We start from the raw sequence: 57671 nt of genomic DNA on the forward strand, positions 1-57671 counted from the left end.
TCCGACGCCGACTCCGACGCCTGCGGAAACTCCAACTCCGACGCCAATTCCGACGCCGACGCCTGCAGAAACTCCAATTCCGACACCGACGCCAATTCCGACGCCGACGCCTGCGGAAACTCCTGCGGAAACTCCGACGCCAATTCCTGCGGAAACTCCAATTCCCACACCGACGCCAATTCCGACGCCAATTCCTGCGGAAACTCCAATTCCCACACCGACGCCAATTCCGACGCCAATTCCTGCGGAAACTCCAATTCCCACACCGACTCCCACACCTGCGGAAACTCCAATTCCCACACCGACTCCGACGCCTGCGGAAACTCCAATTCCCACACCGACTCCGACGCCTGCGGAAACTCCGACACCAATTCCGACGCCAATTCCTGCGGAAACTCCAATTCCAACGGATAAACCGGGGGAAACGCCGATCGCCAATCAGAATTCGATCGCCCCAACCACATCTCCAACAACCGAAACCCCCACACCTGCGCTAATTCCTGCTGCTTCGGAAGACTGTATGTGCGATCGAATCACTTTACCAGATCGCACTTCCATTCCCGGCCCGAATATCCCTGAAAATACCCTCAACGGTACTGACGGCAAAGATACTATAACCGGCAGCGATATTAATGACATCATCAACGGTTTCAATGGCAGCGACTGGCTAAATGGCTTATTCGGCAACGACAATATTTACGGTGGCCTTGCTAGCCCTGTTACTGTTGGCGCGGATGCAGACAGCGACACTATATTTGGCAACGAAAATAACGACTATCTCGTCGGCCACGCTGGGAATGACATTATTTATGCGGGTAAAGATCGTGATGTGGCGATCGCAGGCAAAGATAATGACGTAGTTTGGGGCGACAAAGGCAACGATACCCTACTTGGCGATGAAAATAATGACAGTTTATTTGGCGGAACTTCTGATGCGTCTGATGGTGACTTGACAGGAAAAGATTTGCTTTTTGGCAATAACGGCAACGACGCTTTGTACGGACAAGAAAGCGAAGATACTCTAAGCGGCGGCAACGATAATGATACCTTACACGGCGGCAAAGATAACGATATAATTTGCGGCGATTCGGGCAATGATTTGCTGTTTGGAGATTTGGGAAATGACACCATCTGCGGTGGCGACGGCAAGGATACGATTTTCGGAGATATTGACAATATCGCGATGGATGCTAGCAGTCAACAAGATTATTTGTGCGGCGGCAGCGGCAATGATTTAATTTTTGGTAATCAAGATGCCGATCAATTGTGCGGGGGTGACGGTAGCGATACTCTCTACGGCGGTAAGGGTGATGATACTTTGATGGGGGGAATTGGCGACGACTGGTTGATGGGAGACTTCGGAAACGATACGCTGCAAGGGGGAAGCGGGCGCGATTACTTTTTCTTGACTGCGGGAGAAGGGCACGATGTAATCGCTGATTTTACGCAAGGTGAAGATTTATTAATTTTGACGGGAGGGTTAACGGTCGATCGACTCAGCATAGTTGAAGAAAACAGTACAACTTTTATCAAAATTGCCAACACAGATCAAATATTAGCTAGCCTCAAAGGCGTACCAGCTAATCTCATCACTCAACAGGATTTTACAGTAATTGGGCTACCTGATTTGTAGATAATATCGAATCCGGTTGTATTACAATGATAGCTAATATCATGTCCGATAGATTAACCATAATATCCCGGTCGGGGCGGGTTTTTGAGATTGTCAACTATGGGCAGGTATTGTTGGTGAGGGAAGCCCCTACAAAAATCGCGATCGCTCGACCTGACATGATATGAGACACTACTTAAATCTTTCGTATAGCGTCAGCAAATAGTCATATCGCATTGATTTATCCTCTCTAAAATTAATCCCTCCTGCCTTCAGAAAGCCGGCTAGGGCGATCGCGAGAAGTATGGAGTCAAACAAAATATTGGTACTAGACTTGGGGTTAAGTTGAAACTGTAGGGTGCGTACTTCGCACCCTACAGTTTCTCGTTTCCACTTTGTATTTAAACCGGAACCCGAGTCGGTTCCAAAGTTGCCACTAATTTGAGATTGTACTCATATTCAAAACACGGCTTTTTATAATCCAAACTCCACAGTTCTAGAGCGCAATCGTCTTCGGGATTAAGCGGTTGTAGGCGCAAGTGAAACTCTCTAACTTCCGGGCGATGTTGGCATTGGAAATCAGAAATTGCGCCTATTTGTCGCCTATCTAAAGCCACAGCTAACCGCAGAAAAGGATGCAATTTACTGACGAGTTCCCGGTATTTTTTCGGAAGAACAATAAAGTTTTCGTGCTTTTTTTTAGGAGGATTTTTCCGGTGATAGCGGGCCAAATTGGCAATGACTTCAATCTCTGTTTCAGTGTAGCCCAATAACTCACCATTGCGAATTAAATAGTAAGAATGCTTGTGGTGCGCTGAATGACTGACGTACAAACCGCAGTTGTGCAGAATTGCGGCCGCCCATAGCAACTCGCGTTCTTCGCTTCCCCAGTTGTGTAGAATTCCTTGAGTTTGGTCGAAAAAATTGAGGGTAAATGCTGCGGTTCTTTCGCTTTGTTCTAAATTGACTTGATATTTGTTAGCCATGTGGAGAATGCTGCGCTGGCGGATTGAACCTTGATAGCGTAAGCGGTTTTCAATCAAACCGTGGCTAAGCATCCAGTCAACAATTACGCCTTCTCTCAGAGAGCGATCGCAAACAGTCAGCGATTCAATTCCTAATAGTATCATAGCTTCCTGCAAAATCAAAGCGCCTGCCAGAATAATTTCGGCCCGCTTGTCCGACATTCCCGGAATTGCCAACCTTTCGGCATAAGAAAGTTTGCGAAAGCGATTGACTAAATCGCGCAAATCTTTTAAACTTAACTGATATCCGGCTAGGGGACTCGGCACTGTTCCCAACTTTTCGCGAGCGTTAATTGTGGCCAGAGTTTCGATGGTTCCAGCAGTGCCAATCAAGCGCAAAGGTTCGCCAGCATGGAATTGAGCTCGCAATTCGTCGATCGGTCTTTCCAGCGAAATCCGAATATAAGCTTGCAAATAAGCAAACTCCTCCCTGCTAATCGGGTCAGTTTTGACAAATTCTCCTGTTAAGCGAACAGCACCAATTTTTGTACTGGTGAGACAGCGAGGTTCTGAACTGTCTCCTAAAATCAACTCCGTAGAACCGCCTCCAATATCAATAATCACCTGCGACTGATTGTTAAACTCCATACCCGAAAGAACGCCGAGATAAATTCTCCGCGCTTCTTCTTGACCGGAAATTAAACTCACATTCAGGTCTAATTCGTCAGCAACTTGTTGGAGAAAATCTCGCCCGTTAGGAGCTTCCCGAACCGCACTCGTAGCCACAGCGATAATTTGTTCAGCATTAAAAGTTTTAGCAATATCTTGAAAGCGGCGCAGAGTGGCAAGAGCCCTTTGCATAACCTCGGACTTCAAGCACCCTGTCTTAACCTCGCAATCGCCCAACCGAACCGTATCTTTTTCTCTAGCAATAATCGTAAACGCGGGCAATTTCGGATCGATGCGCGCCACCACCATGTGAAATGAGTTAGTACCCATATCAATAGCAGCAATAATGCGATTTGACTCCGCAGAAGGAAGTGAATTAACCATTGGAGTATCGGGGTTGACAGATATTTATGATTATTTCACGAATCCAGTTAGGCATTCTATTAAATTAGCAAAAATTTGGAATTGCTGACTGGTCAAGACTTTTACCTGTTTTAAATTTCGGCAGAAGTGCTATCGGCAGCAGAGATAGTAAGTGATTGTGCCTAAAATTTGATAAAATCTAGAGTTAAAAATATCAAATCTAGAATTGAAATGCTTACACAGCCCGATCGCCAACCCGAATCCACATTGCTAACCGTCGTGAGGCTTTTGAGATGGGACAAACCAGCAGGAAGGCTGATTTTAATGATTCCAGCCCTCTGGGCCGTCTTTTTAGCAGCCGACGGTAGGCCGCCCGCAGCATTGGTGGGCGTGATTGTGTTGGGAACCTTAGCCACGAGTGCGGCTGGATGCGTCATCAACGACTTGTGGGATCGCGATATCGATCCCGAAGTAGAAAGAACGCGATCGCGCCCGCTAGCATCCCGCACCCTCACCGTGCAAACTGGAATAGGAGTTGCATTAATTTCCTTTGCTTGCGCGGCGATTCTCGCTTTTTATCTCAATCCTTTAAGCTTCTGGCTGTGCGTCGCCGCCGTACCAGTAATTATCTGCTATCCGCTGGCAAAAAGATTCTTTCCAGTGCCGCAATTAGTGTTATCAATTGCCTGGGGTTTTGCAGTTTTAATTAGTTGGAGCGCCGCCGTTAATGAATTAGAATTAGCGACTTGGCTGCTGTGGGGTGCAGTCGTGCTATGGACGTTAGGATTTGATACAGTTTATGCAATGAGCGATCGGGAAGATGATTTGCGTTTGGGCGTGAATTCCAGCGCGATATTTTTCGGGGATAATGCGGCTAATGCTGTGGGTTTTTTCTTTGTGGGTACAGTCGGTTTATTGACGGCAATGGGAGTTAATCTGCACTTGCACATTGGTTTTTGGATGGCAATTTGTGCGGCGGCGATTTTGTGGTTTTTGCAATATAGTCAACTCCGAAAAGCGGAGATTCCTAAGCTTGTTTACGGTCAAATCTTTCGCCAAAATGTTTGGGTGGGGTTTGTGATATTGGCGGGGATGATTGTTGGGGAGATTTTTTAGACTCCGCCTAGGTGAGTGGAGGATGATTTCTTCGCACCCGAAAATTTTGTCCTCTACTAATTTGATGGCTTTTTCTAGTTTGGCTAAAGGCGATTAGTATTGGATATTTCTGGTAAGTTGGTGGGAATTAATGGCAAATCGAAATATCCTTTGGGGGGAATAGATGTGTTTAAGTTGGCGGATGGGAGTGTGCCTTCTCAGGCTGTTTTTCTGCCGATGGAAGCTTTGAGTTGGGCGATTCTTATTGATACTTTTCAGCAGTTGGTGAGTCATCTGAAGGGATGATTATTCTTAGTTTGTCGTTACTGTTCGGATAGTTTTTTTACTTGGTTGACAGCATATTGCTCATCACTTGTCTTTCCTTGTTGCTTATACAAATCAGCAGCTTTTTGGTAATCTTCGATTGCACTCTGTTTGTCATCAAGAGTAGATTTGAGATTACCCCGATTCTTGTAGGCATCAGCATAGTTGGGATTAAGTTGAATAGCCCGATCGTAATCTGCGAGCGCCTCTTGGTTTCTCCCTAGGGCAGATTTGGCTGAACCCCGATTGATGTAGGCATTAGCATTGTTGGGATTAAGTTTAATAGCCCGATCGTAATCTGCGAGCGATTTTGTAGTCATTACCTTATATTGCAGTTATTGAATTTTAATGAAGCTGCTTCCCCGACGGTTCACAGAAGTACGGCGAATCCGATCCGAGTGTGTGATAATTATCAAAAATCTTATCACAACAATAATGATTATTATTAGCAAAACTATTGGCGGACATTACTACATAATCAGCTCATTGGGTAAAGGTGGATTTGGCGAAACCTACTTAGCACAGGACGAATATCTACCCGACAAGCCCCCGCACGTGGTTAAGAGATTCAAGCCCCAGTCCAATGATCCCTTCTTGCTGCAAGAAGCCAAACGCCTGTTTTAAAGCGAGCCTCAACACCTGAACAAGTTAGGTAGCCACGATCGCATTCCGCAGCTATTCGCCCACTTCGATGAAAATCAAGAATTCTATCTCGTCCACAAGAGATTTTGGAGCGCTATCTGGAATTATAGCGATCGTCCTTTCTAATAATTCAGAAAGGATCTCGCCCATAATTCGTCAAAAGAGCGAGATCCTTTCTTACATCTGCGTTAATCAGCGTCCATCTGCGGTTAAAAAAGATCGATCGCCCTTTCTAATAATTCAGAAGGGCGATCGCCCTTTCTCTGCCAGATTCAGAAGGGCGATCGCCGGTTTTATGCTCAATCATGGCGATCGCTCAAAATCTTTCCCATTCACAACCAATGAATCCAGCCGCACAACAACTTCCCGATTTAACAGGGCAAATCTTATCAGAAGCGATCGCCATACTGGAGAGTTACGGCTTCCAATTTCAAACCAGCACAAAAGGTGGCTATCAAACCTTTGAACATCCAGACGGCAGTATCATTCATATTAGACCAAATGGTGAAATAGTCCGTACAGGGCCAAAGATACGCGGGACGGATGGCAAAACTTACCGTCGTCGATACAATCGAGATGGAAATCAAATAAAATTTGAACCAGGGGCTAAGACACATAATACCGGAGAAAAAGTGATTCTATGACAACCGCGATCGCACTCAACCTCAAAACCTTTTTAGAAGACTTAAAAAGTGCCGATTTAGTAGGAGTTTCACTCCGCCCTCAAAATCTTGGCTTGCGTTTAGACTTCACCTTTGGGCCCGAAGTGGGAGATGTAGCGATCGAGTTCGATCGCATTCTTCACCTAGTGATTTCTCGCCCCATCAATTCCGATGATAAAAATTACTGTTTTTGGGTAGGAGAAGTCGAACTCAGAAAGCTTGAAGAAAATGCTGAAACTTTCTTATCTTCCCTGTCCTATCCTTTCAATTTCCCGGCTAATTTAGATTTATCTGCTTTGAGTCATTTTCGGTTGGAAGGGGATATTTTTATTGAAATAATTTGTGAATATTATAAAATTTTTCAGGAAGTTAAAAATTAATGTCTATTTTTTAAGCTTTATGAATCAAAAGAGCGAGCTCCCTTATCTTGAAGCCTTCCCAATTTTTTGAGAATCTGTTTTTTCTCAATTGTCGTAATAACTGGCTTAATCATAGAAGCTTTTAAAAGCCCAGCCGATCGCTAATCTGTGATGATAATATCACCGACTTTCGGACTACTGCTAACTTGACTCGTTATACCCATAATAATGCGATCGGGATATTCTGCATTATAAACGTCAGAACTAATAACAACTGCTGGACGTTTTTTATTGGTAGTTTGATCTGTAAAAGGAAACGGAACTAAAACCACATCACCAAAATTATAACTCGTCATACTCCGCGTCCTCTGGGTTATCCCAAATTTTAGCAAAAGCTGCTTCTGAGAGTTTAGTAGCAGTATAAACGAGAAGACGATCTTCAGTTCGCGTTAAAAGGAAATCGATAAAATCTTCTAATACCGTAATTTTATCCGGCGGTAAACTACGAATTTTTTCCATCAGCTTTGTTTCCGGGTTTGGGGCGACACTCATGTTATCTCTCACTTCTTAATGTTAAATCAGCATATATTGTAAAAATACTAGGAAACTCCCTGAAGTTATTTGGCTCACAAACTGTTTAGAGTAATCCACTATTTTTATGATAACATACATTCGTAGATAGCGTGCAAAAAAACTAGCAAGTATTAATAACACCATATTCACCCCAAAACTATGAAAAAAATCATCATCGGCATCATGGGCCCAGGCGAAAGTGCCACATCAACCGACTTAGAAAACGCCTATCAACTCGGACAACTCATCGCCGAAGCAGGATGGATATTGCTAACTGGTGGCAGAAATGTCGGCGTCATGGATGCCGCCAACAAAGGAGCAAAATCAGCTAACGGTTTAACAGTCGGCATCCTTCCGGGAAATGACACTCGCGGCATTTCTGAAGCTGTAGATATTGCCATTGTCACCGATATGGGAAACGCCAGAAATAACATTAACATTCTTTCTTCAGATGTAATAATTGCTTGCGGTACGGGCACGGGCACGGCTTCGGAAATTGCCCTCGCTCTGAAAGCTAACAAACAAGTTATATTGTTAAATCACAGCGCCGAAAGTCAACTTTTTTTTAAAGGTTTAGCACAAATTAACATCTTTGTGGTAAACAATGCTGTAGAGGCTATGAATCAAGCTCGCGAAATCCTAGTAAATCCAAGATGAAATCCAAGATGAGACTAAGTAAATTCAACAGTTGTGCGATCGGCATTTTTATGATTTTGGGGATTTTCGTCAGTACCAAAGCAGACGGAGGAATTGCACAGTTCAGTTTCAGCAACAAATCCACTCCAAAATTAGCACAAACCCTCCCACCTCCTCCCCCTTTCGCACAGCCTGTTACCGAACAAGAAGCGCCACCTATTCGCAGCGAATCCGTGCCGGCTCAAATCGCTTTAGCAACCCATTTGCAGGCAATCAAAGCTAGAATGTACGGTGCTTACTGGTGTCCTCACTGTCATACGCAACAAGAACTTTTCGGCAAAGAAGCATTTACCGCCCTTACTTACATAGAGTGCGATCCCAGAGGCAAAGATGCTCAACCGGATTTGTGCAAAGCTGCTAATATTAAAGCTTATCCCACTTGGGAAATTCGGGGGAAATATTACACGGGCCGGCAATCTTTGGAAAAACTTGCTATTTTATCCGGTTATAAAGGCAGCAGCAATTTTCAGCCACAATTTCCCTCTCCTTAAAAAGATATAACTGGCAAGGCAAACATTCTCAGTTACAGCACCGAAATTCACCTAACCTAATGGGACTTAGACATTTTAAGAGCCCTCTAGAAGCTTAAAACCTCTGGTTCGCACTCGCAAAGGAAAGAGGTCGATGACTTAACAATGCCTGAAACTCCTGTAAATACTAGATTTATGCCTATTGGATCTGAAAGTCTCGATCCAATCCATCTAGGTTTGAAGCCATTTTCGCCTCAATTTTTGTCTAAGTCCCTCTAAATCAAATGATTTCTGATTTTCGTCGTTTTAGATCGATCCCAAATTGCTCTATCAAGCTCAACAACAAACACTGATCTGTAACTTGCAATTAAGATAAAGTAGTCAGGATAAAAGCTTCCCGATTGATCGGTAACAGTAACTGCTAATCAGTCAGGCTGCATTATCTGCGATCGCAAATCATAAGTAGGGTGCGATCGCTAATCCTATCAAACAGCATGACAAAAGGTTGCGATGACTCATTGCAAATTTTAATTATTTAGCATAAGATTTAGTAGGGTGAAATCAACCGTGAAATATCAACTCCTTTTTTTTATCCCAACCTAAAAAAATGAGCGAGTTAGGTTCACTATAAAATCATCAAAAACTTGAGTTTCTAGTACCCCGATCATTTTTTTTAATAGCATAGGAATTGTTAAATGAAACCGAATTTAGTTACGGTAGCTTTAAGTGCGATCGTCCTCCTAGGGCTGCCCAGTTGCAGTACGACGACCAGCAGTGCCACCACGACAACAGCGCCCACGACTGCGGCAACACAAACCCAAACCTCGATTAAAGTTGGGGCGTCAAGCAGCACGTTGGGTCTGATGAAGGTGCTGCAAACCAACTACGAAGCTAGCGCAAAAAACGTCAAAATTACCCAGCTAGAACCAGGGCAGTCCGAAAATATAATTGATGGGATTAAACAGACATTAGTCGATCTAGGTGCAATATCAAGAACATTAAAGCCAGAAGAAAATGATGGCACTTTAGAGTCTCGTGATGTTGCCCACGATGCCCTTTTAGTGGCTACTCATTCCAGCGTCACAGGGGTGAAAAACCTCACTACTGAAGACCTCAAAGGCATTTATAGTGGCAGCATAACCAACTGGAAGGAACTCGGAGGAACCGATGCTAAAATTGTGCTGCTCGATCGCCCAGAAGATGAATCTGCCAAGCGGCTCTTGCGGAAATATTACCTAGGAGCAGATTTAAAAAATTCATTAGAAGCAGTAGTATTTCGGAAAGAAGGGGAATTGATCGAGGCAATTCAAAGCACTCCTTACAGTATCGGTACCTTTTCCCTTGCTCAAGCCATTTCCAATAAACTATCGGTCAACCGCCTCAGCCTCAACGGGGTTGAACCAACACGAGAAAATGTCAAAGCCGGCAAGTATCCGATGGTTCGGACAATTTCCCTGGTCTGGCACAAAAAACCTTCAGAGGCTACCCAAGCGCTACTTCAATATATCTCTAGTCCGCCAGGAATCAACGCGATGGAGCAGTCTGGCTTTATTTCCGTGACCCAATCCGCCAAGAATTAAGAGCTGTGACCATCCAATCCAGATACTCGCGGTTACCCGTTTCCGTCAAGTTGTTATCACCTCTGTTGTTGGCATTTCTGAGTCTATGGACTGTCGGAACCTTGAGTTTTGGTTATTTTGCTAGAAACAACTTAGAACAAATGGGGCGAAAGGAGATCGTGGATCTGGCTAGTATGCTACAGGAAACTCTAAAGCAAAGGCAAGAATCACTCCGTGTGAAAGCCCGTTCGGTGAGTGAAAATAATGATGTCATCACAGCAGTAATAAAGGGCGATCGCCCTTTATTACTGCGGACAGTATTACCAATCCAAGCGGGTTTTAAACTGGATTTGATCAGAATAGTTGACACTGATGGTCAAGTCTTAGTGTCTTCACAGTTGGGAACAATAAGACAGGCGAGATTGCAGGATGCCTCTGTGAACCGTGCCGCCCGAACCGGACTAGAGTTACCGGGAGTTATCCTGGCAGAAAACTGGGCTCCGGCTTCCATGATTGGGTTAATATCAATCAAATCATCTCAAAAGATCCTAGCTGGTTTGGTTGCGGGATTAGCCATGGACGACAAAGCGCTCCTGTCGCTTCGCGGCGACACATCCATACATTTGGTGGCTTTTGACGGCGAGAAGGTAACGGCTGCTACTTTGCCACTTAACCGCGATCGGTCTTGGCAATTTCCCCAGCCAGACGGGTTGCCCACTAAGATCGGGATTGCTGGTGAAGCATACCTGATCAAAACAATTAAGCTACAAGGTTTTGATGGGGCAACTCTCAAAATTGCTGTACTGCATTCTGCCAAGGAAATGGAGCAAGCACAACAGCGGTTGTGGTTTTTGGTGGCTAGCTTTGGGCTATTGGGAAGTGTCCTGATCGCAGTTGTGACGATCGGAGGTTTCCGTCTGACCCAAACTCTGAGCCATCGCATTCAAAGACTGACTAAGGCAACCCAGGAATTGGCCAGAGGCAATTTAGCGTGTGGTATTCGGGTTGACAGTCAGGATGAAGTGGGGCTTTTAGCTCAGGGATTTAATAGTATGGCAGAGCAACTTAGGGCTCGCGATCGGCAACTGAACCAACATGTGCAACAACTAGAGAGTACCCTTGAAGAATTGCACCGCACCCAGAGCCAGATGGTGCATAACGAAAAAATGTCTGCCCTGGGGCAAATGGTGGCAGGGATAGCCCACGAAATTAACAACCCGGTCAGCTTTATCTACGGCAACCTGTCTCACCTCAACCAGCATATCCATGACTTACTGCGATTACTAGATGCCTATCAAAAGCATTATCCCAATTCGTCCCCATCACTTCAAGATGAGCTAGACGATGTGGATCTAAACTTCCTACAAGAGGATCTCACTAAGATTCTTAAGTCGATGAAAATAGGCACCGGTCGCATTCGGGACATTGTGGTTTCGTTGCGTAGCTTTTCTCGTCTGGATCACTCGGAATTCAAGGCTGTCGATATCCATGAAGGCATTGATAACACCTTGATGATTTTAGAACATCGCCTTCAAGCCCAGCCAGAACGCCCAACCATTGAAGTAGTCAGACAATATGGCGAGTTACCGTTGGTAGAATGCTATGCAGGTCAACTTAATCAGGTGTTTATGAACTTGCTATCAAATGCGATCGATGCTTTGGAAGAGAGCAATGAAGGACGTAGTTTTACGGATATTGCTGACAAACCGAATCGGATTTGGATTAAGACTACCAAAACAAAACAAGAGTGGGTGCAGATTACGATCGCCGATAACGGTACGGGCATTCCCTATAAAGCGCGATCGCGCCTATTCGATCCCTTCTTCACTACTAAACCCGTAGGCAAGGGGACAGGATTAGGCTTATCCATTAGCTATCAGGTGGTGAATGAAAAGCATGGAGGAAAACTGTGGTGTGATTCCACCCTGGGCGAAGGCACGAAGTTTGTGATTGAGATTCCCATAGATCGGACTCAGCCAACAAATACTTGAGAATGGGTTTTCAGTTGTTCGACTCACTCTCAACCGTCAACCGTCAATTGTCAATTTTCTTCTCACTAAAATACTCTTCAACAATTTTCAAAATCCGCGACGCTGCCAAACCGTCCCCAAAGGGATTAATTGCCATTGCCATTGCGTTGTATGCTTCGGAATTGCTGAGCAATTCTGCCGCGGCTGCTGTAATTATATCAGAATTAGTACCAACCAGTTTAGCAGTACCGGCAGAAATTGCTTCTGGTCTTTCTGTGGTTTCTCGTAATACTAAAACTGGCTTGCCCAAACTAGGTGCTTCCTCTTGCAAGCCACCGGAATCTGTTAAAATTAAATGACATCTCTGAATCGCTCCTACTAATTCGGCGTAATCTAAAGGTTCAGTTAAAAATACTCGTGGGTGGTCGCCCAAAAGAGCTTGCAAAGGTTCTCTAACAGTGGGATTTCGGTGCAGGGGTAGCAGTAAAGCTGTGTCGGGAAATTTATCTAAGATTTGGAGAAATGCGTGAGCAATTCCTTGTAAGGGTTCGCCCCAATTTTCGCGACGGTGAACAGTTGCTAAGATAGTGCGATATTTGCTCCAATCTAAATTGGGAATGTTGCATTCTGGTTCGCGTTTGGCGACAGAAAGCAAGGCATCGATTACTGTGTTGCCTGTACGGTGAATTTCTCCCAAAACGCCCGATCGCCCTAAATTCTCCGCAGCCAGCGCTGTCGGGGCAAAATGCAGCCGTGTGAGCTGAGATATCAACCGTCGGTTAGCCTCTTCGGGGTAAGGATTGAACACGTCGTCTGTTCGCAATCCGGCTTCTACGTGACCTACGGGTATTTTCTGGTAAAATGCAGCCAAAGCAGCGGCAAACGCTGTCGTTGTATCGCCCTGAACTAAGACGATGTGGGGCTGTAATTCTTTAAACAATGCTTCCAAACCCTGCAAACTCCGGGAAGTAATATCTGTCAAGGTTTGCTGGTGCTGCATAATTGCTAAATCCCGATCGGCTTTTAGATCGAACATTCGCATTACTTGCTCGACCATTTCTCGGTGCTGACCGGTTAAAATTACTTGGGTGTCAAAGGTTGGAGAACTTTTGAACTGTTGAATTACTGGGGCTAGTTTAATTGCTTCCGGGCGAGTTCCTAAGACGATGCAAACGCGGTGTGTGGCTACGGGCATGGTAAAATTGGGTAGTTGAGATTTGCGAGGCTCTTAAAGGCTGAAAATTTTAGAGCAGGTTTGAATCGTTGGTTAACAAAATTTATTTTTTTATGAACCGCAGAGGGCGCAGAGGGCGCAGAGGAGGGAGAAAAGAGATAGAAAGTGGTTTGACGTTGGGTGGGGGCGGGTTTTTGAGATTGTGAGTTTTAGGCAATTATTGTTGGTGAAACCCGCCCCTACAAATTTATTGACATTAGTACATTTTTATTTTTTAATTTGTCATGCCCTATCGTTACATTCTATTTTACAAACCTTATGATGTTTTAACTCAATTCACTGACAACTCCAGCGAAACTAAACGCAGCACTCTCAAAGACTATATTCCTATTCCTAACATTTATGCAGTAGGAAGGCTCGATCGCGATAGTGAAGGTTTGTTGCTGCTAACCGATGACGGACAAATGCAGCACCGCCTCAGTGACCCGAAATTCGCTCATCCCCGTACTTACTGGGTACAAGTGGAACGAATTCCTGATGCAAGTGCGATCGCCGCTTTGCAGACAGGTGTCACAATTCAAGATTATCGGACTCGATCGGCAAAAGTGCAATTATTGTTAGAAGAACCACCTTTGCCGCCCCGCGAACCGCCGATTAGATTTCGTAAAAACGTGCCCACAGCTTGGCTGGAAATGACTCTCACCGAAGGCCGCAACCGCCAAGTCCGCAGGATGACCGCAGCAGTAGGGTTTCCGACGCTGCGGCTAGTCAGATGTGCGATCGGGCATTTGCGTCTCGAAGGCCTCAAACCCGGTGAATGGCGCGAACTAACTCAAGCCGATTTTAGATTTTAGATTTTAGATTTTAGATTGGGGAATTACCGTCAACAGTCAACAGTCAACCGTCAACAGTCAACTACTTTCGAGGCGGCAAAATAAAACTCTCCTTTCCATCCTGATCTTTTTGCACCTGAGCTCCCAACTTGACAAGAGCTTGTTTCGCCCTTTGACGCACCAACTTATCAGTTGTTTGAGCATAAACTGTGCTCCAAGCAGTAAACCGCACCGGCACGCTATCGGGATCTCGGCGCAAATACTCTGCAGTTGCTCGAAACAACGGCGCCAATTTCGACCATTCCGGGCTTCCTTCCACCCAATCAGCGGCCATTTCGTGAGAGCGAATTGAGTCGGGAATATCCCCCAACAGCAGCAACTCATCAAGACCTTTAGTGCGCCACACTATCCATGATTGGGAATGAAGTTGCGGCGAAAGGGCAAGGGCCCTAGTACCACGCTCTATAAAGTTAACAGCAGTTTCAGGCTTTCCTTGGTAAAAAGAAATAGCTGTGGAAAGAAACAGGTAGATGTCAGCCCACCGTGGGTCGCGCTGCGTAACTATGTCAAAATAATCTTGGCTCAGATCGTAGCCCGTCACCTCTCTGGCTTCGTCGTCGCCAAAATACTGCAAAAATTTGAGAAATGTCCAATCTGCAATTAAATTGTCAAACCCAAAACTAGGGATAGTTTTGAGCATTTTCAGCCGCAGGGCTTCTTGCTGCGCTTCTTGCTGTGCGGCTTGCTTGAAACTGGCAGCAGACATTGCAGAGAGCGGCTTTTGCCCCTGAACGCCAACTGGGGACATTCCGCCCAACTCCCGGCTAGACTGCATGGCGACGACCCCCGCCAGCGCTGCTAGACCGATAGCTCCATTAACGAGCAGGCTCAACCACTTACGCGAAAATTGTTCGATTTTAGCTTCCACGGCACTTTATAAATCCAAGTTTTAAATTAAGTTTATTGAAAGAGAGTAAGAATTGGTTGGCGATCGACTATGAATCTCGTTAAACTGTCCAAAGGGATGGTGGAGCCTCCACACAATAGTTTAAGTAGTAGTGTGAGATTTTTTAGCAATATAAAATCTCAAATCAAAAATCTAAAATCGAATTGAGCCAAATTCAATGAATCAAGCCCGCAGACGCTTTTCTAAATTACAGGCAGCCCTGTTCAGTGGGGCGATGGCAACAACCGCTTCGATATCTTTACTCGTTCCCGGCCTGAGCCAATCAGTCCGCGCTGAGCTTCAAGATAGCCCCAAAGCTGTCTTAGATGAAGCTTGGCAAATTGTGAACCGAGACTATGTTGATGGCAGCTTTAACAAGACTGACTGGCAAGTAACCCGCCAAGAACTGCTGAGCAAAAATTATACCTCTCGCGAAGCTGCCTACACCGCCCTCCGCAAAGCCCTAGAGAAATTAAACGACCCCTACACCCGCTTCATGGACCCGAAGCAGTACGAAGCGCTGACAAATCAAACCTCTGGGGAACTGACAGGGGTGGGGATGAGGCTGGAAGAAAACGAGAAAACCAAAGCGATTACCGTAGTCGAGCCGATGGAAAATTCCCCGGCCCTGAAGGCAGGGATTCTAGCGGGCGATACGATTTTGGTGATTGACGGCAAAACTACCAAAGGCATGACTGTCTCGGATGCGGCTCAGATAATTCGGGGCGACGAAGGGACGAAAGTCACGCTGCGGATTGCTCGTGAGGGCAAAAGTGAATTTGACATCACTCTGACTAGGGCGAGAATTGAGGTAGCAGCGGTTCGCTACAGCCTCAAGAATGAAGGTGGTCAGAATGTGGGTTACATCCGTTTGCAAGAGTTTAGCTCCCACGCGGGCGAACAAATGCAGGCAGCGATTAAAAAGCTCTCGGATCAGAAAGCAGACGCTTTTGTGTTGGATTTACGGGGGAATCCTGGCGGGTTGCTGCGAGTGAGTATTGATATCGCTCGGATGTGGATGGATACAGGGGCGATCGTCCGCACAGTCGATCGCGCGGGCGATTCTCAGGAAATGAAGGCAAATCGCACTGCGCTCACTGACAAGCCTTTGGTGGTGCTCGTGGACGATAACTCGGCCAGCGCCAGCGAGATTTTGGCCGGTGCTCTGAAGGATAACAAGCGCGCAACTGTGATGGGCGGCCAAACTTTTGGCAAAGCTTTGGTGCAGTCGGTGCATTCTTTGGCTGACGGTTCGGGATTGGCGGTGACGATCGCTCACTACTATACTCCCAACGGTACGGATATCAGCCACAAGGGCGTTACTCCCGATGTTAAGGTGGAAATCACCGACGAACAAAAGCTGAAATTAGCTAACAAACCGATGTTGGTTGCGACTAAGGATGATCCTTGCTACGCGCAGGCGATCGCACTTTTGAAAACTACCGCTTCTTCTGCCCGTCCGGTTGTTGCTAACGAACTTGTTCCTGTCAAAAAATAGTTCAAATTGGCACTCATTCACAATTAGCTTTAAGTTAAAACCCGCGCCGGCGGGTTTTGTTTTTGTAGTTTTATTTAGCTTCAGATTGCTAGAAAAGAGTTTGTAATAACAGCCAACTATTTAATCCTACTATAATACTAGCTACTAACCAAGCTAAGGCTTTCAGCCAAAATGGATTCACAAACTCTCCCATTAAGTTGCGGTTTGAGGTAAACATTACCAAGGGAATTACTGCAAAGGGTAATTGCAAACTGAGAATCACTTGACTGAAAATTAGTAAAGTAGTTGTACTGCCTTCCCCAAACAAGATAATTACGATCAAAGCCGGCACAATTGCAATCAATCGAGTCAGCAAGCGCCGCAACCAAGGTCGCAGTTTAAAATTTAGAAACCCTTCCATCACAATCTGTCCTGCTAGAGTTGCAGTCAAGGTTGAATTCTGCCCCGAAGCCAATAAAGCAAAGGCAAAAATTGCACTAGCAGAACCCACACCCAGCACTGGAGAAAGCAGTTTATAAGCATCTTGAATTTCTGCTACTTCTTGATAGCCGGAAAAGTGAAAGCTGGCAGCAGACAAAATCAGAATAGCTGAATTAATAAACAAAGCTATTGACAGCGCTACCGTAGAATCAATTGTGCCAAATTTAATTGCTTCCCATTTTTTATCAGCAGTTTCTTGCCAAGCACGAGTTTGCACGATCGATGAATGCAGGTAGAGATTGTGCGGCATCACAGTTGCCCCTAAAATACCAACCGCAATATAAAGCATTCCCTGATTTTGCAAAATCTCTAGCTTGGGAACATAACCGAGTAAAACTCCTCCGGCATCGGGTTTGGCAAAAATTATTTCGGCAATAAAACAACAGCCAATAATTGTTATAATCGTAATTACCAAAGCTTCGATATAACGAAAGCCTTTACCTTGTAAAAATAACACCATCATCACATCTAGCGCAGTGATGCACACTCCCCAAACTAAGGGTATGCCAAATAGCAATTGCAGTCCGATCGCACTACCAACAAGTTCAGCTAAATCGCAAGCCGAAATAGCAATTTCACAAAGTATCCACAGCACAAAATTGACTCGCGGACTGAAATAATCTCGACAAGCTTGTGCCAAATCTCGTCCCGTTGACACTCCTAAACGCACGCACAGTGATTGCAGCAAAATTGCCATCAAATTAGATAGCAAAATCACACTTAATAGCGCATAGCCAAACTGTGCTCCCCCCGCTAAATCAGTCGCCCAGTTTCCGGGGTCCATGTAACCGACTGAAACCAAATATCCAGGCCCTGCGTAGGCCAGCATTTTACGCCAGAAACCTTTGCTGTTGGGAACGGGAATGCTGCGGTGAACCTCTGGAAGGCTGGGTTTGTTCTCCGAATGAGTCATTTGTTTTACGGTTAAATGATTTTCATATTCTTTTCATAATCTCACAAAGGTAGCGGAATGCGATCGGTCAGATCGAAATCCGGCAGAGTCACCGTATATATTAAGTTGTGTATATTTTGAGCTTGAACCGAGGTGCGTGCGATCGACTAAGATTAGGTCGATCGCCAGAAATCACTCTTGTCAACGTTCCTGATTTGAGATCTCTTTAAATTCGCGAGTTCCCTGATAGCCAGATAAATCAGCTAACTCCTGCAAAGATTTTTGCCCTGGGTAAAACTTACCATTAATTTCCCAAGTAGGAGTACCCTGAATCTTGGCAGCTTCGCAAAGATCGCGACGAGCATTTTTCCCTTGTGGATTGCACTCGATATAATTGATAATGCGAGCCGCTTCTTTGCCAAAACTTTCCTTCTGCATCTGACAGTGATCGCAGGTAAAGGAGCCGTACATTTTAGCTCCCACTCTTTTTAAATGTCGGGCTAAAGCAATCTCTGAAGTACCAGAAGATGTTGTGGTATTCATACTTGTTTCCTTAGCTGTACCGAGATTATTGACATCGGCATAAAGAGCCAGAGAGGAAATCAGCACTAACATAGACACCAGAATTCCTATAAAAAATAGTTGCCCGATATCATCCCATTCGCGACCGATTAATGCTAAGACAAACAAGCTAGTTGCAAACAAAGCAGACGCAATACAGTAAATACAAGCTGCTTTGATATCAACAGCCAGTACATACATCAGATAGCCGCTGAAAATCGTCATAGCTGTGCTACCAGCAAACAGAAATATTCCCGTCCAAGACTCTAACTTAGAGCGGAGACTCTTCTGTTCTGCGGGATTAACAAGTAGGGGAGCTACGGCAAAAACTATCATGCTCAAATAACCCAAAAAACCGAACAAAGAAAGAGGAAAACCAAAGACATAGGCATAGGGACTCGAAAGCACGATATCGCAGCCTTCGATCGGACAAACTGCCGTTCCGTTGGATAACTTGACCACTGTTAGATAAGCAGTGATCGCAGCCCCTATCGAGGCAATTCCTGCCGTGATGGGACGAGAATAGCGGTGAATCCAGGGCTGAGAACGTTGACGACGCATAGTATTTTTGACCTCAAAATGTATGTTTCAATTGTGGCGTAAGGTGGGCAATGCCCGCCCTGCGAACACTCTATTTCAAAACTCTAGTCGCATTAAAAATAGCTGCTAAAGCCACCCCAACATCAGCAAAAACTGCCTCCCACATGGTAGCTAACCCAAAAGCACCCAAAGCAATAAATATGCCTTTGACTGACATGGCAAAAATGATATTTTGCCAAACTATATTGTGAGTTTTTCGGGCAATTTTGATGGCTTCAGCCACCTTTGACGGTGCATCTGACATAATTACAACATCGGCAGTTTCGATCGCCGCATCGGAGCCCAAACCCCCCATCGCTATGCCCACATCAGCCCTAGCAAGCACTGGTGCATCATTAATTCCATCTCCAACAAAGACAATTTTATCGTTTTTTTTAGATTGACCGATCAATTTTTCGATCGCCTCTACTTTTCCTTCGGGTAATAACTCGGCTAAGTAGGAATCTAAACCGAGCTTTTTCGCAACACTATCGGCTACAGCTTGATTATCTCCTGTGAGCATCACGATTCGCTCAACACCCAGTTTCTTGAGGTCGCGAATAGCCTGTACTGCGTCTTCCTTAAGCTCGTCAGCAATCAAAATATACCCAGCGTAGCGGTTGTCTACCGCTAAATGCACGATCGTACCTTCAGCATTGCAGACATCGTGAGCAATATTTTCTCGGTGCAGCAAACGGTCATTTCCCGCCAGCACAATTTGATTATTTACTTTTGCTCGGATGCCGTGTCCCGCTATTTCTTTGTAATCTTTCACATCCGATGAATCTATTTTTCCACCGTAAGCTTCCAGAATAGATTTCGCGACAGGGTGATTGGAGTGAGATTCTACTTTAGCCGCTATTGCCATTAACTCTGTTTGGAGAAAACCATTTGCAGGCACAATTTGTGCTACTTTAAAAACTCCTTTTGTCAAAGTTCCTGTTTTGTCCAAAACAACTGTCTTGACTGCTGTCAGGGTATCTAAAAAAGTCGCTCCTTTAACCAAAATACCGCGCTTGGCTGCACCGCCAATTCCCCCAAAGTATCCCAGAGGAATGCTAATAACCAATCCGCAAGGACAGGAAATAACTAACAAGACAAGGGCGCGGTAAACCCATAAAAAGCGATCGGCATTAGTTGCTTCTGAAATGAACAAAGGCGGAATTAAAGCCACTGCTAGCGATGCAAATACGACAAAAGGCGTGTAGTAACTGGCAAATTTGCTGATAAATTTCTCAGTTTCAGCTTTTTTGCTTCGGGCATTTTCTACTAATTCCAGAATTCGGGAGATTGAAGATTCGCCGAATAGTTTGTTAACTTTGACGGTGAGAACTCCTGTCTGGTTAATTGTTCCTGCTAGAACTGTTTCTCCAACTTTCACGGTTCGAGGTACTGATTCTCCAGTGAGTGCAGATGTGTCAATCTGAGAATTGCCGTCGATAATTTCCCCGTCTAATGGGATTTTTTCTCCCGGTTTGACAAGGATGATATCGCCGACGGCTACGGTTTCTGGCGAAACTTTTTTGATGTCGCCATTTGCTTTGAGGTTGGCGCTGTCTGGGCGAATTTCTAAAAGCGATCGAATTGATTGACGCGATCGCCCGATCGCAAATTCTTGAAAAAGTTCTCCGATTTTGAAAAACAACATCACCCCAACTGCTTCAGGGAGTTTGTGAATAGCGACAGCGCCGAGTGTTGCTACAGTCATTAAGAAATTTTCATCAAAAAATCGACCTCGCAGAATATTGCGACCCGCACTGGTTAAAACATTCCATCCGCTTAAAAGATAGGCTGGGATGAAAACCAGATATTCACCTATAGAATAGGGCGTGTTGTGGAGTTTTTCTTCAAAAATTAAACCGCCGACAAATAGTACAACAACCAGTATCACAGGAATCAATTCTTGCTTGAGGTTAAAATCTCCGTTCCCGTGGTCGTGGTCGTGGTCGTGGCCGTGGTCGTTGTGGTTATGATTCTCAGGGCTGTGTTCCTGGTGGTCGTCGTGACTACAGCAGCCGGAATCGCTCGATTTGGCTTTTTGCATGGTTTTTCCTGGGTTTATTCTAACACATGATAGTATGAATAGATATTCATATTATATAGTGAAAAATAAAATATACTAGATTTTGAGTGAAAAATCTAGTATATTTTAGAAAAATATTGCTAAGTTGATAGAGAACGTTATTAGGGATTAAGAGTAATAACTATTCTCAGTTTCAGATTGAGAGAGAGAATGATTATCCCTATTCGTTAGTAATTAACTAATTAAGCCGCCGGATAAACTCTAAAGGCAAACCGTCTGTATCGGCAATAAAAGCTACTTCGTAAACATTTTGCCCGATCGCCTGTTGAGTCGGTTCTAATAAAACTTTTAAAGCTTGAAACTGGTTTGGTTGGTCTTTCGCAGCTTCCTCAAACCGTTCTTTCAGAGACTGCAACCAGCTAGGCAAGTCACTTGTCGCCTCAGTTAAATCGAAAGATAAATGATAATATCCAACATAATGCTCGTCTCCGAAAGCATCCGGTGCGGGTTTTGGTTCGGGGATTTGAATTAGTTCGATGCGTCCGTTGAGACCTTCCATCCAACAGGCTAGAGTGTAACCTGTGGTAAAGCGATCGCTCACAGTAAATCCCAACTGTTCGTAAAAGGCGATCGCCCGGTGAATGTTAGCAGTGCGAATCGAGGCGTGGTGCATTTGATTTTGTCAGTTGACAGTTGTCAGTTGGCAGTTGGCAGTTGGCAGTTGTCAGTTGTTATTTGTTACCTAATACTTATACCATTTCTCTAAAATCGTGCAACACTCTTCTACCCCCCCTAGCCCCCCCGCTGCATTGCGGGGGGGAACAAGAATACTGTTGCATTCTTTTTTAAAATTGGTATTACTAATAAACTAATAACTAATAACCAATAACCAATAACCACTGCCTAATGACTAATGACTAAGGACTAATGACTAATAACTATTCAAACAACCGAAAATAGGGATATCTAATCGGAACTCCCGGCTCTTTTTCCAAATCAAAATTAATCACTTCCCAACAAGGGTCTTCTTGGGGATCGGGGCTAAAATCCACAGGCAAACCGTACAGTCTCGGCCGGGGCGATTCCGACTGGCCTCGCCAAGGCGTGCTGCGTTCCAAATAAGCGCTGATTAAGTCTCGATAGCGTTGAGCAACGATCACGCGAGTTGCTCGGTAGCCTTGAGTATAGAGTCGATCGAGCGCTTCGTGAATTTCAAACCGAATCCCGTCCGGGTGCGTGTGCTGGCGATACCATTCACTCTCCCAGCGGCGCCAGTGCCGCCCAGACTGAAGGTGAACCAGTTCCCCCGTTTTTGGATCTGCCTCAAATGCCCCGTGACGCGGACACAAATAGGTATCCGTGAGCGTTAGAGCCGGAATTGTTTGGCGACAGTGGGGACACTGAATTTCCGGGCCAAACATCGGGTATTGCAAGGCAACTTCAATCATTTATTTGCGTCCCAGCATATTTTCTCTGCAAAAGTGCCAAATACTCTTATTATATCCCCTATTGTAAAACTTCGTTGAGTTTATAAGCAATTATAAACAATAATGGTATCATATCGCTATGAGTGTTGAACAAGGAATACGCACAGCCCAAAGAACGGAAGTCTCAAATGCCGCTAACAGAGAGGCACATCATTAAATCGACGGAACACCGTTTCGCCCAAATTGACGAACTAGCTTTCAAGTCCAAAAACCTCTACAATGCCACCAATTACGTCATTCGTCAGAGTTTTATTTATGGATGGGGTTATGTCAATTACAACGAAATGAACCGATTGATGAAGTCTCATGAGGCATACAAGGCTTTGCCTGCCAAGGTTAGTCAGCAAATATTGATGGTGCTAGACAAGAATTGGAAATCGTTTTTTGAAGCAGTTAAAGCTTACAAAGTTGATTCCTCTAAGTTCACTGGTCGCCCGAAATTTCCAAAGTACAAAGATAAGGTCAAAGGGCGAAATCTTCTCGTATACACGATTCAAGCGATTAGTAGTAAACAGTTGAAGAAAGGAATCATTAAACTTTCCGGCACTGAACTTTCAATTAAAACCAAAGTCAATCCCGACCAGGTTTGCCAAGTCAGGCTGGTTCCGAAATGTGATTCCTATGTGATTGAGGTGATTTATGATGAACCGGAGTCCACTGTCAGCAACGCAAACTCTGTAGCTAGTATTGATTTAGGGCTGGACAATTTAGTGGCGTTAACTTCAAATCAACCGGGTTTTACCCCTTTGTTGATTAACGGGCGACCATTGAAATCAATTAACCAGTTCTACAACAAGCGCTCTTCAAGATTGCAATCCCAGTTCAAAGGGAATCGCAAAACATCACCCCGGATTCAGCGCTTAACTCGCTGTCGCAATCAAAAAGTTGACAATTACTTACATCATGCTAGCCGTCTAATTATTAACCTTTTGCTCGCCAAGCAGATTGGGACGCTAGTAATTGGCAAGAACGCGCAGTGGAAAACAGAAATCGAGTTAGGGAAGCAAACCAATCAAAACTTTGTCAATCTTCCTCACTCTCGATTAATTGAGATGTTAGAATACAAAGCTCGCTTGGTGGGAATCACAGTAATTGTGCAGGAAGAATCCTACACATCCCGATCCAGTTTTTTAGGTTTAGACCCAATTCCTGTTTACGGAAAAACAGAAAAAGAGCCTGTGTTCACTGGTAAACGGATCAAGCGAGGTTTGTACAAAACATCGACGGGTCAGTTAATTAATTCCGATGTGAATGCTTCGTATAACATTCTCAGAAAAGCAATCCCAAATGCGTTCAGCGATGGGATAGAGAGCTGCGTACTTGGGCCGAGGCGGGTTAATCCGCTCAAAGTAAAAGTGAAAGGGGAGGGACTGGAAGCCTCCCATGTCTATAAATGACTATACTTTTACCAGCTATAACGATCGACCAACAAATGAGCAATCTCAACGAACCTCTGCCTGCACTTCCTTCCTATTGGCCCAGGCCCGATCTATCCCAAGCGGCTTTTGTCGCTGAAGGTGCTGTGGTCATCGGCAGGGTTGAGGTGGCAGCGGGCGCTAGTATCTGGTACGGGGCGGTAGTGCGGGGGGATGTAGAGCGAATTGCGATCGGCTCAACTACCAATATCCAAGATGGAGCAATTCTGCACGGCGATCCGGGAAAACCGACTGTTTTGGAAGATTTCGTGACAGTCGGACACCGAGCCGTGATTCACTCAGCTTACATTGAACGGGGCTGCCTGATCGGGATTGGGGCGATCGTCCTCGATGGAGTCAGGGTGGGAACAGGCTCTATCGTCGGTGCAGGGGCGGTTGTCACCAAGGACGTTCCCCCTCACACGCTAGTTGCGGGAGTGCCTGCCAAGCGCCTGCGGGATGTCTCTGAGGAAGAAGCTGCGGAGTTGGTGGAACACGCTAAGCGTTACGAAAAGTTGGCTCTGGTTCACGCGGGGAAAGGTTCTGATTTGGGATTTGGTTAGTTGATAGAATAAGAATTTCAGCAAAAAACTATTAGTTTCCAATGGCTTACACCGCGCCAAAAATCTTAACTTTTGAAACATTCCTCGATCGATATTGTGACAACTTCCGCGCTGAAAAAGCGCTGGTTTTAAGCGATTGGTAAGGGTATGGAAAAAATTGTAGCACTTTTTCACGTATCAGATACTTCCTCTCCTAAAACATTCGACTCATAAAATCTCCACCATCGGACAAATGAGTCAATTCCAGAAGGAAAGATTGGATTTTTTTTGATGAAACCTGCCGCCCTTGACTCACAACCTTGCCATCAATCACTAAGGCTGGAGTAGAGCGCAGTCTTCGTCGTTTCACTTCTTCAATATCTGCAATGCAGTTAACTTTTGCGGTGATGCCCAGTTTAGCGATCGCCGTTAAAACATTGTCTTCTAGAAAATGACAATTTTCGTGATGAGTGCCAATAATTTCAATGTCAAATGTATGCATTAGTAAGTTTCTCCAAACAGACATGGCGGAAGTTGATCATCGCAATTTAACGATGACAATAGTTGCTGAATTGTTGCTCCTATTTTCATCGGTTGAACGGTTGGTGAAGAGTTCCCTTTGACGGTAGATACAAAAGATGAAACTAGGAGCAGTGGCATTTTCAGCGTTTAATCAGTTCTTCAGACTGACTAACTGATGGAGGAGAAAGAGGACAACTGATTGCCGTTGGAGTTAAGGCGCAAACTGCTGCATCGGTGGTCTCGAAACAGTTTTCTTTACCAATTTTGTCCAGCAATCCGCTGCGTTCTAACAAGTTTTGAACTTCAGGCTGTAATCCAGTCAAAAGAAGGCGACAGTTATGTCGTTTCAAATCACGATAGATGTCTTCCAAGGCCACGATTCCAGTAGTGTCCATATTGGGTACGAACCGCATCCGCAAAATTAGATACTTCACTTCAGGTTCATCCCGCAGGAAGGTAACAAACCGCTCTGCTGCCCCAAAAAATACAGGCCCATCAACCCGATAAACGGCAATTTGTTTGCTCAATTCAAGGGGTACACCGGGCGGAAAGGCTTCTGTTTCGGGGATTTTCGCCAAATTGAGCTCGCTCATCCGCTTAATGAATAACGCCCCAGCAGCAATTAGCCCGACCTCCACCGCCAGCACCAAATCAAACAGAATGGTGACCATCCAAGTAAGCATCATGACGGCGAAGTCGGAGTAGGTTGCCCGCATCAGTAAGCCGATCGCTTCCCACTCAATCATCCGCACACTCGTCACCATCAAAATTCCTGCCAATGCTGCCAGGGGAACTTGAGCGGCTAAAGGTGCTAATGTCAAAACGATGATTGCCAGTGCAACCCCGTGAATGACTCCAGACAACCGGGTTTTGCCACCCGATCGCACATTCACCGCTGTACGGGCGATCGCTCCCGTTGCTGGAATACCGCCAAAGAATGGAACCACAATGTTTGCTAAGCCCTGACCAATCAGTTCGCGATCGCTGTTGTGTTTCTCGCTAACAGTCATACCATCGGCAACCACAGCAGATAGCAGCGATTCAATACTGCCCAATGCGGCTAAAGCTAATGCCGGATTAATCAATTCTCGGATCACCCTAAAATCATTAGCGTGGGGAATCCCTTGGGGCATCGGCAACGATTGTGGGATAGAACCAATGGTGGGAACATCGAGGTGAAAGAAGGAGGCGATCGCCGTTGCCAGCACCAACCCTACCAATGAACCCGGTATGGCAGTCGTAATCCTTGTCCAAAATAGCTTGGTTAGAATCACCACAGTTGCCAACCCGACTGCCTCAAGGTTTAATCCTTCCCAATGGGTAAGGGTTTGCCAGATGCCCGGTAAAAAATGTTCACTACGGGGCAACTGCAACCCAAAGAAATTATTCAACTGTCCGCAAAAAATAATCACAGCGATGCCGTTGGTAAAACCTGCTGTGACTGGATAGGGAATAAACTTGACCAGTCTACCTAGTTTGGCGACGCCCAGGGCAACTTGAATAATTCCTGCCATTACCCCGGCAATCCACACCTTCTCGATACCATATTGGGTGACAATCCCAATCAGGACTACCGCCATCGCTCCCGTCGGCCCTGTAATCTGCACCGGGGAACCACCAAATACCGCCGCCACGATGCCCGCCACAATTGCCGTGTAGAGTCCGGCTTTAGGTTCGACGCCACTAGCCACAGCAAACGCCAAGGCCAGAGGAAGGGCAACCACGGCAGCAGTCAGCCCACCAGTCAAATCACCTCGCCAATGAGCAAAGGTGCGATCGAACCAAAACCGCAGACCACCCATGAAACCGTTTACTACTGTCATTGAGTTTTAAAATCTCGCTAGGTGTGTAAACTTTCATATCTTGCTATATTCAAAGTCTTGCATATAGATTAACACTCGTGCTAGATTGTGGCAACCAGCAATCCACCAGGGAATTTTTACCTCGCTGCTGCAATAGCCATCATCTACGAGGATTAACCCTCTGCGGTTGGTACTCGTAGATAGTTAAAACTGGATCAAACATATACACCGAGATGGGTTACATTGAACGACCTTTTCTAAATGGAACTGAAGATTCATGTCGGCGTTGGTGCGTTGTCCGCCTTCTCCCTAATTTCCAAAACATTGTTCTTGCTCGATATTTTTCTCGTACAGATGCGAGCGCCCATCTGCACTTTCTGAGGCGATCGCGACCGACGGCATTTTATGCTGTCATATTCGATTTTATTCCTAATTAAAGTGCGATCGAGCGGCACAGCAGCTTGTTTTTTGTAGAGTAGCAAAGACAATGAAAATTAAAATTTTTGATGTCGATATTGGCTTTTGCTCTGCCATTGAAGCCGATGACTATCGTACAGCCATGATTGACTGTGGCTACAGTTTTCGCAATAATTTTCGACCGAGCTGGTATTTTCTAAATCATCGAACCCGTCACCTCGATTACTTAATCGTACCAGCTTACACCGAAGAGCATTTAAAAGGCTTCTCTGATTTAACGAGTGAGTCATTTATTGGAACATAATTTTTCGATTGATTATTTGATTGCTAATCCATCAATTGATGCAAATAGTGTTCCTGAGTTAGCCGTTCGGAATCCCGGCACGGGGAAAGAGCTAAGACTGTTAAACAAAGTTTATAATGGGCAGACAAATGTAGATCAAAGGATTCATCTAGGGGATGTGACTATTGCTTTTTTCTGCAACCAGTATTCAGAGTTTCTGGACGTTCATAATCTCAGCCTAGTTACCTTCCTATCTGCTCGGGATCTCAATACGATCTTTCCCGGTAATTTGAAGACACAAGGGTAGCGCGGTTTATTCCGAAATCCTAAATTTCGCGATCGACTTCGCCAAGTCAACCTATTTGTCGCTTCCAATCACGGGCAAGAAGATGGTTACTTCCCAGAAGTATTCAACTATTGCAGCCCCGATCTGATTATCATCCCTAACCACGTTCATCAACCGCTTGGGGCCGACCGCATCCGTCAGTATGAACGTCATGCCAGGGGTTTGTGGACAACCTTCGGTAAGCAACGAGTGTTAACCACCGGCGATGCCAGAACCATCACGATCGATCGACCGCCAAGTGAATCAATACAGGTAATTACTCAAAAGCACTAAGTCTATTCTATAAGAATCAATAGAAATCGATACCTTAACGCCCCCCGGATTACTCCAGACGGTCACTTGTATGACAGAACATCAGAATGTTAAGATGACCCAAAAAGCTTTAAGAATACTTAGGTAATAGAATGGCATTGAAACCGAGCGATTTTAAAGCAGACTTGTTCAAGGTGTTGTCTAATCCAGTGCGGATTCAGATTCTAGATACCCTGCGAACACAAGAGCGCAGCGTCAACGATATCGCTGACTGGCTGGAAATAGAGCCTTCGTCTATCTCTCAGCAATTAGCCGTGTTACGAAGCAGGAATTTGGTGACAAGTCGCAAACAGGGCAACTTTGTGTTCTATTCCATTCGTGACCGGGCTATTTTCAAGATTTTGGATGCCGCGTTAGAAGTATTTAACAACCATCTGGTTGACGTGCGAGATGCCCTGGAACAGTTGCAATAAGAACTAAGGGCTGGTTTATAGAAATCAAGGTTTTGCCAATAGACCTCTCCAATAAATAATCTCAAGCTTTTTATAGACCTAGGGCGTAGGCAGAGGTGATCGGGGCGCAATATCTTATTTTTCCAAGATGTCGATCGCTGATTATATTCTGCCCCGATCAAGTGGCTTGCTGCAATCTAAAATCTAAAATCTAAATCAGAAACTGGGTTTTTTGTGTAAGTCCTATATATACTATTAAAGCTCTGCCGGAATCGCACCGATCGCCTTTGCCACTAACACCTATCATGAACGATCGCACATCCAATCCAAACATCCCCCCACAAACCTGGAAACGCCCGATCGGTCTGGGCTGGGAAAATCCTTATACAGTCCGCTACGCAAGCAATCTTGACGACGGGCCGTGGCACGGAATGCCTCTGGGCGGGTTCGGTGCCGGCTGCATCGGGCGATCGTCCCGCGGCGACTTCAACCTCTGGCATATTGACGGCGGCGAGCACATTTTTCGCAGTTTGCCCGCTTGTCAGTTCAGCGTTTTTGAAGAAACTCAAGGCAAGAAACAAGCTTTTGCACTGTCCACTGAACCGCCTACCGATGGCAGTTTATCGAGTTGGAAATGGTATCCATCGGAAGGAAGTTCGGCAACGGATTATGTAACGGATGTAACGGATGGAATTCTGAACGCAGACGCAAGAAGGGAAGAGAAGGAAAAATTTCAATCTTCGGGGACTTATCATGCTTTGTATCCGCGGAGTTGGTTTGTTTATGAAAATGTGTTTCAGGCTCAATTAAGCTGCGAGCAATTTTCGCCGATTTTGCCTGATAACTATCAGGAAAGCAGTTACCCAGTTGCCATGTTTGAATGGGTGGCACACAATCCTACAGATACGCCGATAACTCTCAGCATCATGCTGACTTGGGAGAATATTGTCGGTTGGTTTACTAATGCCAACAAGTCGCCGGAAGTGATGGTGCGAGATGATGGCAGTCCATTTTATGATTATCAATCCCGGTGGGGAGAAAGTGCCGGAAATTTGAATTTGTTGGTGGAAGATTTTCACCGAATCGGTTGCGTGATGACGCGGTTGACTGCTGAGGACGAACCGCAAGAGGGGGATGGACAATGGGCGATCGCAACTATTACTAATCCGGCGGTAGAAGTATTCTATCAAACTCGCTGGAACCCGGCGGGGAATGGCGAGGATGTTTGGCGCAACTTTTCTGCAGAAGGTTTCTTGTTGGATGACAAAGACGAGACAGCCGCAGCCGCCGGAGAACAGTTGGCTTGTGCGATCGCAGTTCGCTTTACTCTTCGACCGGGAAAAACTCGCAAAATTCCCTTTATTATAGCTTGGGATTTGCCCGTTACTGAGTTTGCATCGGGAGTTTGGTACTACCGTCGCTACACAGATTTCTTCGGCCGCAACGGCAAAAATGCTTGGCCGATTATTCGCACTGCAATGAAGCATTCGGATACTTGGCGCGAAAATATTGAAGCTTGGCAAAAACCGATTTTAGAACGGAAAGATTTGTCAGATAGTTTTAAAATGGCGCTGTTTAATGAGTTATACGCCCTGACAGACGGCGGTACTCTTTGGAGTGCGGCTGACGAACGCGATCCGAAGGGTCAATTTGCTGTTTTGGAGTGCATTGATTACCGCTGGTACGAAAGTTTGGATGTGCGGCTTTACGGTTCTTTTGCTTTGTTGATGCTTTGGCCGGATTTAGAAAAGTCGGTAGTTTTAGCGTTTGCTAGGGCAATTTCTGCCGGAGACGATACGCCGAGAATTATTGGCTGGAATCAAGCTTCGGCTATTAGAAAAGCTGTCGGTGCGACGCCCCACGATTTGGGTGCTCCCAACGAACATCCTTGGGAGAAAACGAATTATACTAGCTATCAAGATTGCAATTTGTGGAAGGATTTGCCTTGCGATTTTGTGTTGCAGGTTTATCGGGATTTCCTGTTGACTGGCGGCACAGATTGCGAGTTTTTGCAAGAGTGTTGGCCGGCAATTGTTGAGGCTTTGGCTTATCTGAAAACTTTTGATGAGGATGGGGACGGAATTCCTGAGAATTCGGGAGCACCGGATCAGACGTTTGATGACTGGCAAATGCGGGGGATAAGTGCGTATTGCGGCGGTTTGTGGTTGGCGGCGCTGGAGGCTGCGATCGCGATCGGCGAAATCTTGGAAGATGCAGCACCGGAGATAATTCCTAACCCTCAAGCAAAGATAGCATTATATCACAGTTGGCTGCTACAAGCAAGACCGAGCTATCAAGAAAAACTGTGGAACGGTCAATATTACCGTTTGGACAGCGAGAGTAAATCGGAAGTGGTGATGGCAGACCAATTGTGCGGTCAATTTTACGCGAAACTGTTAGGATTACCGGATATTGTGCCGCCGGAATGTGCAGCCAGTGCTCTAGAAACTGTGTATGATTCTTGCTTTTTGAAGTTCAACGATGGCGAGTTCGGTGCGGCAAATGGGGTGATGCTGAACGGTTCGCCGGAAAATCCGAATGCGACTCATCCTTTGGAAGTTTGGACGGGGATTAATTTTGGGTTGGCGGCTTTTTTGGTACAGATGGGGATGGAGGAGAAAGCTTTTAAATTGACGGATGCGGTGGTAAAGCAGATTTATGAAAATGGGTTGCAGTTTCGGACGCCGGAAGCGATTACGGCGGGGGGAACTTTTCGGGCGAGTCACTATTTGCGGGCGATGGCGATTTGGGCGATTTACGGGGTGTTGACTAATTTTAAATAGGGAATTGGTATATTAGCTGGTTAATCCCACTAAAATTGAAACAAATTACGCCTTCAACCCCATTTTTAGCAAGGCAAAGGGTTAATTAAACTATCAATTTTATTGACAGTTTAAATTTTCCGCCTTCGAGGAAGACATTAATGTTTCATGCTCAAACTTTACCTATGCTAAAATTTGAGCATGAAACAGCACAGGGATGGAAGGAGGAGCCAGGCTCGGCTATAAACGATAGATACAAAGGGTTTGAGGCAATTGTTTACACCAATGCAGTCTGCACCTTACTTGTATATAATTTGGAGCGATCGCCAATTTCAGCATATAATAGAAAAATGTCAAATCCCTTACTTTCCCTCAACTACGAACCCGCCATCGAATCCCTCGGTGGCGACTATTTTGATGAAGTCCCTGCGGCTGATTTTCCGCAACACATTCTCCGCTTCCGCAACGACCAATTATTGCCGATACTGGGTTTAGACCCCGCACAAGTAACCGACCAACATTTCATCGAAGCGTTCGGCGAATTTCACTGTGTCCGTCCCTTTCTCGCACTCCGTTACCACGGCTATCAATTCAACGAATACAACCCGAATTTAGGCGACGGTAGAGGCTTTTTGTACGGCCAAGTTCGCGGCACTGACAGCAGACTTTACGACTTCGGCACTAAAGGTTCCGGCCGCACGCCCTACTCGCGGCACGCTGATGGTAGACTCACTCTCAAAGGGGGAATTCGCGAAGTTTTAGCCGCCGAAGCTTTGCACAGGTTGGGAGTTCGGACATCTCGGTGTTTTAGTTTAGTTGAAACGGGTGAGGCTTTGTGGCGGGGCGACGAACCATCACCCACGCGATCGTCCGTAATGGTGCGTTTCAGTCATTCTCACATCCGGTTTGGAACTTTTGAAAGGTTGCACTATATCCGCAGGCCGGATTTAACTAAAAAACTTTTAGATTTTGTTATTGAATATTACTATCCAAAACTGCATTTAGAAGCAAGTAATGCGGGTGTTTCGCCTGCCGAAAAATATGCGCTATTTTATGCAGATTTAGTCAAGCGAGTAGCTGAATTAGTCGCTCAGTGGATGGCAGCAGGATTTTGCCAGGCCGTGCTGAATACTGATAATATGTCGATTACTGGAGAAAGTTTCGATTACGGGCCTTTCGCTTTTATCCCAACTTACAAGCCGGAATTTACAGCAGCTTATTTTGACCATTCTGGTCTGTATTGTTACGGCAATCAACCGTTGATTTGTAGGGACAATTTAGAGAAGCTTCAGCAACCGCTAGCAGCGGCGATTCCTCAAGCTGATATGGATGCGGGTTTGGCAAAGTTTGGCGATTATTATAATGCAGCTTATCGGAAGTTGATGCTCAATAGATTGGGATTTGAGGATTTGCCAGAGGCGGAGGGAGATGAGTTGTTGAAGGTGACAATTAAAATGCTGGCGGAGTCTCAAGTAGCCTATCACGATTTCTTTTTTGAACTGCGAAGACAGTTCTCTGGCACTTGGCGAGATGATGCTAGTCAAATTTTTGCTGAGGCGGAACCGACGGATTTGATAGCACCTTGGCGGCATTTTTATTGTCACGTTTTGCAAAGTTTGTCTGCGGATGATATGGACAAAATGGCGGACAGGTTGCGGAAGCACAATCCCGAACAATCGCTGTTGAGACCGACAATTGAGGCTGTTTGGGAACCCATAGCTATTGAGGATAATTGGGAACCGTTTTATGAATTGGTGAAGAGACTTCAAAATTCTTAAAGGGAATTGGGCATGGGGCATTGTTGACTGTTGACTGTTGACTGTTGACTGTTGACTGTTAACTGTTGACTGTTGACTGTTAACTGTTAACTGTTAACTGTTAACTGTTAACTGTTGACCGATGACTAACAACTGACAACTGAAAACTGACAACTGACTACTTGAGCTTTTCAATCTCAAATTGTGCATCTTTGTAACCGCCGGTAAGTCCTTGATCGAGAAACATTTTGCCGGCTTTTTCTAAATCACTAATTGCTCCTGCTTTGTCTCCCAATGAGCGGCGAACCATGCCTCTACCGTAGTAAGCAGCAGCATAATTCGGACTGATCCGAATAGCTTGCACGTAATCTGCGATCGCACTATTGTAATTCTTTAACTCCTGATAAATCTTAGCCCGATTGGCGTAAGCTTCAGCATTGTTGGGATTGAACCCGATTGCTGCTGTAAAATCTGCGATCGCCCCCTGGGCGTCACCCCCGGCGCTGCGAGCTAAACCACGATTGTTAAAAGCATTGAAATCATTCGGATTCACTGTCAGCGCTTGAGTGCAATCGGCAATTGCTTTCGGATAATCCTTCAAATTTAAATAAGCAATGCAGCGATTGTTGTAAGGAACCCCATCCTCCTCGCTCAGCGAAATTGCCTGAGTGCAATCGTCAATTGCCGCTTGATGCGCTCCCAAATTCAACTGCGTGCTACAACGATTAGCGTAAGCATCTGCACTCTTGGGATCGATCGCAATTACCTGAGAATAATCCGCCAAAGCTCCCTGATAATCTCCTAGGTGAAAGCGAGCTCTCCCGCGACTGTAAAAAGCATCAACATTCTTAGCATCAAGTTTAATTGCCTCAGTATAATCTCCAATTCCCCCCTGCAAATCGCCACTCCCAGCACGAGCCAACCCCCGCGAATGATAAGCTTTAACAAGGTTCGGCTGCCGCCGAATTACTGCGGTAAAATCCTGAATGGCGGCCTTGTAATCTTGCAGTTCTAAATAAGCAACTCCTCTTTCATAATATGTATCAACATCGTTTGGCTGGAGATTCAAAGCTTGAGTGTAATCCTCAATCGCTCCCCGCGTATCGTTAAAATCGTGACGGGCTAGGCCGCGGTTAAAATAAGCCTGAACATATTTAGGATTGAGAGAGATCGCCTGAGAATAATCCGCAATTGCTTCTTGATACTTTTTTAAATCATAATTAGCATTACCGCGCTGGTAAAAACTCTCAGCATTTTTAGGATTCAATTGAATTGACTTATTAAAAGCCTGCAAAGCTGCATCCGCATCTTGATTGCGAGACTTTTCCACTCCCTGTTCGTAATATTCCTTAGCTTTAATCGGATTCGGGCGGCTCCAATAACTAAACAGAAATATCAGAACTATTGCCGCCCCGACGCCCGCCAAAATCAGCAACCCCAATCGACTTCCCAAACGTGACGAAAAACGATCAGAAGACATTAAGCTGGGAGCAACACTTTTCTTGTGAACCGTATTCACAGGATCTTGGCGGTGTCTCAACTTGCCGAGAGCTAGCAAAACTTCATCCGCAGATTGATAGCGCTTGGCAAATTGGTGACAGACCATTTTGTCAATTATATTGGCTAATCCCACAGAACATTGAGCTCGGTTTCGCCAAACAATTTCCCCCGTATGAGAAGGACTCGGATCTTGCAATTTTGGCAAATCCGTACCGGGTAAACCAGTGATAGCTTGGACTGCCATCATCCCGACTGCATAAAGGTCACTGCTAAATTGCGGGTTGCCTTGAAATTGTTCGATCGGCATATAAGCCGGAGTTCCAGTAGCAATGGTGCGCGGAAATTCTGTATCGTACTCGCTGACGTGACTCGCAACTTCTTTAACCGAACCAAAGTCAATTAAAACTAATTTGCCGTCTGGTTTGCGGCGGATTAAGTTGGAGGGATTAACATCGCGGTGAATCACTCCCTGAGAGTGTACGAAGGCGAGAACTTGTAACACTTCTTCCAACAGATCCAGCACTCGTTCTTCTCGCCAAGGTTGACCGGCCACAATTTCCCTATTTAGAGCGTGTCCTGGCACAAACTCTTCGACGAGGTAGAATTGATTGGCTTCTTCAAAATAAGCTAGTAAAAATGGAATTTGATCGTGTTTTCCCAGCTTTTCTAATATTTCTGCTTCTTGTTTAAATAAGCGATAAGCTGTTTTGAGAACTGTGGAAGTGTTGCTGGGAGGGCGCAGTTGTTTGACTACACATTGAGGATGGCCCGGCCGGCGAGTATCGACAGCTAAATAAGTTTGTCCAAAAGCTCCTGAACTGAGAATTTGTACTACGCGATAACGCCTATCTAAAAGTTGACCAACCATGTTCATATCTATAATTGAGAATTGGTAACGGGGAGGTGGTAACGGGGAATTGGTAACGGGGAGTTGGTAACGGGAAGTTGGTAATTGGGAATTGGTAATTGGGTCTTCTTCTTTCTTCCTTTTTCCTTCTTCCTTCTGCCTTTTTTCTTCTTTTTTTAACATCTAAATGGTGACGAATAGTTTATTTAGGGTCGTTGATTTGTGATTGTGCGTTTTGGAAACCATCGGCTCTTCCTTGTTCTAGAAACAAGGTTGCAGCTTTCTGAAAATCTTCGATCGCCCCAGCACGGTCTTTGAGTTGGCGGCGGACGAGGCCTCGGCTGTAAAAAGCGCTAGCATTGTTGGGGTTGAGCCGCAGTGAGTGAGCGAAATCCTCAACCGCTAAAGGGTAATTTTTTAGTTCTGAGTAAATAGTACCGCGATTGCTGTAAGCTACTGCATCGCTAGGATTGAGTCGAATTGCTTGAGTAAAATCTTCCACAGCCCCCTGCTTGTCTCCCGAAGCCGATCGAGCTAATCCTCGATTGCTGTATGCTTTGGGATTGTTGCCGTTGAGTCCGATCGTCAAACTGCAATCTTCGCTGGCCTTTTGAAATTGTTTTAAATTCAGATAAGCAATGCAGCGGTTGTTGTAAGCTGCTTCATCTTTTGGATCGAGGCGAATTCCTTCGGTGCAATCGGCAATCGCTTTGTCGTAGGTGGCCAAATTCAAGTAAGCGCTGCACCGATTGGTATAGGCATCAGCGAGATCTGGTTGCAATTCGATCGCCTTAGTATAATCTTCCATCGCTCCTTGATAATCTGCCAGATTAAACCGCGATCGACCACGACTGTAGTATACGCCAGCTTGTTTGGGGCTAATTTGAAGGGCTTGAGTAAAATCTGCCATTGCTCCTGTTTTGTCGCCTGCTGCCGATCGAGCTAAACCGCGATTGCTGTAAGCTGTAGCATCGTTGGGACTGAGCCGAATTGCCTGAGTGTAGTCTTCAATTGCCGTGCGGTAGTCGCCCAAATCGTAGTAGGCTAAACCCCGCTGAGAGTATGCCTCACCGTCGCTGGGATTCAGTCGCACTACTTGGGTGAAATCTTCCACGGCCCCCCGCTTGTCCCCGATGTCGAGGCGGGCCATACCTCGATTGTACAGAGCTTTGGTGTGGCTAGGATTGACTTTAATTGCTTGCGTGTAATCCTGTATTGCTTGCTCGGTTGCGCCCATGTCGTAGCGAGCGTTTGCCCGCTTGTAGTAAGTTTCCGCATCGCTGGCATTCAGGGCGAGCGCTTGAGTATAATCGGCGATCGCGCCTGTTGTGTCACCTTGCTGCGCCTTGGTAACGCCGCGGGCTAACAATTCTTTTGACCTCGCCGGACTTTGACTCTGCCAAAAGTAAATTATCAGTGCCGTCAAGATTAAAGCTGCCGCTGTTGCAGCCAACAGCAGCAGTTTGGTTTGGCTTTGTCTTCGCGGTTGACTCATAGCGTGCGTGATGATTGTGGCTGGCGGCGGCTCAACCTCCAATTTTACGGCGATTTGTTTGAGGTCTGCTAAAACTTCGGCGGCCTCCTGATAACGTTCCTCGCAGTCGGGGCGCACCATTCGATCGATAATATCTGCTAGGGCTGCCGAACAAGTTGCCCGGTTTTGCCAGGGAACTTGGCTTTTGTTGTTTTTTAAGGCACTCAGTTCGTTGGGTGAGAGCCCCGTGACCGCAAGCTGGGCGATCGTACCTAGAGCGTAGATGTCGCTATTGTAACGGGGGTTGCCGCTCAATTGTTCGATCGGCACGTATAACTCCTGGGCCGCCAAATCCTGTTTTTTTGCCTCATGCCGTTTAACAGAGTTCGGGGAAGTTTGCGACAACAAATGACAGTTAGCAAGTTCCGGGTTAATTTCTTTGTCTAAGCTAAAGTCTACCAATACAAATTTGCCGTCTGACTCGCGCCGGATCGCTATGTCTGGTTGAATTCTGCGGTGAATAAAACCCTTCTCGTGTATAAACACCAAAATTTCTAATATTTCTGATAGCAGACCAATTACTTGGTCTTCATCCCAAGGTTGACCGGGTATTAGTTCTTGACTTAAAGGTAATCCGGCAATATATTCTTCAATTAAGTATAAACTTTGATTTTCCTCAAAATACGCCAATAATTCGGGGATTTTGTCGTGTTTTCCCAATTTTTCAATTATTTCTGCGTTTCTTTGAAATATAACTTTGACTAATTCTGGAGTTTGCGAACTTGTGCCGGGGAGTCGCATTTCTCTAACCGTGCATTGCGGATACCCGGGACGGTGAGTATCTGCTGCTAAATAAGTTTTTCCCACCTCACTTGAGTCTGTGACTTTAATGATGCGGTAACGTCTGTCTAGAAGTTGACCAATCATGCTTTGCCCTCTACCCTGTCAATGTTCCATTATCGCATAAAATCAGAATAGCCAAAATATTTGGCTGAGTAATTTAATTTCGATCGAGCCGTGACTCCCACCCAAAAACGGATACTTGATTTCCGATAGGAGTCGTTAGCCTCCCAAAATTTTAGACCAGAGTTGAAGCTACCCGATTCATTTGTGGAGTCAATCTAAAATCTAAAATCTCAAATCGACTGACTGGACAAACGGGCGATGGGATTGGCTCCCCAAGTCCAGCGCTGTTGCCACGATCTTCTAATATCTTAGAAAAAAAGTGCTGAAATTGTTTATCCTCTCAATGAAAACTGTATAATTTAACAACCGGGGCGGAGGTGACTCAAAGGAACGTACAACTGGTTGAATCCCTAATTCAAGTTATCCTGTCTCTCGAAGCCGACGAGCAATTAGCGATCGCAGGAAAAAGATTAAAAAATCTCCCTTGCCCTTTGACTCAGAAACTCGTGCAGCTTGCCCAAAAGGGCGGCTATTTTAATTTTTTGAATGACGAACTAGAGATTTATACTCTCCAAGACCGAGAAGCAATTGCCTGATACTCAAAAACAGGAGATTGACAGAACTTTTAAATGTGTGAACAATAAAAATGTCTGAATCATTAACAAAAGGAGGAACGATCGCAGCGATCGCCACTGCCATAGTTCCCCAACAAGGCAGCGTCGGCATTGTGCGAGTTTCCGGTTCCGCAGCCTTAAAAATTGCCGAAACTCTGTTTCGCGCCCCAGGACGGCAAATTTGGGAGTCTCACCGCATTCTTTACGGCCACATCCGCCGCCCCAAAACTCAAGAATTAGTCGATGAAGCTTTGCTGCTAATCATGAAAGCACCGCGTTCTTTTACTCGCGAAGATGTGGTGGAATTTCACTGTCACGGCGGCATTATGGCAGTGCAGCAAGTCTTGCAATTGTGTTTGGAACATGGGGCGAGATTGGCGCAACCGGGAGAGTTTTCGCTGCGGGCTTTTTTGAACGGGAGGCTTGATTTAACTCAAGCTGAAAGTATTGCAGATTTGGTGGGAGCAAAATCCCCTGCTGCTGCACAAAGTGCTTTGGCGGGTTTGCAGGGAAAATTAGCGCAGCCCATTCGCAAATTGAGAACAACTTGTTTGGATGTGCTGGCAGAAATTGAGGCGAGAATTGATTTTGAGGAAGATTTACCGCCTTTAGATGAAGCTAAAACATCTTTGGAAATAAATCATGTTTTGGAGGAATTGTCAACAATTTTGGCAACCGCAGATCGTGGGGAATTGTTGAGAAGTGGTTTGAAAGTGGCGATTGTTGGGCGGCCGAATGTGGGAAAATCGAGTTTGTTGAATGCGTGGAGTAAGAGCGATCGGGCGATCGTCACGGATTTGCCCGGTACGACGCGGGATGTGGTAGAATCGCAGCTAGTTGTGGGCGGAATTCCGGTGCAGGTGCTCGATACTGCGGGCATTCGAGAAACCGAAGACAAGGTAGAAAAAATTGGCGTTGAGCGATCGCGCGCCGCAGCAAAACAAGCCGATTTAGTGTTGTTGACAATTGATGGGGAATCTGGATGGACAGAGGGCGATTCAGAAATTTACGAACAAGTAAAGCACCGCCAGCTAATTATAATTATCAACAAAATCGACCTAGTAAAAACCACGCCCGAATTACCTTTTCCCCCTGAAATTCACCGTATAGTTACCACAGCGGCCGCCATCGATCGAGGCATAGAAGACTTAGAAACAGCAATCTTAGATGCCGTCAGCGGGGGAAATTTGCAAGCAGCCAACTCAGACTTAGCAATCAACCAGCGACAAGCAGCGGCGTTAACCAAAGCTAAAATTTCTCTGGAACAATGCACGGATACTATTAGCAACAAATTGCCTTTAGATTTCTGGACAATAGATTTGCGCGGTGCAATTCAAGCATTGGGAGAAGTTACGGGCGAAGAAGTGACAGAATCAGTGCTCGACAGAATATTTAGCAGGTTTTGTATTGGGAAATAGCAATGGTCAAAGATTATTTATCTTTAACTGCCAAGCAGATATTATAATTATGTGTTAAACCTGAAACAGCAAACAGATAACAGCAGTGCCATTACCTATCTACCACATCACCCCCATTGACAATCTAGAATCTATCCTGTCAGAAGGTGGATTGTTAGCTTACAACGTTATGCTTGAGACAGAAACTAACTACACTAATATCGCCTACGAAAACATCCAAGATCGTCGCGCTAGAATCCGCGTTCCCTGCGGTGCAGGTGGCGTACTGCACGATTATGTTCCCTTTTATTTTGCACCGCGCTCTCCGATGTTATACACCATTAATCAGGGCAATGTACCAAACTATACTCAAGGTCAAGCAGCACTTATTCACCTAGTTTCTGATGTAGAAGATATAGATGCCAGAGGTTTAGATTTTGTTTTTACTGACGGTCATGCAGTCATGCAAATTACAGATTTTTTTGACGATCTCAACTATCTAGGTGCGATCGACTGGGATGTTATGGACTCTCGTTATTGGTTTGATACAAATGAAGACAACGACCGAAAACGCAGGCGTCAAGCCGAGTTTTTAGTTAGAAACTTTTGGCCTTGGGAGTTAATCACAGAAATCGGCGTAATCGATTATACAATTCAATCACAAGTAGAAAATATTTTACAAAATTTTACAGATCACACCCCCGTAAGAGTACATAAAAATTGGTATTATTGAAATAAATAGTAGGAAATAAAAGTGATTGAAATCAAGGAAGGCAACCTTTTAGAAGCAAATGCAGAAGCCTTAGTGAACACAGTTAATTGTGTGGGAATTATGGGAAAAGGAATTGCCTTGCAGTTCAAGCAGGCTTATCCCGAAAACTTCCGCCAGTATGAAAAGGCTTGTCGCGCCGGTGAAGTGCAGCCGGGCCGAATGTTTGTAGTATCTTCGGGCAATCTATTTAATCCCCGATACATTATTAATTTTCCGACTAAACGTCACTGGAGAGGAAAATCAAAAATCGAAGATATTCAAACTGGACTAAAAGCTTTGATTCAGGAAGTAAAGCTTTTAGGCATCACTTCTATTGCCGTTCCTCCGCTAGGCTGCGGAAATGGTGGCTTGTCTTGGAAGACAGTCAAACCGCTAATTGAATCAGCTTTTTCGGAACTGCCAAACGTGCAAGTTTTACTGTTTGAACCGCAGGCTACTCCGCAAGCTGATTCGATGCGGATTGCTACCGAAAAACCCCAAATGACTCGCGCTCGTGCCTTATTTATTAGCTTGCTCGAATTGTACGGAATTCCTGGCTATCGCTTGACAATGCTGGAAATTCAAAAGCTAGCTTATTTTCTTCAGGTAGCAGGTGAACCACTAAAATTGCAGTATGTGAAAGAAAAGTACGGGCCTTATGCAAATAATCTCAATCATGTTTTGCAGAAGCTGGAAGGCCATTATATTCGAGGTTATGGAGACAGGAGCCGAGAGGCACAAATCTATGTGTTGTCTGAAGGTAAAATAGCCGCGCGGGATTTTTTACAAAATGCTGCTGATGCTAATGTTAGACTAGAGCGTGTGAGCGGGTTAATTAATGGTTTTGAAACTCCTTACGGCATGGAACTGTTGGCAACTGTTCACTGGGTTGCTAGGGAAAATAGGGAAGCAGCAGAGGATTCCGAAAGAGCGATCGAACTTGTACGCGAATGGAACATTCGCAAGAACGAACTATTTAAGCCTCAACATATTCGCAAAGCGTGGCAGCGGCTTCGCGAGCAGAGTTGGTTTTTTTAGGATACCTTCTGGCTTCTGACTAATGCTGACTGATGAGTCATTCTTACGATCGAGGTCTTCCCAGACTTGTAATATAAAGCACAGCTTCACCCGCCGGAATACCCAGAACGTCATTGACGCGATCGTCAAAAAAGCCCCCGATACCGCTGACACCCAAACGCAGTTGCATAGCTGCTAAATTCAAGCGCTGGCCCAAATGACCCGCGTCCATGTGCAAATAGCGGTAAACTCGATCGCCATATTTTGCTACAGCCCTGTTCAAATCCGCTGTGTGAAACAACAGCGCCCCGGCATCTCTGCCCAAGTCTTGCCCCAAACACAAAAAATGCAATTCCCTGCGGAAATTTTTAAACCGAATTTGCCGCAATTCTTGAGCTTTCGGAGCGTAATAGTAACAGCCTTCTTCTAACCCATGCACTCCCGAAACAGCAATAAAAGTCTCGATCAAACTTAGATCGAAATAGTCTGGATTACCGTCTAATCCTTGGTCGATATAGTGCTGCGGCTGGTAAGTAAAATCCAGCATAGCTAGCAGTTCGCCCAAGCTCAAAGAAGCACCTGTATAAGCACGGGTAGAACGCCTTTTGAGCATAGTGTTTTCTAACGTTTCCAGGTTCACTCCCCAAGGAATCGAAGGAGTGACCGTCGAAACTTTAGTACAAAATGGAAAGTTGTATTTATCCTCTAGTACCCCTTCACTTTCATCAAGTTTCCAGCCGTCTGCTCCGGTAGGGTCTGAGTCTAAATGCGTGGCTTTGTGGAGGTATTTTAACAGTTGACCGTCGGAAATTTTAGGGTAATCTGTGGTGGTGTTTCCGGGCAAAGCAGTTTTAAATTTAGGCAAGTTTTGGTCAATATCTAGCAAGTCGGCTAAAGCAACTACACAAATAGCTCCTTCTTGCTCCGAGTCGATGTACAGTAATTCATTGACAGCTTCGTCGGCGAATCCTCCAATCAGGTGAGGTCGGTAATCGTTGACGGCGCAAGCTAACTCGATATTACTCAATAAATGACCGGTGTCTAGAAAAATTCGCCGATAAGCTCGGTCTTCGTAACGCCAAGAAGAACGGAAAAAAACAGTGGTAATGGCGATCGCCAATTGGGTATTTTCTAGCGCTGGTGACTGGAAACAAGCTGCTTGCAATGTCGGCCAAACTTGACTGTCCCAAAAATGAACAAGTGAATGAGTTCTGCACTGATAATTGTAGAGTCCGGCCGGCAACTGGGCAGTGCCACGGGAGATTAAATAAACCTCTGCTGGGTAGAGTCCACCCGCCGACGGTGCAGATCGCAAATACAGGTAGCTGTCGTCTACCGTCTGCACTTTCGCCGTCAACCCGTAGCTGCACAGCAACAAGCTAGATAACCGATGCCACCAAGCGGCATCGGGATCGGCATCCTCCGAGGGGTCTTTTAGATAAGGCTTGAGGTCAAAATACGCTCCAATTTTATATTCTTTGAAAGGCACAGGTTGCTCTGTCCAATCGAGCTGTTTGCTTTTAGCAGCAATGGTTTCAGGGTCGTATTTTGTCCGTTCGTGGTAGTGCTGAGCAATGGAGAGAGGAAGTTCTGGCATATTTCAGTAGAGGATTGGCTTTGGTTTCTCGATCGATCTTGACATTACTAACCGCTTACTGGTCGAGCAAGGCAGAAATTTACAAATATAAAAAAAATCTTAGAAAAAATGCGACTGTTGTTACACAAGCTTAACATAATAAGAGACCTAAGTATAAATACGCAGAGTAATAACCATTAATTACAGTTATGGATTGGCTGCAGTAGCTGTCGTCATGAGGAGTGAAAATGCAAAAGCTAAGCGCTGAGGAATTGCTTGCTCAGTATGCTGAGGGCCAGCGAAACTTTAACGCCGTTGACTTAAGTGAACATAACTTGTTTCAAGCAGATTTGACAGAAATAAATCTTTCTGGTAGCGTTCTGAGGCGAGCTTATTTGCCCTACGGAAATTTGACGCAAGCCAATCTTTATAAAACTGATTTGCAAGAGGCTGAATTGGGCGACATTCAACTTTATCAAGCTAACTTGTCGGAAGCAAGTTTATCAAGAGCAAATTTATCAAGAGCAAATTTGCGTCACGCCAATTTGCAAGGTGCTAATTTGCAGAAAGCTAATTTGCAAGGTGCGGATTTGTACAATGCAGATTTGACGAATGCCGATTTGAGATATGCGGATTTGAGTCGAGCTAATTTGGAGAAAGCAAAGTTAACCAAAGCTCAATTAGCGGGCTGCAACTTATTTCGATCGCGCTTGGTTGATTTGTCGGAAGCTGAGTGCGATCGCACTACTATCGGCCCCGAAGGCTATTGATGATTTGCAGCGGCTAATCTAGGGCGTAGGGCGATCGGCTTAATGGGTCGATCGCCATTTTTAAAATTTCTTAACATTTCTCGACATGGGGGAAAAGGTGAGTTACAGTCGTAGAGAACTTATCGATCCGCAACATAGACAATAAATAACACATTTTTTCCGCGAAAAACAGGCTAAAATTTATGAATTCTCCTGACAACAAATCCCGAGAACTCCGGCGCAAAGAACAAGAACTGCGGAAGCGAGAACAAGAAATTCGGCTCCGCGAACTAGAAGCCGAAATTGACCGCTCAGTGCCCGAACATTTAACAAGCAAGTACCAAGAACCAGACAGCCAAGTTAACGGCAAACTCAAACAGTGGCGCCGAAAAATTATAGCAGCCGCTCAATTTACAGGCATTGTCATTGCTGTTATCGTTGCAGTTCGCATAGCATCTTGGCTGGCCGCGGCGCTGATAGTGGGAGGCATTGCTTTGATAGCTTACAAAATGTTTATTGAAGAAGACAGAAGTTGAAAAGCTCAAGCAGGAAACTATCAGGAAATACCCATGAACCTTAAAGTAGAAACTAGCAACTTTCTCAACGATTTAGAGCGAGTAGCCGCCGTCCGCCGAGAAATTGCCACTCGCCTCAGCAACATCGCCACAGCCATCAACCAATCAGAATTAGCAGGAGGAGAAGCATCGGGAAAACTCGGTTTAGAAACAGACAACGCTGACATTGATGTCGCCAGTAAAAACTTGCGCCAAGGAGTCTTTCGCCTGTTAGTGCTAGGTGACATGAAACGCGGAAAAAGCACTTTTCTCAATGCGTTAATCGGCGAAAACTTACTGCCCAGCGATGTCAATCCCTGTACAGCTTTGCTGACGATTTTGCGCTATGGTTCCGAAAAAAAAGTAACAGTTTATTTCAATGACGGCAAAAGCCCAAAACAGCTAGATTTTAAAAGTTTTAAACAAAACTACACAATTGACCCCGCTGAGGCAAAACGTTTAGAAGAAGAAAAGAAACCAGCATTTCCAGATATCGATTGTGCCGTAGTAGAATATCCCTTACCTTTGCTAGAAAAAGGCATAGAAATAGTAGACAGTCCAGGACTGAACGATACAGAAGCGCGCAATGAATTATCTCTGGGTTACATCAACAACTGCCACGCTATTTTGTTTGTACTCAGGGCAACTCAGCCTTGCACAATGGGTGAAAGACGCTATCTAGAAAATTACATCAAAAATCGCGGATTGAGCATTTTCTTCCTGATAAATGCTTGGGATCAAGTGCGGGAAAGTTTGATTGACCCGGATGATCCTGAAGAATTAGCAGAAGCAGAAGGGAAACTGCGGCGGGTTTTTCAAGCTAATTTGGCTGAATATTGTTTAACAGAAGGACACGATATTTACGACGAGCGAGTGTTTCCCATTACCTCAATTAAGGCGCTCAGGTTGCGGATGAAAAACCCGGATGCGGATTTGACAGGAACTGGTTTTCCCGAGTTTATGGCGGCACTAAATACGTTTTTGACCCAGGAAAGGGCGATTTCGGAATTGCGTCCGGCGAGGACTTTGGCACGTCAAATTTCTGCTCGTGTCCGCGAAGCTGTTGGGCGGCGATTACCATTACTCGATCGCGATGTCAATGAGTTGAAGGAAAAGATTAATTCAGTTGAGCCAGAGTTTAAAAAGCTGACTCAAATTCGCGATGAATTTCAACAAGAAATTATCGAAGTTAGAGATAGTAAATCGCGGGCGATCGCAGATTCTTTCCGTGCCTACGTTCTCAACTTAGAAAATACCTTTGAAACAGATTTCTTGCGGTATCAACCGGAACTGAGATTTCTGGATTTCTTCAGCCAAGGCAAGCGAGAAGCTTTTGAAGCATCGCTCAAACGAGCATTCGAGCAGTACATCAACGACAAACTAGCAGCTTGGACTCTCACTGCCGAACAAGAGATGAATTCAGCATTTTCGCAACTTTCGCAAAGTGCGGCAAATTACGGAGCATCTTACACGAAAGTGACTGAAAAAATCACCGAAAAACTGACGGGGCAAAAAATACCAGCAGCAGTCAGCAACTCAAACGAAGATAACTCGCCAGCTTGGGCAAAATGGGCGATGGGATTGTTCTCGTTAACGACCGGAAATCTGGCGGGCGTAGCAATGGCAGGAGCGGGTTTTGATTGGAAAAATATCCTGCTCAACTTAATTACTGTGTTAAGCGTTAGTACGATTCTTGCTAGTTTGACCGGGATTGTTTTGGGGCCGCTGTACTTGGCATTGTTGGGGATGGGTGTTGGGGTTTTGCAAGCAGACGGAGCTCATAAACAGTTGGTGAAAGCCGCGAAAAAAGAGCTGGTGAAATATCTGCCGCAGGTGGCTCAAGAGCAGTGGCAGCCGATTCACGATGCTGTGAAAGAGTGTTTTGATGTTTACGGACGAGAAGTGGGCGATCGCATGAATGGTGATATTAATTCTCGGAAATCTGAGTTAGATAATTTGCTCGAACAAAAGGAATCTCGCGAGATTAATTGTCAGGCTGAATCGCAGCGGTTGAAAAAATTGGAGGCTGATGTGTCTGCCGAGTCGCAGAGTATAGAATCGCTATATCAAGGTTTCCTAGCAGCCGCTAAATGAAATAAAACAACAATATGCAACAACCCGAAATTTATCAATACCTCACCGACTATTTGAAATCAGCACTCGGTATTCTCGAACTTGACAAAAACTCCCAACTGTATCGAGATACCACTTCAATCTGCGACTATCTCGCCAAACCAACTTTTCAAATTGCTGTATTTGGCCCGTTTAATTACGGCAAGTCAACTTTGCTGAATGCTTTGCTGGGAAATCGTGCTTTGCCGATCGACTTAGTGCCCACTACAGGTGCTGCCATTTATGTCAACTACGGCGAGGAATTGCACGCAAAAATTACCCTGAAAGACGGCACGGAAATTAGCGAACCGGGGACTGATGTTTTGAAACGTTATGCCATCCTTGACGACGCGAGACAAATGCGGGATGATGTGGCGGCTGTTAATGTTTACTGCCCCCATCCATTCCTGAAAACCGGTGTGGAATTGCTGGATTTGCCGGGAACCAACGATCGCGAAGAACAGGATAATTTGGTTCGGGATAAATTGCTAACGGCTGATTTGGTTGTGCAGGTTTTAGATGCTCGCAAATTGATGACTTTAGGCGAACGGGAGAACTTGAGAGATTGGTTGAGCGATCGCCACATCAACACTGTCGTCTTTGTTGCCAATTTTCTCAATCTACTCGAACCAGACGACCAAAAACAAGTTTACAATCGCTTGTTGTTTGTTGCCGAAAGTTTTCGCTCAAACTTGCCGAACAATATCAGCAATATCTACCGCGTCGATGCTTTGCCGGCTTTGAGGGCGAGGCTGAAAGGAGATGTGGCGGCCGCCCAAACTACAGGAATTGCCACGTTTGAATCGGCTTTGCAAAGTATTGTGGCAGATCAACAGGAACAACTAGCAGTTAAGTTGCCCAGAATTGAAGCTATAGCTACTAAAATTTGCCAATCTCTTCGAGCCAAAGCTGAAACTGTCGCTGCTGAAATAGCCGCAGCTCAAAAAAAGCATAAAGACAAAATTGAAATTAAACAAAAAGCCGAAAAACTGATATCAAAAGGCTTTCAAGCCAGCGTTTCCGACTTCGAGATTTGGCTTTACCAGCCCACACTTTTGCAGCGGTATCAATCGGAAATGGCGCTGTCGCTCCAGGAAGGAAGTTTTGATGCGTGGAAGCTAAAATTTCAGCGAGAGGTCTTACATCAGCAGCAAACCATCGCAGAATGGGTAAATAAAGCTTGCGAATTCTTTGAGAAAGAACAGCCGATCGCACTTTTGATTTCGTTTCCTCCATCCCCGCAAGTTAGTTTACCAGAGCCGCCACCACCTCCACCACAAAAGTCGATCGAGGGCGAAGTGACTCCAGTGGCGATCGCCACCGGCTTAGGTTGGCTATTGGGCGGGCCCGTGGGAGCCGCAGTAGTCGGCGGTGCTAGCTATATTTTGAATAAAAGAACTGGGAATGAAAAGCCGCCTGAATCGTCAGAAGCTTATCTAAATCAAGTAACGGAAATTTGCAGCGAGGCTGCTAAAAACTATCTTGCTCGCTTCAGTACCGATACTTTTTCCATGCTGCAACACTACAAGGAAATCGCCGGAAAAGTTATCTGTTTTCAAGACAGCAAAGAACCATTAAATATGAATGTTCAACAATACCAGATACAGTTAATCAATAATTTGTTAGAAAATATCGAATCCTGCCTTCAAATGACCAAATCTGTAATTAACGGCAAATGATCCGAACCGACATTGCGGCCAGTACGAATCTTTAAAACACCAATTTCTTTGCTGACTAGAAAGTGATCGATCGGAATATAAGCCAGCGGCATAAAAGTCGGCCAAGTCGGTAAAATGCCAAAGCCCGATCGCGCATTTCGCAGTTTTGCGGTTTTTACCATATTTTTGTAGAATGGCGACCACATTGTGGTATTGAAATCGCCCAGCACAATCAGCGGATTTTTGACTTGGGCTGCATACTCGCCGAGGGCTGCTAGCTGTCGATTGCGATCGATAAAACTCTGCTGTTTGACTGGCACAGTGGGATGAACAAGAATCAAAGAAATGATTTTACCTTGAAATTTTACATTAGCAAACAAGCTCTTTCTTTGCTTAGAAAAGGCTTTAATAGAAGCATTTTCTAAAGGCAGCTTACTGTATATTACACTGCCAAATCTCTCAGATTCTTGTAGGTTGGAAGAGTAAGGAAAAATCTCGCTTAAGACGGCTAACTCCTTCGCCCAAACTCGGCTAACTTCCACAAAAACCGCGATATCGGGTTGCTCTGCTTTTACCAACGATATCACATCAGAATAGCGTCGGTTATTCGTTAAAACATTTGAATGTAAAATCCGCAGGTTTTGTCCAGGAGTTGCTCCTGCAAAGGCGGGAGCTGGAAAATACCAAGGAACAATTTCCGCCAAATTAATGATAATGCAAAATGCGCTCACCAGCAACCATATTTTTTTTGATCGCACGAGAGCGAAGAAGATAAAAATTGATATGCCACCCAACAGATATTGTAGTTTAAAATGAGAAGTTAACTCAAAAACTAGGTTAAATTCTCCCAAGTAACCTGTTATTGACAATAGTGCATTTACAAATGCTGCGAGCATAAACCATTTTAAAATTACGTGCTTCAAGCTAAGGCTTTTGTTGGTGATTCTGTGCATCACCGCCCATTTGAGCTTAATTTTGAGGTCGTTGGTAATCGGCAATTTATCAATTTCTGTTACCAGTTGTTCTGGCTGTTCCAACTCTCGCCGCTTTTGATAAAACCTCACCAGCAAGCTATCTACCACAAAATAACTAAAATAATTGGCAACAAATCCTGCAAATACCAATACACCTAAACCGATCAGCATACCAAAGGAACCGCCGACTTTGACCAAACCCGACCAAACGGCTGCGTCACCTGTTTTCCCTGTAGCTGCTATGGCTATAAATAGCATTAAAGCAGGCAATCCGACCGTGATTGTGTTTCTGATGATAGAGTCCATTATACAATTTTAGATTTTAGATTTTAGATTTTAGATTTTAGATTGGAAATTAATCATGCAGTTTTTAGGGCAATGCACACCCCACCTATTGACTTAAGAGCGACTTGACAAAATCGGGATACTCCTTAAATTTCATATATTTCTAAGGGTAAGTTGTCGGGATCTCTGAAAAATGTAAACCGTTTTTCTGTAATCTCGTCAAGGCGAATTTCTTCTACTTCTACTTGTTGGGATTTTAAGTAAGCAACTGATGCTTTTATGTCCTCAACTGCAAAAGCTAAATGTCTCAAACCGCAAGCTTCAGGATTGTTAATTCTTTCAGGAGGATGGGCAAATGAGAAAAGCTCAATGGTGTCGCCGTTTCCGACTCGCAAATCTAGTTTGTAAGAATTCCTCTCGGTTCGGAAAGTTTCTTTGATAATGGAACATCCCAATACTTCTACATAAAATTTTTTCGAGGCTTCGTAATCCGAGCAAATAATCGCCACATGATGGATTGCTTTTATTTTCATCTGAAAAAAGTTAGTTATTTGAGTTTTTCTGAGATGTTGCACCATTCTCAATAAGCTTTTTATGAACAGGCAAGATGCCTGTTCCACAAGGAAAATTTACTCTTTGTGGAACAGGCATCTTGTCTGTTCTTGAAAATGGTGCCAGATGTGAGGTTTTTCCAAAAGCACAGCACGCTATTGACAATTATATTTGACGATCGCAGACTCTGCGAGAAACCCTGCTAAATTCAGGGCGAGATCCCTGAATTTTCCCCCGCCCAAATCTTAATACCCAAAATTTCTGCAAAAAAAGTACCCTACCTTGATAAAATGAGAGTTTTGCAGTCAATCACCCAATTTGCATCTCAGGAGACAATGATTATGGCCCGTATGTATTACGACACCGACGCGAACCTAGACCTCTTAGCCAACAAAACGATTGCTATCATCGGCTACGGTTCCCAAGGACACGCCCACGCCCTTAACCTCAAAGACAGTGGCATGAATGTCGTTGTCGGTTTGTATCCCGGTAGCAAATCTGCCGCCAAAGCAACCGACGCGGGTTTAACAGTTCACCCGGTAGACAAAGCAGCCGCCGCTGCTGACTTCATCATGATTTTATTGCCCGATGAAGTTCAAAAAACTATTTACAAAGAACAAATCGAACCAAACCTTTCTGAAGGAAATGTTTTAGCATTTGCTCACGGTTTTAACATTCACTTCGGCCAAGTTGTTCCCCCTGCGAATGTAGACGTAGTAATGGTTGCCCCCAAAGGCCCCGGACACTTGGTGCGGCGGACTTACGAACAAGGGGAAGGTGTTCCGAGTTTGTTTGCAGTATATCAAGATGCTTCCGGTCAAGCGCGCGATCGGGCAATGGCCTATGCTAAAGGTATCGGCGGCACCAGAGCCGGCATCCTGGAAACCACTTTCCGCGAAGAAACAGAAACGGATCTTTTTGGCGAACAAGTAGTTTTGTGCGGCGGTTTGAGCGCCTTAATTAAAGCTGGATTTGAAACTTTAGTTGACGCCGGATACCAACCGGAATTAGCTTATTTTGAATGTTTGCACGAAGTTAAACTTATCGTTGACTTAATAGTAGAAGGAGGCCTCGCCAAAATGCGCGACAGCATCTCCAATACCGCAGAATACGGCGATTTAACTCGCGGCCCCCGCATCGTCACGGATCAAACCCGCGCCGAAATGCGTAAAATTCTCAGCGAAATTCAATCCGGTCAATTTGCCCGCGAATTCGTTCTCGAAAACCAAGCTGGCAAGCCAGGTTTTACCTCCATGCGCCGTCAGGAAGCAGAACATCCTATTGAAGAAGTTGGTAAAGATTTGCGAGCTATGTTTAGCTGGTTGAAAAAGCAAGCCTAATCAATTTTAGATTTTAGATTTTAGATTTTAGATGGGAAGACCAATCTAAAACAGTCCTGGAGGCAGAACCTCTATCTGTAGGGTGTGCAATGCACACCTTACTGGTTTGAGAAAAATCTAAAATCTCAAGTTTAATCGATTTGAGATTGGAGGAAAAATCTAAAATCTACAATCTCAAATCCTCATGTTTGGTTGGGCTTCGCTTAACTCAACCTACAAGAAAATGGCTAGGTATTATTAGAGAAACCGGGTTTCTCGCTGGTAGCTCAAAACTATCGACTCGGGCTAGGACTTTTTTGCAATTTATCAATATCCTGTTGCCTTTTCTCGTTGAAATCTCTCGGCCTCAACCAATCTGGCCACAACCCGACGAAGAACTTTCGACTGGCCACGCTAGTATCTCTTACAGGTTTGGGGAGAAAAGTTAAAGTGTCACCGTAAAGGGTAAACAGGGCTGCCAACAGAAGCAATAGCGGGATAAGATTTTTTTTAGGCATCGCAGTTTGGGAGTAGAGTTTGTGGAAGCAGTTTGTTATATTTTGCCCTTGCACGGACAAAAAATATCAGAAACAGCTTAAGAAGAAAATACACCCCTGGGGGCTAAGGCGCGCCGCCTGCACAAGGAAAACTGCTAGTCGTAATATCGTTTCCGCTGACATCGGAATCATAATTTTCCCAGTGCAGTGGGAGCTTCTCGTGTGGCTCCGCACTCTCAGGAGCGATCGAGAAGACGCACTCAAGTATAATTTCGATGTCACCTTATTTGATATTACTACAAGTCTTAATCATTAGTTATTAGCTAATGACTAATGACTAATGACTAATGACTAATGACTAATGACTAATGACTAATGACTAATGACTAATCACTAATGACTAATCACTAATCACTAATGACTAATCACTAATCACTAATGACTAATCACTAATGACTAATGACTAATGACTAATGATTAATGACTAATGACTAATCACTACTTATTCCCTTGAATAAAGGTTTGCACTACTGTATGAATTTCCGGGGAAATTTCTGTTACGAGGCGCACCGGGATTGCCGATGTGGAAGCAAATTGCGCGTATTCGGGTGTTAGAAATACTGCATATTTGTCAGCTTCAGCAGTCTGTTGAGCGGCGGTAGCTAAACTTACAGCTTTAATATAATTGCGTATGCTAGCAGCTTGGTCGCCCACAACTTCATCGCCGGTAATTACTGTGTTCGGCCTACGAACTTGGTGTAAAGTTGTACTGGGATCTTTGACGCTTAAGTGGGTTCCTCCTACAAAACCAACTAGCCATTTAGGAGATGGAATTTTCGGGAATCCGGCAATTTGTTCTGCTAAGGCAGGAGTTGTTTTGTCGGCTGAAGATGCTACTATTAAGGTGGGAATCTTAATTTTACTTAAGCCAGTTTCTCCAAAGAGTAATGATGTTATGGGATTCATGGCGATCGCCCTTTTAATCCTCTCATCCCGCAATTGATACCGTTCTTCGGGCAATCCGGCTGCCGCGCACTGAATGCCTTCGCCTAAGCTGAACCCAATCAAATCCCCCTGACACCTTTGTTTGAGTCCGTTCAATTGCAGTTCGGCGCCGGCCACGGACAAGGCTGTAGCGCCGCCAAATGAATAACCAATTATTATCGATCGGTCGATCGCGATTTTCCCCTGCAAGTTATCATCAGTTTGGTTCAATTTTGTCAGTTCGTCGAGTACAAAACTGATGTCTTTGGGACGGTCTAAAAACTCTTGAGGAGCTAGCAAGGGACACTTCCCCGCCATCGCAGCATTGGTATTCGTCTCGTTACTGCCGGGATGTTCTAAAGCTGCTACCACATAGCCGTGAGACGCCAAATGCTCGGCTAAGTAGCGCAAATCCGTGCGGACGGAACCCAACCCGTGAGAAAAGACGATCGTCGGTTTGTCGGCTGTCGCAGCTTCCGACCAATACACATCAACTGGAATAGGTCGATTGCGGGCGCTATCGTTCAAATCTAGCGCCCGTACCTGCACGAGATTAGGGCCGGGCTGGGTGGGATCGAAAGGCAGCTTAAACGCGGGTTTAACCGCTGCTAACTGAGGTGCGATCGCCGCCATAAAGCGCTGAGTTTGCCAAAAACTGGCGTTCATATTTCCCAAAACTGCGAAAGCTCGATCGAGATCCACCACGACCCGCGAGTTCGGATAAGATTCAATGAAACTCAATACCGATAAGCCTTCCGGCGCTTTTGCTCCCTGCACCAGAGCCGCTCGCAGCGCTTCCACACCCCCACCGTCGCGCCTGGGTATCACTGTAGTCAAATCCGTCAGGATGGCAGTGCCGATGCCCGTATTTAGCAAGTTGCTCAGGCCGACTACATTTAGGGGAATTTTCGCTTGCAGCGCCCGAAAGATTTTACTCCGCTGTTCCTCAGACAGGAGATTGGCATAAGCTTGCAGTCTGGCGGGGACTTGTCCTGTTTCTGCGAGTTCGCGCAAATCCGCAACCGATATTGACGATTCTAAAATACCTTTGCGGACAACAACCGTTTCTGCTGCTTTTACAGAGGATGTCGCGCCGCTTAAAGGGCCGATCGAAATCGAACCCAAAACACTCGCCACTGAAGAAAACCATCTGAAATTTGGTCTGATGCTCATTTTTACCTTATTGAACTAGAGGGGGGTAGATCACCATATTCTCAAAATTCTCCCAGATACCGAGATATTGTTCTAGATGCCGAGAAATTGCCTCCATCGGAGTGCGATCGGCAAAGCCGCTACGCATATTTACTTGCAGATCGCACATTCCGTACCTAAGTGCACTTCTTGTGCGGGTGCTAATGATGATGAGTTGAAGGATTTTTTAATCGACCGCCCAAAAAATACAACCTTCGCGAGTGAAAAGAGCGATCGAGTGTATTCTCGAACCGCGCAAAGGTGCGGAAATTTTGCTAGCAATTCCGTTGGATTATGATTAAATATAGGACTTACACAATTGTCACAAATAAAGCTTAAATTTTAGGTATGTAGTTGCGCTTGTGCGCTCTTTCTTAGCTTAGGAAAGAGCGCACAAGCGCAACTATAGCGGTTTTCAAGCGTGGTGAGGTATGGGGGCGAACCCTATGCCCTATGCCCTATGCCCTATGCCCTATGCCCTATGCCCTATGCCCTATGCCCGCCAGATCACCTCATGTTACTGAGAAAGGCTATACATAGTTTAATTTGCCAGTTGGTGTTAGTCCTAAAATATTAACCGCAGATAAATGCAGATTCATAACTTCATCTGCGGTTAAAATCTTCCTCAAGATACAGGAAAATAAACAACAAGCATCGAAATATTTTGGTGAGTCCGGGCGATCGCTTCTGGTTCTTTGAGAGTTCCCGGTTTTTCCCACAAATTCTGGTGAGAAATTGTGGTTAAAATCAGCAAATCGTGTTCTAACAAATTCTGCGAAACTAGCTTGATAAAATTTCCCCGCACCCGATTGACTGGTATCTCAGAAAGAATTTCCACCTCCGCCGCACTTTTGTTGCTTTGTTCCCGTTTTGTCGCCACCAACAACACTTGCAAACTAGCCTTGAGTTCCTCGGCTAAACTCTTAGCAATATCCACGGTTTCCTGAAATCCAAACCGAGTCAACTCGCTGTCAGTTACCGCCAAAATAATTCTGGCTGTATTTTGGAGAGGATCAGGAAATCGAGCAATCAGTACGGGTACGGGCGATCGCCTGATCACAGTATCAATGATGCTGCCAAAAAAATTGTCGCGAGTCGTGGAAAATCCCTTCCAACCGCAAACTATTAAACTAGCTTCGCGTTCGGTTGCACTCCGTAGGATTCCGCGATCGATCGCATCATCTATCCTCGCGATCGGTTCAACCGCACAAGCAGCAGCATGGGCCACAGTTTCCGCAGCCGTCAAAAGTTGAGTTTGCTGCATTTTATCTGCCGGTGAAATTGCTTCGCCGCGATCGGACAAAATATGCAGCGGCAGCAAAGTTCCCTGAGATGTTTTTGCTAAAATCAAAGCCAAACGCAGCAAATTATCTTCCGTATTCGGATTAGCAACAGGCACTAAAACTCGCTCTCCCCATGAATGCTTTCCCGAAGTAGGAACCGGCAAACTCGACCCCGGCGGCTGCATTTCTTGACCCCACCGAGATACAATCCAAGGAGAAGCGACACAAGTTACTAAAATCATGGCAATGATGCCGTTCACCGTTACGCGATCGACCAATTTAATCTCAAAAGCAACCGTAATCGCCGCCAAAGTAGAAGCAGCTTGAGCAACAGAAAGGCCGAACATTACCATAATGTTCGGAAACTCAAAGCCAAATAATTTCCCCGGTAGCCAAGCTGCCAAAAACTTGCTCGCCACCTCTGCTAAAATCATCACCGCCGCCACCAACAAAGACTGCGGCTGCTTTACCAAAATTAGCGGGTCAATTAACATCCCCACAGAAATCAGAAAAAACGGCACAAACAGCGTATTGCCAATAAACTCAATCCGATTCATCAGCGGACTCATTTTGGGAATAATTTGAGTAATGGCAATTCCCGATAAAAATGCACCAATAATTGCCTCAATTTCAATTAGTTCTGCTGCGTAAGAAACTAGAAAGAGGGTTGCCAATACAAATATAAATTCGGCATTCTCGTCATGTCCGAATTTCTTAAAAAACCAGCGACCGATTTTGGGAACGCCCCACAAAGTAGCAAAAGTGTAGATAGCAAGAGATGGAATGAGAAACAGCCAAAATTCGAGAGTTAGATTTCCTTTGAAAGCTTTAACAACAATTGCCAGCACCAACAGTCCCAACACATTCGTAATTAAAGTCCCGCCCAAAGTCGTAGTAATAGTCTGAGTTCGCATCAATCCCAATTTTGTGAGAATTGGCAGCGCTAAAAGCGTGTGCGTAGCAAAACAAGAAGCGACTAAAATTGCAGCCAGCCAGCTATATCCCAACAGCAGCATTGCTCCTGTCCCCATAATCATGGGTAGCGCAAAAGTAGCTAGCCCAAATATGACAGCTTTGTCCGCATTGAGTTTGAGGTCGTCAAGGCTAGTTTCCAGTCCCGCTAGGAACATCAAAAACAGCAATCCTACAGTACCTAACAAAACAATAGTAGCGTCCCGTTGCAGCAAATTGAGACCGTTGGGCCCGACAATTACGCCAGCAATAATTAAACCCACTATTCCCGGTAGTCGCAAGCGCTCAAATACCAGCGGCGCGAGTAGCATGATTGCTAAAAGAACCAGGAAAACGGGAACGGGGGCGGTAATCGGCCCGGAAGTTAACATGAATTTCACCCTAAATATTGGCAGCGAACTGCTACCATATTTAAAAGGAAATAATCAAAATGTCTATCAATCTAAAGAGGTATTCTCAATATATTACAGCGTAATTGGTAATAAGTAATACTGGGCGCGAGTAACTCGGTTTATTGGTAAAATATAGGTTTGATAAGTAGAAATTGGGTGGATCGCGAACTCCGATTAAAAAAACTATATTTTTGTCTGGAGGCACAAAAAGCAGGTTAAGAGTCAAAATAACAGGTTGTGAGCGATCGACTTTAACGCCGAAACCTGGTTTTTGATCCTATTTGCGTCCACAACTATTTAGGTATCAAATGCAGGGGGACATAGACCTATATCCCAAGATGGAGCTTGGCAAACTCGGTCTAATTCAGAAACCCGGTTTCTTAAAAAAACCGGGTTTTTCACCACAACAGACAATTTAAATGGGTTAGTCTTGGACGCGAAAAAACCTGGTTTATACGCAACGTACTTAACCGTACCCTTACGGTAGCTAAGTATGTATTTCTTGTCAAGATTTTTCCATCTAATTTTCAATGATAGGCTAAGCGAGCGACACAATACTAGCTCGATCGTAAGGCAATCTGTTAGTCGGCAAAACCTCAAGATTAATTTGCAACGAATCCAAAGCCGGATTTTCTGCTAGCAGCTTTTGCGTCAAACTCTTATTAAGAATTTCCCAGAAATCCGTTTCATTGGGATAATTAGTCAAAAAACTGTCGATGCTTTTGTAAATCGGCACAAAGTCTGGATACTCATCCTGCGGAATTCCTGGTTTGTACTGATATTTGACATCTATATTGAGGTTATTCAAACCCTGGTGATCGATCGAGTAATTAGGAAGCTTGAAATCCCATGCTTCGCCTAATTTACCATCTTGAGTGCGAGTAACGTTACTGCTGCGCTCGTAAGGCAATTGATTCGTCGGTAAAACATCCAAATTAACCGTCACAGAAGAAATTGCCGGATTGTCAGCAAGCACTTTTTCGGTCACATTTTTGTTAACAATTTCCCAAAAATCAGTTTCGTTGGGGTAGTTGACTAAAAAATTGTCAATACTCTTGTAAATCGGCACAAAATCAGGATACTCA

The 57671-nt window shown here is 45.1% G+C and carries 49 protein-coding genes (1 of these 49 only partly in view); 26 read left to right on the plus strand and 23 right to left on the minus strand.

Annotated elements, in window-relative coordinates; translation table 11 throughout:
* Nucleotides 1-1633, plus strand: a 1633-nt coding sequence (locus tag QUA43_RS08175) for a calcium-binding protein (RefSeq protein ID WP_333372614.1), incomplete at its 5' end; no start/stop codon positions are given.
* A gap of 380 nt (nt 1634-2013) precedes the next feature.
* On the opposite strand, the gene QUA43_RS08180 is transcribed toward QUA43_RS08175, so the two are convergent.
* Nucleotides 2014-3630 carry a Ppx/GppA phosphatase family protein gene (locus QUA43_RS08180; protein WP_333372617.1) on the minus strand — a complete coding sequence of 539 codons (1617 nt, stop codon included), beginning with the start codon at nt 3628-3630 and terminating at the stop codon, nt 2014-2016.
* 210 nt (nt 3631-3840) lie between these two features.
* Between QUA43_RS08180 and QUA43_RS08185 the strand changes: the two genes are divergently transcribed.
* Both QUA43_RS08185 and QUA43_RS08190 read left to right on the plus strand, forming a co-directional pair.
* A complete protein-coding gene (locus QUA43_RS08185) occupies nt 3841-4725 on the plus strand; it encodes a 4-hydroxybenzoate solanesyltransferase (RefSeq protein WP_333372619.1) in 885 nt (294 codons plus the stop codon).
* Nucleotides 4726-4824: 99 nt separating this feature from the next.
* Nucleotides 4825-5010, plus strand: a complete 186-nt coding sequence (locus QUA43_RS08190) for a hypothetical protein (protein ID WP_333372621.1) — start codon at nt 4825-4827, stop codon at nt 5008-5010.
* Nucleotides 5011-5027: 17 nt separating this feature from the next.
* Here QUA43_RS08190 and QUA43_RS08195 read toward each other — a convergent pair whose 3' ends face one another.
* Nucleotides 5028-5348, minus strand: coding sequence for a tetratricopeptide repeat protein (locus tag QUA43_RS08195; RefSeq protein ID WP_333372623.1), 321 nt, complete (start codon nt 5346-5348; stop codon nt 5028-5030).
* Nucleotides 5349-6011: 663 nt separating this feature from the next.
* Between QUA43_RS08195 and QUA43_RS08200 the strand changes: the two genes are divergently transcribed.
* Nucleotides 6012-6314 carry a PASTA domain-containing protein gene (locus QUA43_RS08200; protein ID WP_333372625.1) on the plus strand — a complete coding sequence of 101 codons (303 nt, stop codon included), beginning with the start codon at nt 6012-6014 and terminating at the stop codon, nt 6312-6314.
* Nucleotides 6311-6712, plus strand: a complete 402-nt coding sequence (locus QUA43_RS08205; protein ID WP_333372627.1) for a hypothetical protein — start codon at nt 6311-6313, stop codon at nt 6710-6712. The genes QUA43_RS08200 and QUA43_RS08205 overlap by 4 nt, the downstream gene beginning before the upstream one ends.
* A 140-nt stretch (nt 6713-6852) precedes the next feature.
* Here QUA43_RS08205 and QUA43_RS08210 read toward each other — a convergent pair whose 3' ends face one another.
* Together QUA43_RS08210 and QUA43_RS08215 are read right to left on the minus strand one after the other, a co-directional pair.
* Nucleotides 6853-7047: a type II toxin-antitoxin system PemK/MazF family toxin gene (locus QUA43_RS08210; protein WP_333372629.1), complete on the minus strand. Its 195-nt coding sequence runs from the start codon at nt 7045-7047 to the stop codon at nt 6853-6855.
* On the minus strand, nt 7034-7243 hold the full coding sequence (locus QUA43_RS08215) for a toxin-antitoxin system, antitoxin component, Xre family protein (RefSeq protein WP_333372631.1): 210 nt from the start codon (nt 7241-7243) through the stop codon (nt 7034-7036). The genes QUA43_RS08210 and QUA43_RS08215 overlap by 14 nt, the downstream gene beginning before the upstream one ends.
* Nucleotides 7244-7423: 180 nt before the next feature.
* Here QUA43_RS08215 and QUA43_RS08220 point away from each other — a divergent pair, with 180 nt between their 5' ends.
* The 4 genes from QUA43_RS08220 (at nt 7424) to QUA43_RS08235 (ending at nt 11980) form a co-directional block, all read left to right on the plus strand.
* Nucleotides 7424-7921 (plus strand): TIGR00725 family protein, encoded by a 498-nt coding sequence (locus tag QUA43_RS08220; protein ID WP_333372632.1) that lies wholly within the window; start codon nt 7424-7426, stop codon nt 7919-7921.
* A gap of 8 nt (nt 7922-7929) precedes the next feature.
* Nucleotides 7930-8451 (plus strand): hypothetical protein, encoded by a 522-nt coding sequence (locus QUA43_RS08225; RefSeq protein WP_333372634.1) that lies wholly within the window; start codon nt 7930-7932, stop codon nt 8449-8451.
* Nucleotides 8452-9125: 674 nt separating this feature from the next.
* Nucleotides 9126-10010 (plus strand): substrate-binding domain-containing protein, encoded by an 885-nt coding sequence (locus QUA43_RS08230; protein WP_333372636.1) that lies wholly within the window; start codon nt 9126-9128, stop codon nt 10008-10010.
* A gap of 173 nt (nt 10011-10183) precedes the next feature.
* Nucleotides 10184-11980: an ATP-binding protein gene (locus QUA43_RS08235; protein WP_333372638.1), complete on the plus strand. Its 1797-nt coding sequence runs from the start codon at nt 10184-10186 to the stop codon at nt 11978-11980.
* Nucleotides 11981-12023: 43 nt separating this feature from the next.
* On the opposite strand, the gene wecB is transcribed toward QUA43_RS08235, so the two are convergent.
* Nucleotides 12024-13154, minus strand: a complete 1131-nt coding sequence (gene wecB / locus QUA43_RS08240) for a non-hydrolyzing UDP-N-acetylglucosamine 2-epimerase (protein WP_333372640.1) — start codon at nt 13152-13154, stop codon at nt 12024-12026.
* A gap of 263 nt (nt 13155-13417) precedes the next feature.
* Between wecB and QUA43_RS08245 the strand changes: the two genes are divergently transcribed.
* A complete protein-coding gene (locus tag QUA43_RS08245; RefSeq protein ID WP_006631347.1) occupies nt 13418-13987 on the plus strand; it encodes a pseudouridine synthase in 570 nt (189 codons plus the stop codon).
* Nucleotides 13988-14048: 61 nt separating this feature from the next.
* On the opposite strand, the gene QUA43_RS08250 is transcribed toward QUA43_RS08245, so the two are convergent.
* A complete protein-coding gene (locus QUA43_RS08250) occupies nt 14049-14894 on the minus strand; it encodes a hypothetical protein (protein WP_333372642.1) in 846 nt (281 codons plus the stop codon).
* A gap of 196 nt (nt 14895-15090) precedes the next feature.
* Here QUA43_RS08250 and ctpB point away from each other — a divergent pair, with 196 nt between their 5' ends.
* Nucleotides 15091-16410 (plus strand): carboxyl-terminal processing protease CtpB, encoded by a 1320-nt coding sequence (ctpB, locus tag QUA43_RS08255; protein ID WP_333372645.1) that lies wholly within the window; start codon nt 15091-15093, stop codon nt 16408-16410.
* Nucleotides 16411-16498: 88 nt separating this feature from the next.
* Here the strand turns inward: ctpB and QUA43_RS08260 are convergent, their stop codons facing one another.
* From QUA43_RS08260 to QUA43_RS08280, 5 genes are all read right to left on the minus strand, one after another.
* Nucleotides 16499-17803, minus strand: coding sequence for an Nramp family divalent metal transporter (locus tag QUA43_RS08260; protein WP_333372647.1), 1305 nt, complete (start codon nt 17801-17803; stop codon nt 16499-16501).
* A 180-nt stretch (nt 17804-17983) separates the two neighbouring features.
* Nucleotides 17984-18904 (minus strand): vitamin K epoxide reductase family protein, encoded by a 921-nt coding sequence (locus QUA43_RS08265; RefSeq protein WP_333372649.1) that lies wholly within the window; start codon nt 18902-18904, stop codon nt 17984-17986.
* A 70-nt stretch (nt 18905-18974) separates the two neighbouring features.
* A complete protein-coding gene (locus QUA43_RS08270; RefSeq protein WP_333372651.1) occupies nt 18975-20966 on the minus strand; it encodes a heavy metal translocating P-type ATPase in 1992 nt (663 codons plus the stop codon).
* A gap of 217 nt (nt 20967-21183) precedes the next feature.
* A complete protein-coding gene (locus tag QUA43_RS08275) occupies nt 21184-21618 on the minus strand; it encodes a VOC family protein (protein WP_333372654.1) in 435 nt (144 codons plus the stop codon).
* Between the two features lie 265 nt (nt 21619-21883).
* Nucleotides 21884-22393 carry a TIGR02652 family protein gene (locus QUA43_RS08280; RefSeq protein WP_172187154.1) on the minus strand — a complete coding sequence of 170 codons (510 nt, stop codon included), beginning with the start codon at nt 22391-22393 and terminating at the stop codon, nt 21884-21886.
* A 167-nt stretch (nt 22394-22560) separates the two neighbouring features.
* Here QUA43_RS08280 and QUA43_RS08285 point away from each other — a divergent pair, with 167 nt between their 5' ends.
* Entirely contained in the window at nt 22561-23829 is a 1269-nt protein-coding gene (locus QUA43_RS08285; RefSeq protein WP_333372656.1) for a transposase, read from the plus strand.
* Between the two features lie 35 nt (nt 23830-23864).
* Nucleotides 23865-24410, plus strand: a complete 546-nt coding sequence (locus tag QUA43_RS08290) for a gamma carbonic anhydrase family protein (protein WP_333372916.1) — start codon at nt 23865-23867, stop codon at nt 24408-24410.
* Between the two features lie 193 nt (nt 24411-24603).
* Here QUA43_RS08290 and QUA43_RS08295 read toward each other — a convergent pair whose 3' ends face one another.
* The 3 genes from QUA43_RS08295 to QUA43_RS08305 form a co-directional block, all read right to left on the minus strand.
* Complete coding sequence (locus QUA43_RS08295; RefSeq protein ID WP_333372658.1) at nt 24604-24891, minus strand: thioredoxin family protein; 288 nt, start codon at nt 24889-24891, stop codon at nt 24604-24606.
* Nucleotides 24892-25051: 160 nt separating this feature from the next.
* The gene (locus tag QUA43_RS08300; RefSeq protein ID WP_333372660.1) at nt 25052-26734 is read right to left on the minus strand and encodes a SulP family inorganic anion transporter; all 1683 of its coding nucleotides are present in this window, start codon (nt 26732-26734) and stop codon (nt 25052-25054) included.
* Between the two features lie 254 nt (nt 26735-26988).
* Nucleotides 26989-27201: a hypothetical protein gene (locus tag QUA43_RS08305; protein ID WP_333372662.1), complete on the minus strand. Its 213-nt coding sequence runs from the start codon at nt 27199-27201 to the stop codon at nt 26989-26991.
* Between QUA43_RS08305 and QUA43_RS08310 the strand changes: the two genes are divergently transcribed.
* The 4 genes from QUA43_RS08310 to QUA43_RS08325 all read left to right on the plus strand — a co-directional run bounded on the left by QUA43_RS08310 (nt 27201) and on the right by QUA43_RS08325 (nt 33003).
* Nucleotides 27201-27434: a hypothetical protein gene (locus QUA43_RS08310; protein ID WP_333372664.1), complete on the plus strand. Its 234-nt coding sequence runs from the start codon at nt 27201-27203 to the stop codon at nt 27432-27434. The genes QUA43_RS08305 and QUA43_RS08310 overlap by 1 nt on opposite strands.
* Before the next feature lie 729 nt (nt 27435-28163).
* Complete coding sequence (locus tag QUA43_RS08315) at nt 28164-28484, plus strand: metalloregulator ArsR/SmtB family transcription factor (protein ID WP_333199504.1); 321 nt, start codon at nt 28164-28166, stop codon at nt 28482-28484.
* A gap of 284 nt (nt 28485-28768) precedes the next feature.
* Entirely contained in the window at nt 28769-31246 is a 2478-nt protein-coding gene (locus QUA43_RS08320; RefSeq protein ID WP_333372666.1) for a GH116 family glycosyl hydrolase, read from the plus strand.
* 329 nt (nt 31247-31575) lie between these two features.
* Nucleotides 31576-33003, plus strand: coding sequence for a protein adenylyltransferase SelO family protein (locus QUA43_RS08325; RefSeq protein WP_333372919.1), 1428 nt, complete (start codon nt 31576-31578; stop codon nt 33001-33003).
* Nucleotides 33004-33160: 157 nt separating this feature from the next.
* Here QUA43_RS08325 and QUA43_RS08330 read toward each other — a convergent pair whose 3' ends face one another.
* Together QUA43_RS08330 and QUA43_RS08335 are read right to left on the minus strand one after the other, a co-directional pair.
* Entirely contained in the window at nt 33161-35350 is a 2190-nt protein-coding gene (locus tag QUA43_RS08330) for a tetratricopeptide repeat protein (protein WP_445301956.1), read from the minus strand.
* A gap of 181 nt (nt 35351-35531) precedes the next feature.
* Entirely contained in the window at nt 35532-37730 is a 2199-nt protein-coding gene (locus QUA43_RS08335; RefSeq protein WP_333372670.1) for a tetratricopeptide repeat protein, read from the minus strand.
* Between the two features lie 356 nt (nt 37731-38086).
* Between QUA43_RS08335 and QUA43_RS08340 the strand changes: the two genes are divergently transcribed.
* The 4 genes from QUA43_RS08340 (at nt 38087) to darG (ending at nt 41509) form a co-directional block, all read left to right on the plus strand.
* Complete coding sequence (locus tag QUA43_RS08340) at nt 38087-38305, plus strand: hypothetical protein (protein ID WP_333372672.1); 219 nt, start codon at nt 38087-38089, stop codon at nt 38303-38305.
* Between the two features lie 50 nt (nt 38306-38355).
* A complete protein-coding gene (gene mnmE, locus QUA43_RS08345; RefSeq protein WP_333372674.1) occupies nt 38356-39741 on the plus strand; it encodes a tRNA uridine-5-carboxymethylaminomethyl(34) synthesis GTPase MnmE in 1386 nt (461 codons plus the stop codon).
* Nucleotides 39742-39826: 85 nt separating this feature from the next.
* Complete coding sequence (gene darT / locus QUA43_RS08350) at nt 39827-40453, plus strand: type II toxin-antitoxin system toxin DNA ADP-ribosyl transferase DarT (RefSeq protein WP_333372676.1); 627 nt, start codon at nt 39827-39829, stop codon at nt 40451-40453.
* Nucleotides 40454-40474: 21 nt separating this feature from the next.
* A complete protein-coding gene (gene darG, locus QUA43_RS08355; RefSeq protein WP_333372678.1) occupies nt 40475-41509 on the plus strand; it encodes a type II toxin-antitoxin system antitoxin DNA ADP-ribosyl glycohydrolase DarG in 1035 nt (344 codons plus the stop codon).
* A 43-nt stretch (nt 41510-41552) separates the two neighbouring features.
* Here darG and QUA43_RS08360 read toward each other — a convergent pair whose 3' ends face one another.
* On the minus strand, nt 41553-43085 hold the full coding sequence (locus QUA43_RS08360; RefSeq protein WP_333372680.1) for a SagB/ThcOx family dehydrogenase: 1533 nt from the start codon (nt 43083-43085) through the stop codon (nt 41553-41555).
* 227 nt (nt 43086-43312) lie between these two features.
* Here QUA43_RS08360 and QUA43_RS08365 point away from each other — a divergent pair, with 227 nt between their 5' ends.
* The 4 genes from QUA43_RS08365 (at nt 43313) to QUA43_RS08380 (ending at nt 48158) form a co-directional block, all read left to right on the plus strand.
* Nucleotides 43313-43834, plus strand: a complete 522-nt coding sequence (locus tag QUA43_RS08365) for a pentapeptide repeat-containing protein (RefSeq protein WP_333372682.1) — start codon at nt 43313-43315, stop codon at nt 43832-43834.
* 182 nt (nt 43835-44016) lie between these two features.
* A complete protein-coding gene (locus QUA43_RS08370) occupies nt 44017-44349 on the plus strand; it encodes a DMT family transporter (protein WP_333372684.1) in 333 nt (110 codons plus the stop codon).
* A 33-nt stretch (nt 44350-44382) separates the two neighbouring features.
* The gene (locus tag QUA43_RS08375) at nt 44383-46461 is read left to right on the plus strand and encodes a dynamin family protein (RefSeq protein ID WP_333372685.1); all 2079 of its coding nucleotides are present in this window, start codon (nt 44383-44385) and stop codon (nt 46459-46461) included.
* Nucleotides 46462-46475: 14 nt separating this feature from the next.
* Complete coding sequence (locus QUA43_RS08380; RefSeq protein ID WP_333372687.1) at nt 46476-48158, plus strand: dynamin family protein; 1683 nt, start codon at nt 46476-46478, stop codon at nt 48156-48158.
* On the opposite strand, the gene QUA43_RS08385 is transcribed toward QUA43_RS08380, so the two are convergent.
* The gene (locus QUA43_RS08385) at nt 48125-49417 is read right to left on the minus strand and encodes an endonuclease/exonuclease/phosphatase family protein (RefSeq protein ID WP_333372689.1); all 1293 of its coding nucleotides are present in this window, start codon (nt 49415-49417) and stop codon (nt 48125-48127) included. The genes QUA43_RS08380 and QUA43_RS08385 overlap by 34 nt on opposite strands.
* A gap of 125 nt (nt 49418-49542) precedes the next feature.
* Nucleotides 49543-49929 (minus strand): SMU1112c/YaeR family gloxylase I-like metalloprotein, encoded by a 387-nt coding sequence (gloA2, locus tag QUA43_RS08390; protein ID WP_333372691.1) that lies wholly within the window; start codon nt 49927-49929, stop codon nt 49543-49545.
* A 309-nt stretch (nt 49930-50238) separates the two neighbouring features.
* On the opposite strand from gloA2, the gene ilvC reads away from it, so the two are divergent.
* Nucleotides 50239-51288 (plus strand): ketol-acid reductoisomerase, encoded by a 1050-nt coding sequence (gene ilvC / locus QUA43_RS08395; protein WP_333372693.1) that lies wholly within the window; start codon nt 50239-50241, stop codon nt 51286-51288.
* Between the two features lie 974 nt (nt 51289-52262).
* Here ilvC and QUA43_RS08400 read toward each other — a convergent pair.
* The 4 genes from QUA43_RS08400 to QUA43_RS08415 all read right to left on the minus strand — a co-directional run.
* The gene (locus QUA43_RS08400) at nt 52263-53921 is read right to left on the minus strand and encodes an alpha/beta hydrolase (protein ID WP_333372695.1); all 1659 of its coding nucleotides are present in this window, start codon (nt 53919-53921) and stop codon (nt 52263-52265) included.
* Between the two features lie 7 nt (nt 53922-53928).
* Complete coding sequence (locus QUA43_RS08405) at nt 53929-54069, minus strand: hypothetical protein (RefSeq protein WP_333372698.1); 141 nt, start codon at nt 54067-54069, stop codon at nt 53929-53931.
* Between the two features lie 495 nt (nt 54070-54564).
* A complete protein-coding gene (locus QUA43_RS08410) occupies nt 54565-56565 on the minus strand; it encodes a cation:proton antiporter domain-containing protein (protein WP_333372921.1) in 2001 nt (666 codons plus the stop codon).
* Nucleotides 56566-57124: 559 nt separating this feature from the next.
* On the minus strand, nt 57125-57671 hold the final stretch of the coding sequence (locus tag QUA43_RS08415; protein ID WP_333372701.1) for an NHL repeat-containing protein. 2228 nt of this gene lie beyond the right edge of the window; 547 of the gene's 2775 nt are visible here — the last part of the coding sequence; its start codon lies beyond the right edge, outside the window — the gene reads right to left on this strand; it ends in the stop codon at nt 57125-57127.

This window comes from Microcoleus sp. N9_B4, assembly GCF_036701635.1.
GTDB lineage: Bacteria > Cyanobacteriota > Cyanobacteriia > Cyanobacteriales > Microcoleaceae > Microcoleus.

Coding starts and splice junctions, on each gene's coding strand:
- QUA43_RS08335 (WP_333372670.1), bottom strand. CDS start 37,730: ATGATTGGTCAACTTCTAGACAGACGTTACCGCATCATTAAAGTCACA.
- QUA43_RS08265 (WP_333372649.1), bottom strand. CDS start 18,904: ATGCGTCGTCAACGTTCTCAGCCCTGGATTCACCGCTATTCTCGTCCC.
- QUA43_RS08285 (WP_333372656.1), top strand. CDS start 22,561: ATGCCGCTAACAGAGAGGCACATCATTAAATCGACGGAACACCGTTTC.
- QUA43_RS08180 (WP_333372617.1), bottom strand. CDS start 3,630: ATGGTTAATTCACTTCCTTCTGCGGAGTCAAATCGCATTATTGCTGCT.
- QUA43_RS08185 (WP_333372619.1), top strand. CDS start 3,841: ATGCTTACACAGCCCGATCGCCAACCCGAATCCACATTGCTAACCGTC.
- QUA43_RS08400 (WP_333372695.1), bottom strand. CDS start 53,921: ATGAGCATCAGACCAAATTTCAGATGGTTTTCTTCAGTGGCGAGTGTT.
- QUA43_RS08325 (WP_333372919.1), top strand. CDS start 31,576: ATGTCAAATCCCTTACTTTCCCTCAACTACGAACCCGCCATCGAATCC.
- QUA43_RS08405 (WP_333372698.1), bottom strand. CDS start 54,069: ATGTGCGATCTGCAAGTAAATATGCGTAGCGGCTTTGCCGATCGCACT.
- QUA43_RS08235 (WP_333372638.1), top strand. CDS start 10,184: ATGCTACAGGAAACTCTAAAGCAAAGGCAAGAATCACTCCGTGTGAAA.
- QUA43_RS08380 (WP_333372687.1), top strand. CDS start 46,476: ATGCAACAACCCGAAATTTATCAATACCTCACCGACTATTTGAAATCA.
- QUA43_RS08210 (WP_333372629.1), bottom strand. CDS start 7,047: ATGACGAGTTATAATTTTGGTGATGTGGTTTTAGTTCCGTTTCCTTTT.
- QUA43_RS08300 (WP_333372660.1), bottom strand. CDS start 26,734: ATGACAGTAGTAAACGGTTTCATGGGTGGTCTGCGGTTTTGGTTCGAT.
- wecB (WP_333372640.1), bottom strand. CDS start 13,154: ATGCCCGTAGCCACACACCGCGTTTGCATCGTCTTAGGAACTCGCCCG.
- gloA2 (WP_333372691.1), bottom strand. CDS start 49,929: ATGAAAATAAAAGCAATCCATCATGTGGCGATTATTTGCTCGGATTAC.
- QUA43_RS08205 (WP_333372627.1), top strand. CDS start 6,311: ATGACAACCGCGATCGCACTCAACCTCAAAACCTTTTTAGAAGACTTA.
- QUA43_RS08245 (WP_006631347.1), top strand. CDS start 13,418: ATGCCCTATCGTTACATTCTATTTTACAAACCTTATGATGTTTTAACT.
- QUA43_RS08365 (WP_333372682.1), top strand. CDS start 43,313: ATGCAAAAGCTAAGCGCTGAGGAATTGCTTGCTCAGTATGCTGAGGGC.
- QUA43_RS08410 (WP_333372921.1), bottom strand. CDS start 56,565: ATGTTAACTTCCGGGCCGATTACCGCCCCCGTTCCCGTTTTCCTGGTT.
- mnmE (WP_333372674.1), top strand. CDS start 38,356: ATGTCTGAATCATTAACAAAAGGAGGAACGATCGCAGCGATCGCCACT.
- QUA43_RS08290 (WP_333372916.1), top strand. CDS start 23,865: ATGAGCAATCTCAACGAACCTCTGCCTGCACTTCCTTCCTATTGGCCC.
- QUA43_RS08275 (WP_333372654.1), bottom strand. CDS start 21,618: ATGCACCACGCCTCGATTCGCACTGCTAACATTCACCGGGCGATCGCC.
- QUA43_RS08310 (WP_333372664.1), top strand. CDS start 27,201: ATGAAAATTAAAATTTTTGATGTCGATATTGGCTTTTGCTCTGCCATT.
- QUA43_RS08225 (WP_333372634.1), top strand. CDS start 7,930: ATGAGACTAAGTAAATTCAACAGTTGTGCGATCGGCATTTTTATGATT.
- QUA43_RS08370 (WP_333372684.1), top strand. CDS start 44,017: ATGAATTCTCCTGACAACAAATCCCGAGAACTCCGGCGCAAAGAACAA.
- QUA43_RS08215 (WP_333372631.1), bottom strand. CDS start 7,243: ATGAGTGTCGCCCCAAACCCGGAAACAAAGCTGATGGAAAAAATTCGT.
- QUA43_RS08360 (WP_333372680.1), bottom strand. CDS start 43,085: ATGCCAGAACTTCCTCTCTCCATTGCTCAGCACTACCACGAACGGACA.
- QUA43_RS08260 (WP_333372647.1), bottom strand. CDS start 17,803: ATGACTCATTCGGAGAACAAACCCAGCCTTCCAGAGGTTCACCGCAGC.
- QUA43_RS08330 (WP_445301956.1), bottom strand. CDS start 35,350: ATGGTTGGTCAACTTTTAGATAGGCGTTATCGCGTAGTACAAATTCTC.
- QUA43_RS08220 (WP_333372632.1), top strand. CDS start 7,424: ATGAAAAAAATCATCATCGGCATCATGGGCCCAGGCGAAAGTGCCACA.
- QUA43_RS08385 (WP_333372689.1), bottom strand. CDS start 49,417: ATGGACTCTATCATCAGAAACACAATCACGGTCGGATTGCCTGCTTTA.
- ilvC (WP_333372693.1), top strand. CDS start 50,239: ATGAGAGTTTTGCAGTCAATCACCCAATTTGCATCTCAGGAGACAATG.
- QUA43_RS08295 (WP_333372658.1), bottom strand. CDS start 24,891: ATGCATACATTTGACATTGAAATTATTGGCACTCATCACGAAAATTGT.
- QUA43_RS08375 (WP_333372685.1), top strand. CDS start 44,383: ATGAACCTTAAAGTAGAAACTAGCAACTTTCTCAACGATTTAGAGCGA.
- QUA43_RS08200 (WP_333372625.1), top strand. CDS start 6,012: ATGAATCCAGCCGCACAACAACTTCCCGATTTAACAGGGCAAATCTTA.
- QUA43_RS08195 (WP_333372623.1), bottom strand. CDS start 5,348: ATGACTACAAAATCGCTCGCAGATTACGATCGGGCTATTAAACTTAAT.
- ctpB (WP_333372645.1), top strand. CDS start 15,091: ATGAATCAAGCCCGCAGACGCTTTTCTAAATTACAGGCAGCCCTGTTC.
- QUA43_RS08320 (WP_333372666.1), top strand. CDS start 28,769: ATGAACGATCGCACATCCAATCCAAACATCCCCCCACAAACCTGGAAA.
- QUA43_RS08280 (WP_172187154.1), bottom strand. CDS start 22,393: ATGATTGAAGTTGCCTTGCAATACCCGATGTTTGGCCCGGAAATTCAG.
- QUA43_RS08270 (WP_333372651.1), bottom strand. CDS start 20,966: ATGCAAAAAGCCAAATCGAGCGATTCCGGCTGCTGTAGTCACGACGAC.
- QUA43_RS08315 (WP_333199504.1), top strand. CDS start 28,164: ATGGCATTGAAACCGAGCGATTTTAAAGCAGACTTGTTCAAGGTGTTG.
- QUA43_RS08230 (WP_333372636.1), top strand. CDS start 9,126: ATGAAACCGAATTTAGTTACGGTAGCTTTAAGTGCGATCGTCCTCCTA.